The following is a 57671-nucleotide window of genomic DNA, read 5'->3' as shown; positions in this document are numbered from 1 at the left end:
GCCTCTGACACTTCTTGATCAGAAAAGAACGTCACTTGTAGCGGAACTTTTATCGTTCCTTGCAATTGAGATTGAGAAAAGAAAAAGTTAGGATTACTGGATAGTTCTTTTAAGGAGTTTTGGATAGCAGGACGTTCCATTGGCTCATGTTCCACATTGTCCATCGTGGTTTCTGCGTAGACCATGCCTATCGGTATAGTTACTGTTTGTATCACTAAAATTGTCGTCCCTAAAAAAAGCATCGTTCTTCTTAATCTTGAGGGCATTGTATTCACTCCTTCTCATTACTCTTATTCGGTTGCTCTTTTTTTCTTTTATGGATTAGGTAAAGAATTATTCCAAGCAATAAAACAAGTAACATGATTGAACCAATCATCCACCAATTAATACTCGTATCGACCATAACATCCGCTCGATTCAATGCTCGTGCTTCATCTGCTTCGATCGTAAAGGTTCTTTCCCATTGCCATTCGTCTTCCCCAGAACGTGCCGTCATTTTCAATACGTAGTCACCACTGCGAAAACGATCACCTTCTAAAGAAATCGGGAAATTAAAATTGGAATTGGGGGCCATTTGCATCTGTTCTTGACTGGCTTGGTATAAAATCTCTTCTTCGCCCACTTTTTGAACCGTAGCTTCGACTTCTAAGCGATTCACGAATGTCGGGGTGAAGTTTTGTAGATTCGCACTGATCACATTGCGATAGTTGAGTTGGTCAGCAAAAACATCTAACAACTCTAAGTCCGGTTGTACAGCATCTTGTTTGTTGCTCACAACCACACCGATGATATACGCAAAATCATTTTGGATGGCGACACCTTCTTCATTACTCGTTTCTTCTGTTGCTTCTTCTTTGACTTCTGACACTCGTAATCCGCCAGCTAACAATCCTTCAAATTCTTCTTTAGGCATGTTCAAATCAAGCGTAACGGTCTTTGTTTCATTTCCAGCAAGCTCAATGATTTCTGGTTGTTCAATCAACTCAGCCAACGAATGTTTGAGCGTTGGATCTGCTTCTTCCGCATCTTGTCCGTATTCTACGACCCCCATCACGTTGGTATAAGCAGTATGTGGGGTGATTTTGATTTTTTTGGCTTCTGCGTTTGCGTTTTGTAGTTTCAACGTTAGCTTTTCTGTCGTTTCTGGTGCAAGATTCAATTGAAAATAACGATCATTTCCTGATTTTTGATTTTCTGAGAACTCAGGCGTTACATAAAAATTCAACGTTCCTTCTTCCGCTCCAACCAACATGGGAGCCATCAGGCTGACAATCATGACGAGTAATACGATCCCCACTTGTTGGATTTTATTTTTTCGATATGTACTTGTCTTTTTCATAAACTTACCCCTTTCTTTAAAGGAGGTAGCGCTACAAAATTGTAACGCTACCACATTCACTTCTATAAACAAAAATCGGTTGCTTTTTAATGATTATGATTCGTTATGTTACTCATATTTTTTTTCTTGTTAATTTACACCACTAACATCAGGTGTATTGGATAATTCCCAAGTCAATGTTGATTTATATTGTGTCGCATCTTTTGCTGTAGAACCAGGAACAAACAATTGGATCGCATTATTTGTTACTACTTCAACTTCATCGTTCGCCTCTTGTGCATCTAGGTCTGCTTGGTTCCCCCAAACAACTGAAGATACCCCTGCACCTTTATCTTTTTCTGCTGTCATCACGGATACCGCAGAAGCATTTGGTATTAATTTCATTCCAGCTGGATGAGCTACTGGCGCATTACCAGCCGTGCTTCCTTCATACTGGATTCTTGGATCCAACAATGAAATTTCTGCACCGAGCAATGTATCATTCACTGTTGTATTCGTTGCTTTAAAGTCTGTCATGCGTACTTGCAGATCCCAACCAGCATTCGTTCCACGGACATCTTGTACTTGTGCAAAACTGACATAAGGGACTTTGTTTTCTTCACCAGTTGTTCCCTTTTTTTGTTGTTTTTCTGCAATCATGTTGTACGTTTGATCTTGATTCGAGATGACTTGTGAACCGAAATTCATCGTGACAGCTTTCATGATCGATAAAGGGCCAGTTGTTCCTGGCACTTCAGGCTCAATCTCGACATCTGGTTCTTTTACTGGCGGAACAACGACTAGCTCTTCATCTTTATTTGGTGTAAATTCAATCGTTCCATTAGTTGTTACATTACGTACTTCTTTTGATGTGTCTGTGGAACCATCTTCTGCAAATACAGTCATACCTCCGGCAAAAACTGTTGATGATAAGGCTGCAATTGTTGCTAATCTAACTAATTTCATTTATACACGTCCTACTTTCTATGATTGTTTTTTCTTTTTGTGTTTCCAAAACCAAAAACTAAGTGTCATTATCACAAGAAAAACCCCTAAAATTATCCAACTACTCATTTGTTGTGCATTCGTTTTTGGCAATCTTCTGTGACTGGCATCTCTCTCCTCTGACGGTTGTTGAGCGATTTCTTTCGGGAAGTCTGGTTTGATTTCAACTTCTGGAGCTGGTACTGGATCTCCAGGCATTTCATACACGCCTGTAAAACCGACTGCCCCCTCTGTTTCAACTGATCGAACCTCTGTCCCGTATACAACCAAAGGTGCATAACATTGAATAAGTAACATACTCAGGCTTAGTATGTATTTTTTTTTACGATTCATTTCCCTCCTCCTATAACCTTTCTTACATAATAGTAATTATCATTACTTTCTGCATAAATAAGATTAACGTAGCCCAAAAAGAAAAGAAATTCATATTTTTCACTAACTAGTGAAGTGGCTTGTTCCCACTTTCACTATGTGACTTTGATAGATTCGCTCTTTTATTTGCACAACAAAAAATCGATGAAGAACCGCGGAGATCAGTTAATCTCTTTAGTTACTTCATCGATTAATGTCGTTTTTTACTTCTTACAGCATACTATTGAGTAAAGGATTCAACTGAGTAAAAATGTTGACCCAATCATTTCTATTAGGGACTCGATTAATCAACAAATAGTCCTTGTTCAACTGGTAATCCAATAAATAAGGACGATAATTCGTTACGATCAAATCAACATGCTCAACGTTCAAACGTTCTTCTGTCAATTCATGTAACGGAACAAACAGCACATGATGCTGCTTCGACAACAGTTGATTGGCTTGGACTTTGATCAACTGAACGAGTAAATGATTACCTTCCAAAAGAAACAACACTGTTTTCTTGGGTGAATAATAAGAGAACAAGATTTCTGTATACATCGTTAAACTTGCTATGATATCTTCTAAATATTTCTCTGAGAAAGACAGCAATGATTGGTTTTCATGAATAAATTTCCGATTTTTCTCATAGGCTAAACCATAGAGATCTTTGATGATAATAATTTCTTCACTTAATAATTTATTCAGTATTGGTGCCATTTCATTATTGATTTTCCTCCCCAGAAAAAAGGCAGAAAGAAAGGTGGATAATATAGGATTAGTCTTCCGGTCGATGTTGAATAATTGGAAGTAAGATTCAATCACTAGATCTATTTCAGACCACTGATTATACTTTTCCAAAAAGACAGTCTCGTGCTCGATATTATCAATCGTTCGTTTGCTGATTATAATCAGAAAAAGCCAAATGATTTCATCTTGGTGGATCGAAATACCATACTCCTTTTTGATCAGTGGAATCAATTCAGACATCAATAAAAAATCTGTCTCATTGCTAAAATCAATCTCTTTTATCTTACGAGGTAAAGAGATGATATGCCCATTCTTATTTCTGATCATCGTGATATACAAACAGTAATAAAATCCTGTGACCATGATCCCTGTTCCTATCTCATACTTACCAAGACGCTCACCTAGCTTATTTAAAAACATCTGGTGGATACTTTCTGGAGGATAGACCGTATACGGTGTTGGTTCTCCTTCATAAAAAAAATCAAAAAAAAACTTGCGGATATTCTCTTCTTTTCCCACAAGATCCACTGGTTTTAAGCTAAGTGAAAGCTGATATTCTTTTAAAAGCTCTTTGATTTGAGCGACTGATCGTAGCATCGTACTTTCTGAATAATTATAGCGATCAGCTAATTCTCCGACAGATACTAGCTCTCCATAAAAAATGTCACTGATAATTTCAAACCAAATCTCCGATTGTAACAATGCTTCTTTGTCTTCATGATACAGTCGTCGATTTTTTTCTTTAAAAAAATAGCCCGTCGTGTTTGACTCAAAAATCGCACTCTTCTCAAAATAGGTTTTCAGTTCACTGACATCTTTTAGAATCGTGCGTTTAGAAACACCTAGTTGCTGCGACAGGCCAACGATTGTAAATATATTTTGTTGCTCGATTACATTTAAGATACGCATCCACCTCTCCGTAATCGTGTTCGTGATAAACTTTAGCTGTAATTCTCGCATTTTAGCACCCCATTTGTTTTTTATATCTATTCTTAAAAAAAATAGATTGTAAACATGTATAACAAAAATGATGGAGAAATACTAATAATAAATAAGTGAAAAATTGAAAAAATAACTGGATTAAATTTAAAAGCAAAAGCTATTTATAACTTTCGTACTCTTATTCCTATTTTTTAATAAACTACTGCATATCCATAACAAAAAACTTAGACCAACAGACTGGATTTATGACCTTTCGCTCAGTGGTTATCAACTTTTTATTTTTTAAGAACACGCTTTATTCATTAATTTTTAGTGTGCTTTCTTTTCTTATAGATGATTCTCTAACTCTTACAATCCCACACACAAAAAATTCCAATCACTTCAAACACTATGAATATTGGGGGAGTTTCCACCTATTTTATGCCTTCAAGATCCTTTATACAATAAAAAACGATCAACAAATAATTTAAACTCTGTTTAAAATAACAGAAAAATTATTTGTTGATCATTTAATTAATTTTCTTAAAAATCAAACTGATTTTATTGATTTTATTTTGTGAAGGCAAAAAGAGTATATTCCCTATTGGTCAGGTACACTGCTCAATTCCCAGACAAGTTTTGTCGAATAACTTGTCGTTTCTGGATTCACACCTGCCGGCACATGTAAACCTACGCTTTCTCCCATAGTCTCCAAATCACCAAAGCGATAGATCCATGTTCCAGTACCGGTTCCGCCTGCTGCTTTCAGTAGCACACTCCTTGTATTCGGAATGAGTTCCTGACGCTCATTTTGCTGGATTGTTGGAGCGATACCTCCTTGTGCTGTCGCAAGTGCTTGATTGTCCAAATTGATCGTAGCTCCTATCAATTCATTACCGGTTGGATTGACAAATTGCCCACTCTGAGTAACGGCTAGTTGCCAACCATTTCGTAAATGTTCTGGGCGACGGTCGCTTATTTGAACATAGTTTGGGCGCTCTTCTTCCGTTGCTTCCACCCCTTGGTCGTTTAAGAGACGCTGAGGTTTCGCATAGTACAAACGATCTTGCGTTGATATAAATTGTTGACCAAAATCAAAGCTGGAAACAAAATCAATACTCAAAGCACCTTGTTCTTCTGGCAATTCTGGCGGGTTCTCTGGATGAACTTCCTGATCTGGATTGATCGGATCAACTGGATGAACAGGATCATAGGAATCAATTTCTTCTTCGTAAACATAAGTAACTGTTTGTTCTGTTTTCATAAACACACCAGAAGTATTGTGTGGTACTTCATTCAATACCCATCCTGCTATTTCCTTTGGTTGTGTCACATAACTTTCACCAATCGGACCAGTGAGCGTTTCTGTTTCGGCTAATTCGTTGTGGTACACATCTACATGTCTGACTGTTACTGTTCCTTCTATGACAGGAGGTGGAACCCAGCCTGAACCAGATCCGTTAAAAACTAACCCTGTATATTCGGAATTATGAAATGTTTGTAAATATCGTTCCGTGAAATCATCGGGATCTGCTTGACCACGGATGACCTGTTCACCATCAACACCGCCAAGCTCTACATCAACTTGATGCCACGAATTAATCGCATTCGTTCTATAGTTAGTCATGGAAAAACGATTCGCTTTTATCAAGATTCGGCTAGTAGCAGCTAATTGTACCGGTTTGATATTCCTTGAAACAATCTCTCCCTGAATAGCGTTACTGTAACCAATATCCAATACGCCACCTGCGCGAATGGAAATGGCAGGCACATTTGCGAATCTAGTATTCGTTACACTAGTAGAACCGACCAACCTAACATTTTTTCCAGAAATCATAGGCTGTGTTCCACTAAAAGCATCAACAATACACATTTGAATGATCACTAATCCATCTCCGGTGTGGCTAATAATTGGATTGCTACGACTACTCGCTAAACGTTGGACATATAAGCCGGTTACAGTCAACGTCGCATTTCCACTCATCTCCATATTTGTGGAAGAATCCTGAAATCCTAGATGTCCGCCAGTTGCAGGTGCTTTACTAAGATGAATGGATGAATTTCTTGTATTCAAAGAATCTCCTAAAATCGAGCTAGAAAAAATGATATTTCCCGATTGATAGATCTCTGTCGTCCTAAAATTATTCCATGCACTCCTAAACTGACTCCAATTTCTTACATTACTAGTTGAGCGATTTTGTGGATCTCTTGTTTCTTCCAGTATTCGTTGCTCTTCCTCACTTATAAGTGATTCAGGAATCGTATGGTATGCTTCTTGAACGCTGATTGGTTGGATAATGTTTTCTTCTTTATGTGCTATTTTTTCGATCGTTGATTCTTGCGTTTCCGATTCGTTCTCAGGTACAGTATCTTCTTCATTTACTACATCTACAGTTGATTCAGCAATTTCTATGTGTGATTCTTCAACGACAACATAAAAATGATCCGCATCATAATCTAAGGTGATAAAGTACGCACCGGCAGTTACAAAAGCAACTTGCAACGTGAAAGTTGTTTGTTCCTGCGCTGTATGCACATGCCAATAGTCACCGTGAGAATGTACCAATCTTATGCCTTCTGCCAGTTGGTCTTCTAAAATTTCCCCTTCTGGTGGAAGACGTAGTAAGACATGATCGGCAGGTAATTTACTCGTAAAGGTCAGAAGAAATGCTTGATCCACAGTGGAGGAAAACGTCTGTGCTTCAAAAGAAAATTGTTGAATTTCTGGTATTTCTGGTAGACTTTCGTTCAATTGACTGAGATTACCCAAATAGTCTTTTTCCAATAATCTCTCGTGGGATAATTCTTCAGATGCTTGCTGGACAATGCTTTTTTGTACCGCATAGACTGTCCCAGTAGATGACAGAAGTACTTGAATTAACATGATAGATGTACTCAAAAGAGCGAGTTGTTTTCTTAAATTTAATCCCATTCACCCTTGCTCCTTCTCACGAATCATACAGTCTTGTGATTCGTTCTTTTTTGTTTTAAATATAGCCAAACAGTTAGCACTAGTAATAAAAGAATCACTATGATCCCCCCAATCATCCACCAGTTGATACTCGTATCGATCGTGACATCTGCACGATTCAATGCTTGGGCTTCATCCGCTTCGATAATAAATGTTTCTTCCCATGACCATTCTTCTTTTCCTGCAGTTGCCCTTAGCTTTAAAAGATATTCGCCACTTTGAAATCGATCCCCTTCTAGTGAAATTGGAAAATTAAAATTCGAATTTGGCGCCATTTGCATTTGTTCTTGTTGTGCTTCATAAAGAGGCTCCTCTTCGCCTACTTTATGAACCGTTGCTTCCACTGCTAACTGATTGACAAATGTCGGCATGAAATTTTGCAGATTCGCACTAATGACGTTCCGGTAGTTCAATTGATCTGCAAAGACATCGAGCAATGCCAAATCTGGCTGCACCGAGGAACGATCGTTACTAGCTAAAACGGCTACTACATAGACAAATTCATTTTGGATAGCTACACCTTCTTGTTCGATTGGTGTTTGTTCCTCTTCCGGTGTCACTTCCTCGATTCTTAATCCGCCAGCTAAAAAACCTTCAACCGATTCTGCTGGCATATGTAGTTCTAAAGTGATTGTTTTTGTTTCTTTTCCTGCAAGTATGATCGGCTCAGGTGTCTCGATCAGCGTATCCATTCCATACTTTAAAGAAGAATCCGCTTCATCGGCATTTTTCCCATATTCGACGACCCCCAAGACATTTGTAAATGCCGTATGCGGTGTGATCTGAATAATGGCTTCTTCTTCTCGAATATTTTGTAATTTCAAGCGAAGGGTGTGCGTACTTCCAGGTTGCCCTTGTATGTCAAAATAGTTCAGTTTTCCTTCAACTTGGCTTTCTGGAAACTCCGGTGTCACATAGAAATTCAATTCTCCTTCTTCGGCACCTACGGAGGGCGAAAACCAAAGCAAAGATAAAAGCAACAACAGAGTAATCGACCATTTCTTTTTTGTTTTAGCTAGTATACGAATCGTATTTGGCATTCATTTGCTTCCTTTCTTTCATAAAAGTAGCGCTACAAAACGATGTAACGCTACCTCTCACCTTGCACAATAAATATTGTTGTTCCTTAAACTGTTTCAGTCTCTTCATCTGGTTCATTATCTGGTAATGCAGATAACTCCCAAGTTAATGTTGAACGGTACGTCGCCACATCTTTCGCTGTTGAACCCGGAACAGATAAGACAATTGACTCATTTCTAACTGCTGCATCACCTTCAGCCTCATGTTGCGCCATCAAATCTTCTTGATTCCCCCAAACCACAGAAGAAGTTCCAGCTCCTTTTGTTTCAGCCGCTTGCATCACTGGCACAGCACCTACTCCTGGAAGTAAAGTTAAGCCATTCGCATGGGCAACTGGTGCATTTGATTGGTTGTTTCCACGATAGTCGATTCTTGGATCGTTCAATGAAATTTGGGCTCCTGTCAATGTTCCGTTTTGAGTTCCTGATGTGAAGTCACTTAAACTAACACTCAAATCCCAGCCAGCATTCGTTCCACGAGTGTCTTGGACTTGTGCAAAACTGACATAAGGTACTTTGTTCTCGTCGCCTTCTGTTCCTTCAAGCTGTTGCATTTCTGCTAACATGCTATATTCACGATCTTGGTTTGAAATCACTTGTGAACCGAAGTTCATTGTTGGTACATAAGCAATCGTCAATGGTCCTTTGTTGTCTCCATCTGGTCCTGGAGCCGGTGGGATTTCTACCCCTGGATTATCTTCCGGTGGAGAAACTTCCGTATCATCTCCTTCGCCGTCTTCGTCAACTGCAGTAAAGCCAATCTCTGCATCTGTGATTGCATTTCGTACTTCTTTGCTTTCAACTTTTTCTTCTTCTGTCTCTTCCGCAAAAATTGTTACGCCTCCAGCTAAAATCGACGTTGTTAATGCTGCAACAGTTGCTAAATGGATAAATTTCATGTGATAATTTCCTACTTTCATTTTCTATTTTTTATTTTTTTGACGTCCGCCAGTATAAGAGAAAGCCTACTATACCTAGACCAAGCCACCGATAAACATCCTTTATCACTGTGTTGGTTTTTGGCAAATTCGTATGGTTATCTACATTCTGATCATTTTCAATATCGATAGGTCTTGCAATGTAATCAGGTGAAGGATCAGGTGCCCCGATTGGCTGATAAATGCCACTAAAACTGACTGAACCTTCCGTTGTTGATTCTTTGACTTCTGAACCATACATAGTATGTGGTGCATGGATAAGTACCACGAACATACTTATAATAAGCAAGTGTGGCTTGATTTTTTTCATATCCCTCCCCCTTAAATTTACTATCAAAAACGATTGATTCCATGAATCGACAAGTTGTAAGAAGATAAGTTGCTATCTCTTTCTTACATGTTATAGATTACCTTGACTAAAAATTAAATAAAAATCGCAATTTTCATAAAAACGTGAAATTTGGAAAAAACACTTACTAAAATAAAAAAAAGGACATTAGCTTTTCGCTATGTCCTAAACTTGAATAAATACTATTAATTTTTTTGATTTATGCACTCATAGACTCTTGCTAAAAAACAACTAGTATATTTCACTCGTCATTCTATCTATAAAGGGGTTTATTTGATCAAGTACTCGTTCCCAATCTTTGCTGTCAGGGATCGGATTCATCAAAATCGGCTCTTTTTTCAATACATAGTCAAATAGATAGGGTCGATAATTGGTAACTACAAGATCAACATGTTCAGACTCTAGTCGCTCTTTTGTCAATCCTTTGAGTGGCATAAATATCACCTGATGCTGATTTCCTAACATTCGTGTTGCTTTTAGACGAATCGACTGGACAACTAAATAATCCCCTTCAATCAAAAATAAAATAGTTCTTACTGGCTGATAATAGTGAATCAGTAAATCAATATAAAGCGTAAAACTGTTGACGATATCCTCAAAATAGGAATCAGCTAATCCTAATCTTTTCTGATTCTTTCTTAAAAACCTGTCATTTTCTAGATAAGTTTCACTATAATTCTTTTTAACCATTTCACGTTCTTCAAACAACTCTTTATTTAGTTCCGGACAAATCGCTTCATTGATTCGCCGAGCGACAAGATAAGCACTCAAAAAAGCTTCTAAAAGTTCACGATTCCAACTATCATATTTATCGGAAGAAAAATAATTCTTTGCGACATTGCTGATTTCAGGCCATTGATTGAAACGCTTATAAAAAAGCTTTTCATGTTGTATCTCATCGATTGGTCGATTACACAAAATATAAAGATGGATCCACGAAACTTCCTCTTTAGGTAAACAAACACCATATTCTTTCTCTATCAGTGGTACCAAAGAGTAAAGCAATTGAAAATCATTTTCTTTTTGATTGATCTCTTTGATCCAATTCGGTAAAGAAATAAAGTGGTTTTGCTGTACTCTGACCATCGTGATATACAAGACATAATAAAAGGCAGTGACCGTCATCCCACTTCCTAATTCAATCTCTTCGAAGTGACTTTTCAGTTCTTGAAGAATCATCTGATGTAAGCCTTCGGGTGGCCGGATAGTATGGGGATTGTGTTCTCCGCCATAATAAAAATCAAAAAAGAATTTTCTAATACTGCCTTCATCCCCAACGATCGTCACAGGATTTAAGTTTAGCGTCAGTCCATAATCATTCAACGAAGATTGAAGTTGAGCCAAAAAACGACGTAAGGTACTTTCTGCATAGTTATAGTCATAGGCTAAGTCACCCACATTTCTCAATTCCCCATAAAAGATATTTCCAATGATCTCAAATAGCACTTCATTTTCTAACAATTGCTCTTTTCTTTCTTTATAAAGCAAGCGATCCACTTCTTCGAAACGGTGGCCATTTCTTCCAGAATGAAACGATGCACTTTTTCCAAAGTGATCTTTTAACGCTTGGATATCTTTGATCAGCGTTCTTTGTGTAATATTTAACTGTTCTGAAAGATGAATAAGGGTAAACGCATGTTCACGTTCAATCAGATTAAGTATTCGTACCCAACGCACGGTCACTGGATTCGTAATGAAGCCTATCTGGAATTCTCTCATAATATGGACTCCTCTTCATTGATATGGATGGCGAAAAAATGTTCACTGTTATTATTTTTATAGCAGAGTTCAGCGAAAAATACTAGTCAAACAACATACGACAAGCAAATCGAGAATGTCGAACCAAAAACAAAACAATTTGACAAGTGTAAATTTATACCCGTATGATTGACCTATATCAACGGTTGCCAAATCAATCATAAAGGAGAATTCAAGTGATCAATCAACTTTTAAGAGAGCAACAACACTTTTTTGAAACAGAACAAACAAAATCGATCGACTTTCGTTTGGCACAATTAGCGAAATTGAAACAAGGGATGAGAGAAATCGAGATTGAATTGACGCAAGCTTTGTTCAAAGATCTGCGAAAACCAGCACATGAAGCATACGTGACTGAAATTGGGGTCGTCTATCAAAGTATTTCTATGATGATCAAAAAATTGAAGAAATACGCCAAACGTCAACCTGTTCATACACCGATCTATATGTGGGGAAAAAGCTATCTGGATTATGAGCCTTACGGACAAGTTTTGATCATCGCACCTTTCAATTACCCTTTTCATTTAGCTATTGAACCACTGATTGGGGCGATTGCTGCGGGGAATACGGTGATTTTGAAACCAAGCGAATTAGCACCAAATGTGTCCAACGTTCTGGCAAAGCTGATCCGTTCGATTTTTCCTAAAGAATACATCACCACTGTCGAAGGTGGTGTGGATGTAACGACTGAATTACTTGCACAAAAATTCGACTATATTTTCTTCACTGGTAGCGTTCCTGTTGGGAAGATCGTGATGCAAGCTGCTGCCAAACACTTGACTCCTGTCACTTTAGAATTAGGCGGAAAAAGTCCCGCAGTCGTGGATGATACCGCAAATCTAAAAGTAGCAGCAAAGCGCATCGTTTGGGGAAAATTGCAGAACAACGGACAAACTTGTATTGCACCAGATTATGTTTTAGTATCCCGCAAGCGAAAAGAAGCATTGATCAAAGAAATGATTATTGCTATCAACGAATTTTATGGTTCTGATATCAGAAATAACACCGATTATGGTCGGATCATCAATGATCGGCATTTTATGCGACTCAACAAGTTGTTGGAAACGGATCAGTCATTCGTCGTCGCTGGTGGTGAAACGAATCGGGAGGACTTATTCATTGAACCGACTTTGATCGATCTCCCTTCCCATGAAGCAGCAAGTATGCAAGAAGAAATCTTTGGTCCGATTTTACCAATCTTGTCATTCGATACGGTCACTGATGCAATCGCTCAAATCAAATACTATGACAAACCATTGGCATTGTATCTTTTTACAACCTCTACTATGAATAAAGAGAGAATCATGTCTGAGATTTCATCAGGTAATGTCACCGTCAATGATGTCCTCAAGCATGTTGCCAACCATCATTTGCCTTTCGGTGGAGTTGGAGAATCTGGTATTGGTAACTATCATGGCAAGTATAGTTTCTTGACCTTCTCTCATCAAAAAGGAGTGTATGAAAATAGAACGAAATTCAATGTTCCTGGACTATTCCCACCTTATAATGAGCGTACATTGAAATTACTGAAGCGAATACTCAAATAGAAATCCTATAGTTATAGAGCAAACAAAAAGAGCAAGTAATGGCTATCTTCCATTCGCTTGCTCTTTTATGCTGTATTCTTAGGTTTAAAAAAGTGCCTTTTTCATCCGTCCGTTATCTCAACTTCAATAGGATACAACTTCTATAAATAAATCTTCCCCCAGAAGTATTATCTATCCCCTTCGATAAGATGACAGATTCATTGCTACACGTCAAACTAGTTTTATGGTGTTGGTACTACTGCTTGGAATTGTAAAACCATGTCAAATGTCGGTGTGATCACATCTGCAATATTTGAGTTAGGGATCGCTGTTCCTACAAATCCGAACTCTTTAGTAGGTGCTGTTCCACCTTCAGCTACATTCTTCGTTAATGACATGAAGGATGCTGGCGCACTTAGAGCTGATCCACTTGTAACAATTCGTACGTTGTCGGATTGATCTTCTACATCTAACTCTAACACACTTAAGCTAGATAAGTTAGTCGGGTTAGCTAAACTTGTGATATTGATATTTACATCCCAAGCCGAGTTGTTTGTAACACTGTAAACGGGTGATTGGACCTCTGTATGACCAGAAGCACCAGTTGTGAAGAAGACTGCTGATGTTGGTACAGTCACGTTGATCATTTCATCTGGATTTGTCGGTGGGTTTACCCCTGGATCAACGGTATTATCTAAACCAACACGTCCTGTAACTGGAATATTTCCATTTGGTTCTCCGTTAAAAGTTGTCGCAGCGACAGAAGATGCCCCTCCTAATAATGCTCCGATCATTGCTGCAGTTCCTACTAATCTCATTTGCTTTTTCATTCTTTCATCCTCTTTCCTTTGATTTGTTTTCTATCATGCGCCAAAACACATCATGCGCATAATGTAACAGCTTCTTATTCATTGAATTGCTTATTGTAGCTAATCCCGTCTGTTGAATTATTTTTTTATTGCATCACTATCACGCTTCGAAAAAAGTAATAAGATACTTATCAGCATTAAAATAGCACCTACATATTTTATCCAATTAGATAAAATGCTACCTGTTTTTGGTAGATTTACTCCGGCTTTTAAAGGCCGAGACATTCGATTAGGAAATCTTGACGTATCTACAACTAAAATATCCTTTTTATTTCCTTCATTTTCTGGCGTAACAGATTCTGCTGGTGGACTTTGATGACCGATTTTCCCTTCTACTCGTTTAAAAAAGGCTTGGTTTTCAGCACTATAAGTAATTTCTGCTAAGCTACCCCCCACAAATAATACAAACCCTACGACGATTAGAAGCTGTTTCATTATGCGCATGATGATGTTTCCCTCCTTGTTAACCATTCATACAGTTCTCAATTTTGAACAATAATCGAGAGTTCTGCTTCTGTGATTCCTTGTCTCTCATTGGTCTCTGGATCATAAATATTGACGCGAGCAATCGCGACGTATTCCCCTTTTTCAAGTGGCTTATCCAACTTTGCCCCAACTATTTGTTGGTTTGGATGAATCGATCCTGATGAATAAATCACTTCATCACTATCTGCTAGTGTGATATCCACAGCAATTGGATATACATTTGTTCCTGGGTTCACGATTTCGATCGATCCTGTTGCTTCGCCGTTTTCAAAAGTCGCTGTAGGTGCGATTTGCAACGTAAAATAATTGGCATCGGCAATTTCCTGGGCACGCTCTGCTATCTCGATGTCACTTGCGTCTCTTAATCCTGGTAAGAGATCTGCACTTACCATTGGTACTGGTTCCTCTGCTCTAGTTGAAAGGTATAAAAAGACGCCCCCGATGATCAAAAGAAACACCCCCAACACAATCCATTTCTTTTGATTATTTTTCTTTTCCACTGACTCTCCCCCTTCCCTCCGGAAATCATTTGTTTTGTTTTTCATTTCTAAATTACTTTATGGATTAGGAATGAATCGTAAAACCATCGTGAAGGTTGGCTCCACCTGCATGATATCTGCTGGAAGACGATTCGCAGTTCCTGTGAAAGTAAAAGTATTCCATGCTTCTGTACCTACTTCAAACAACCGATTTTCTTGAGCAACTGGTGCCCCTTCACGAATAAATGGGCTGGCTTGTCCCTCTCCAAGCACATTCAACTCATTGACGATCTCCATTTTATTTAAATCGGTTGCTGTGACGACATTGACGTAAATATTGAATGGTGACTCGTTATGGATATCATATTCTGGAGAAATGATTTCCTCGTGATTTGAACTCGCCGTCGTGCTAAATACTGCCGATAACGGGAGTCGCACAGTCATCAATGGTTCTAACTCTTCAAATGCTGCAACGATCCGTGCTTCTTCTATCCCCATCGTAAATATGGTCGTGGCATCATTCACTTGATCGATCGTCCCATCTCCACGTTCGATACGCCAATGAGAAAAACGCCACCCTGCATCCGGTATTGCGCTGATTTCCAATGTTTCACCAATCAAAAGCCTCGTTGGATTCTCAGGAGTAACGTTACCTGCCCCTTCACTCTCAATCGTCAATAAGAATGATCTCGGCTGCCAAACCCACGTATCCGCCATCGTGCGGCCATCATAATTTGCCATCAACGCTGCGCTGGTAAAGATAAATTCACCTTCTGGTTTAGTTGCCGTTCCTTGCCCGATATTCTGCCAGTTTGCATGATGCGTCGCAGTTTCTGATAACCCTGGCAAACTTGCGTTACTGTGAAAAGAGAACGCTTCTCCAAGTGTTAGTTGTTCTAATGCCGTCTGTGAAAACATCCAATGCATAGTCGTCACATTTCCTGTATCAAAACTCGAGAGATCAAGTTCCCTTAAACTTCGATTGTCAAAAAACATATAATCCATACGAGTAACATTTCTTGTATCAAAATGGGTGACATCTACTTCCTTTAATTTCGGCATAAACATGAACAAACCACCCATACTAATGACATTACTCGTGTTAAAATTAGTCACGTCGATTTCTGTCAGTTCGTTCATTCCCAGAAACATGCCGGTCATAGATGTCACGTTGCTCGTATCAAAATTGGTGACATCTAGTTCAACTAGATTTCTCATATAACTAAACATATTATTCATTTCCAACACATTCTGAGTATCAAAGTGGCTGATATCTAGTTCTTGTAAATTTCCCATAAACCCAAACATCCAGGTCATATCCGTTACATTACTCGTGTCAAAACTTGAGAGATCTAATTTCACCAAACTCTCCATTCGATAAAACAGACTGTTCATATTCGTTACATTTCTTGTATCAAAATGACTCACATCTATTTCTCTTAAATTGCGCATCTGGGTAAACATACGTTCCATATTTGTTACTTGACTCGTATCTAAATACTCCATTCCTTCAATTGTTTGGACATTTCGTAAATTTTCAAAAAATCCTTGGTTATGTTCCCCCTGCTCAGCATTCGATAGGACACTATTTCTTGTACCAATCAAACTTCCTCGTAATTCAATTCTTCCTGTAATGGCGATTTTAGTGATTCTGTCTTGGTTTATACTCAAGTGATTAAAATAGTCCGTTACTTCATACCGTCCACCAATATTATTGGCTTCATCGAAAATGCCAGAACCTAGAGTCAGTGTCCCAGAAGCATCGACTGTCCATGGAATCGTTCCTAGTTGACCAGATTCAACGACTGCAGGATCAAACCCTTCAGCCTCATTAACAAACTCTTCTACATCGTTTTGTTCAATAGTCAACTCACGCGCTTCTATAAGTTCAGTACTTATCTCCGCTCCCTCATAGGGCCAATCATTTTCAATTTCTTCAAATTGAGAAAAATCTGCTGTTCCGTTTTCTTGCGGAATACCATTAAAATGGAACACATCGTCTTTTAAAACCAATTCGTCATTGCTATGTGCTTCTGGTGATTCCTCCGATTCTACGTGAATCGCAATTACTTGCCCAAATGGCAAAAGCATCATCATCATCACAACGTTGAAAATCAAAAGTTGTTTTTTCCACAAACCTTTCTTTCTCATGTAGCCACCCACCCTAACTCTATATAAGTGAAAGAATTTGTCATTAATAGCTTATAGCCTACTCAATAAAACAATATATCTTAATCATGTATCTAATCTCTCAGCTATTAATAAAAAAGCTCTCTCTTTTTCAATAATATATCACCTCATTTAATTTTAATCCATTTATTATTTTTTTCTAATGCAGAAAAATTACTGTACTCACGCCTATCTCCCTGATATAAAAGAATGATTAACCAAAAATAAAATAACATTTGAAAGAAAAGATAAAAACATCTCAAACCCTTACTTAGAATAAACTAAAAACAAAAATTACATTACCCTAAAAAAACACATCTTTATAACCATTAAGACAATGTGATGCACAACCTGAGATCCACTTCCATTCCCCTAAAAAAGATATTTATTCCTCAAAATAAACCGAATCCTTTTTCAACTGTTCCTTGGATTATCGGAAAACAAAAAAACTGACCTAATTTCTTAGATCAGCAAGTCTATCGATACAGTTGATTATAAATGGTTGGTTTCTTACAATTTTTTTGAAAAATCAATGTTTTAACTTTCGGAGTAATGAAACATAGCAACTCAACCTTTAAGAAATTGATTATTCATTGCCTGTAAACTTAATTGGTCGATAGCTAAGGCTTGTTTCAAATAGGTTTGAATCGACCCATATTCCTGTTCTACCACTTGATAAAAACGGTCCAAGTAACTGCTGTCCACATTCAACGCAACATCTAAAGCAGCTAGATTTCCCTCATTCAAGTGGACTTTTTTTGCTTGCGCCAAAATCAACGCATTTTCTTTTTTACGTAGTTCATTCGTACGTAAATAATCGACATAGATTGCCTTGCGAGGAACGTCTAATGACTCTAATATTAGCAAGGCTGCGATTCCCGTTCGATCTTTCCCAGCAAAACAATGGAATAAAAGACTTTCCTCTTGATCCAAAGTAAGTACTTCTTGGAAGAAACGAGCATACCCTTTCTGCGAAGTCGGATTCAATGCGATATCTTCATATATTTTTGTCATATAGTTCGTGGCTTTTTCAGGGGAGCCGATCTTCACAAAATCTTCCAGCCCAGCGCCTTCGTCTGCCACATCTTTCATGATGTCGATATGGATATATTTCGTCTGTGGAACCGTTTTATCTGGTCGAGCCTGAATTTCATCTTCACCGCGTAAATCAACGATTTTACTTAAACGATAGGTGGTTTCTAAATGTCTAGCATCTTCTTCTGTCAAACTAGATAGTTCACCTGAACGCAAGAAAACATTTGTTAAAACTTCTTTGCCATTTCTATTTTTGATGCCACCGATATCGCGAAAATTTGTGATTTTTACCATTTCTGCAATGACCTTCCTTTTCCCATATTTAGGATCGTTTCCACTTAGTTCCTCAGAAGCGGTTGCGTACTGCATCTGAAAGAACCACCAAAGATCCTTGTCAATTTATAGTCAATATACTCGACTGTGATCCCTCGTTTCTCTAATTCTTCACCAATAAAAGTAAATTCTGGATCTGTGATATACGTTGTCTCGTTGATCGGCAGTCCGTTCGTCGCCAATCGAGAGGCTTGTGCTAAAGACACCTCTACCCGATCCCAATGGTTTAATTGTTCTGGGATACCATTTAGGAACGCTTCTTCACACACGATCATCAATCCATCTTTGACAAGGCTTAACGCGCAGTCTAAATGCAGGATCGTCGGATGAAGTGGCACTTCGATCACTTTGTAGCCAAATCGTTTAACTAGATTTCTTAACCATTCAATACCAAGAGTATTGGATGCTAACCCTGAGTTACCTGCAAAAATCGTTTTTCCTAATACTAAAACATCTCCACCTTCTAAGAAAGGCCCTTGTTCTGAATCGATACCTTGCGAAATATCTGGCTTAGGAATAGAAAAATACAAGCAGTCATTCTCATTCGATTCATTCATGAGTATCTCACGAATTGGTAGAATCTCATTTCTGCGGTGTGGGAGCTTCAATGAACCTTCAATCAATAGATCCCCAATCGTAAAAAAGGGGTCTCTGGTGAAAAAGTTACTGTAGCCATACTCTAGCCCTAGTTCTTTTTCAAAAGAGGTCAACTTTCTTGGTAAAAGGACTTCTACCCCATATTTTTCTAGTACTTTTTGTAAATTCTTCCGTTCGACTTCCCAAGCTTTTTGTTGTTCTGGGAAAACTTCACTAAAGTCTTTGCCTATCACTTCAGGCCCACTAAATAACTCATGGTTTTCTTCTGTCAAGAAATCGACACCGGTTAATTCTTTCGTAGGAAAGCCAAATTCAGACTGTGCTAAAACAACCCGCTTTAGTGGTGCAAACTCGCTTTTCACAAAAATATGATCCATCGTTTCTGCTCCTCCTCGATTTGTTCGAATTTTTATAGGGAATAACAGGCAAGACCAACCAAAAATACTAAAACAATCAAAGCAACCATTGGTTCGACCCATGTTTTTTTCGAAGAAAGAAAGACATTTTCCTTATTTTTCACAAATCCCCAACCATACTTTCTAGGGAGTTGCACTTCTAATATCGTCCCGCCTGATAAAGGTAAGAGTGCCACTTTATATCTGGATTTTGCAAATAAAAACAACGACATAAAATAAAGACCGAACTGGATGATTTTGATCAATCGAATGATTTGGATATTTTTGATTTTTCTCACTATTTCTCTCCTTCTATCCTAGCGGTTATCGTCTAACAATAACACCCTTTCTCTTTTTCTTAGGATATTTTTTAATTATTTGGTTAAAAGAGCGTCCTATTCCGTTACCTCTGCTCCCCAACCCCCACTATCTGCCAGAAGCAACTTTTTTTACTATAACATGAGTTGACTTCGTCTAGATCAAACCGATCATAATCGTTGGTTTTGGACTCATAACCTACAAAATCTCTCACTAAATAGCCCACATCCAGTCGATTGGAGGTGGGCTATTTTCTACCGAATTATTTCATTTCTACGCTTTCACCATTTGTCGCAATCACTTTTTGATACCAGTAAAATGATTTTTTAGGCGAGCGAGCCAACGTTCCGTTACCCTCGTCATCTCGGTCGACATAGATAAAGCCGTATCGTTTACTCATTTCACCAGTTCCTGCACTGATCAAATCAATACAGCCCCAAGAAGTATAACCAATCAAGTCCACGCCATCATCGATTGCTTTCCCCATTTCTTGGACATGTTGGGCGAGATAATCGATCCGGTAGTCATCATGGATCGAGCCATCTGGTTCAATTTTATCGACAGCCCCAAGTCCATTTTCTACGACCATCAATGGGATTTCGTAGCGCGAATAAATCTGATTCAACGTGTACCTTAGACCAACTGCATCAACTTGCCAGCCCCATTCGCTTGTTTCAAGATACTCATTAGCCACCCCACCAAATAGATTGCCGCCACTTTTATCTGACCGAGTATTTAGATCATCTGCAATACACGTACTCATGTAATAACTAAACGTATAATAATCGACAACGCCTTCCTTCAAGAGTGCCAAATCCTCTTCTGTGATGTCCACTTCGATTTTTTCTTTTTCAAAGTAGCGTTTCATGTAATAAGGATAGGCTCCTTTGACTTGGACATCGCCACAGAAATAATTTAACCGGTCATTCATTTGTTGCGTCTTCAATACATCTAATGGATGACATGTTTTAGGATACATCGTGATATACGCCAACATACAGCCGATCTGAAAATCAGGATTGATTTTATGTCCAGCAATCACCGCTCGAGCAGAAGCAAGGAAGACATTGTGTAAAGCTTGATATTTTTCTGTTTCCGTATAAGTTCGATTGAATAATCCATTGATTTGTTTGCCATGTTCTAAGACACCAAAATTGATTTCATTGAAGGTCAACCAGTATTTCACTTTGTTTTTGTAACGTTCAAAAAGTGTCGTTGCATAGCGTTCGTAACAGTCGATCGTTCGTTTGTCTAAAAATCCGTCATATGTTTTTCCCAAATGAAACGGCAACTCAAAATGTGAGATCGTCACGATCGGTTCGATCCCATATTTATGTAGCTCATCAAACACTGCATCATAAAATTTCAAGCCTTCTTCATTTGGCTGTGCCTCATCCCCATTAGGAAAAATCCGTGTCCACGCAATCGATAAACGATAAGCTTTAAAGTCCATTTCCGCAAATAATGCGATATCTTCTTTGTAGTGATGATAAAAATCAATCGCTGTATGGCTCGGATAGTAATACTTGGTTTCATCGATCACCAAATCAAATGTGCGCCGTTCCCCCATCTCCCGATTTCCTGCACGATTGTGATCGCTGATCGAATCTCCTTTACCATTGACATCCCATGCTCCTTCACATTGATTCGCCGCTGTTGCGCCACCCCATAAAAAATTCTTTGGAAAACTCATCAGTCATTGCCCCTTTTCAGTTTGGTATGATAGTCTTACAGTTATTTTATTATTGAGTATAAAAAAAGACCCAATCAACCACCTAAAAAGGCCGTTGATCAGGTCTAGCTTAACTGAATAATCACTATCCTATCTAAAAAGATACTATTTTTTGTAATCGTTGTCAAACATTGATTTATTCGTCCTCTTCAGCCAATACAGCAATTACTTGGTTCACATTCAGAATATTCTCTGCACCAGAACGAACATATTCCGGCGATGTTCCGACCATTTGACTATTGATAAACTCGATGACCATTGGCATATTCATGCCAGCATATAATTCGATCGCTTCGCCTTCCATGATCAATTGGACAATAGTATTTGCTGGCGTCCCGCCCATCAAGTCACAAAAAACAACATAGTCTTCCAACGAAGAAACCACCGCAAAAAATTTTTCTTTGAAATCCTCTGTTCCTTCTTCCGGCAATAAAGGCACTGTATGAATATGAGCTTGCGGTCCCATGATCATTTCGGTACTTGCCTTTAGTCCTTCACAAAGTTGTCCGTGGCTGACAAGAACTAACTGTTTGCTCATTTTCAACACTCTCCTATTTTGAGATCACACCTAAAGCGGATAAAACGACACAGATGATCAAGACGATAAAAATTGCTCTGGTGGAGGTCATATTCTTTTTGCCTAATAACCAATAGACACCGCCAACTATCGCGGCTGGTAATAATTTAGGTAGGATCATATCAATATTATTTTGCATGTTCATCGTCACATCACCAATGCTCGGCGCCCAGGAAACTTGCACATTCACCATTGTAGCAACTAATGCACCGACCATAAACACCCCTAACAAGGTTGCGGCATCTGTGAGCGCTGTTAATCGTGATTGCATCGTGGTCACTAAAGAAATCCCTTCTTTGTAAGCAAATTGCAATTGTTTCCAACGAAAAACCATGACTACGATTTGGGCAACGATCCAGATAAAAATACCTGCGGGGTTCCCATTGATCGCCATATTGGCGGCTAATGCCCCAAAAATGGTCGGAATCAATGCGGCGAAAATGGAATCGCCAATCGCGGCGAAAGGTCCCATCAATCCAGCTTTCATCCCAGAGACAGTTTCTTTTGAGGCAATACCTTCTTTTTCTTCAATCGCTAAATCGATCCCAGTAATGATCGTGTTGAAAAAGTTAGAGGTATTAAAAAATTGTGTATGAGTCTTCATTATTTCTTTTAATTCCGGCGTATCATCTCCGTAGATTTTTCGCAATTGTGGCAGGATCGTATAGAGATAGCCTGAACCTTGCATCCGCTCATAATTCCAGCCTAATTGGAAGGTCAACAAGCTTCGGCGGTTGATTTGTGTAAAGTCTTCTTTCGTTAACTTGTAATTAGATTTCGTCATCTTCGATTTCTCCTTCCTCAGAGGTTGTATGGGGACTTGCTACTTGCTGGTTTTCTGTTCGTTGATTGTTTTTATAGCTGATCGCTGCTAAAGAGAAACCGATCATTGCTACTGCCAGCATCGGTAATGAATTGAAGGTTGCCGGCAAATCTTTGACGACACTTGCGACACTCGTGCCAAGCAACTGGACATTTGAGAACAACGTTGCTAATAAGGCAGTGATCGTAAAACCTAAAATCAGATAAGGAAAATGTTTCTTGACTGGTAAATAGCGTAGTAAAATAGCAAAACCGACTGCTGGTAATACCGCTCCTGCGACAGATAAGCCATCTCCTAACCATTTTAAATCGCCATTTAGCACAGCGACGACGTTTTCGACTAGTCCGCCACCAAATGCTAAGGCTAAAAAGACAGGGATCAAACGTGACAAGGACCAAGGAAGAGCACCTAATAAATAATTGCGTTCAATTGCTTTATAATTCATTGTTTCAACATGTTGGTCGATACGATGAGCGAAGTACGTATTCGCAAATCGAGCTAAAATATCCAATTGGATCATTAAACTAGCGACAGGAACTGCAATAGCCGCAATTGCCTGTTCTGGATTCATCCCTAATGAGATGGAAAAAGCAGTTGCTAGTATCGTTCCGGAGTTTGCATCGATCCTTGAAGCACCGCCAAATGTCCCAACACCTAGAACGGTCAATTGCATACTACCACCTATAATTAAACCAGCTTGTAAATCCCCCATGACTAATCCGGTGAACAAACCGGCAAAAACGGGGGCACTCATTGAGGAATAAATTTGTAGTTCATCTAAAATCTGATAACCTGCATATAAAGATAATAATAAGATTTGCCACCATTGAATGGACATCTACTTAACCCCCTTATTTATTCAAAAGACTCATAAAATCTTCTGACTTATCACTTGGTACCATTTGTGCGGTCAAATGGACCCCACGCGCATTTAACTGTTTGAAATCCTCAATATCCTTTTCCACCACATTGATCGATTTGGTGATTGATCTGGTTTCATTTGTCTGAGACATATTCCCTACATTGACTTCCTTGATCGGCACGCCTCGTTCAACAAGTTTCAACAATCGATCAGGTTTTTTTGCGACGATCAGTAAACGTTGGGAATCGTACTTGCCAGCGAGAATATTCTCTGCGGCTTTTTCAATTGGTAAGACACTTAACTTTACTCCTGCTGGTGTGGCTAATTTCAAGCCACTTTTTTCTACTGTATTCATTGCGACCTCATCATCTACAACTAATATCCGAGTAATCGACAACTTCGTTACCCAAAGATTCGCGACTTGTCCATGGATCAAACGTCCATCGATTCTTACACCAATAATTGCCATTGTTCATTCTCCTTTACAAATAAATTGTTCATTCTAAAAATAAAGGTAACGATTACATTATTCACCTGTTTTTTGATACCAAGGTGTCGCTGTCTGATTGATTACTTGATTCAAGTTCTCAATATTCTGTCTACCTTGTGTCCGTAACCATTTGACGGCTCCTTCTTTCCCAGCATCTACATAAGCTTTGACGCCATCTTTCCAAGTCGCTCTTCCGCACAAGACACCATTGAAGGTGGAACCTGACTCATAGGCAAAGACTAGCGTTTGTTGGAATAATTCAGAAGATACACCCGCACTCAAGAAAATGAATGGCAAGTGAGTCGCCTCGCTTTGCGCCTTGAAAAAGTCAGCTGCTTCTTTTTGACTATAGACGATTTCCTTGTCACCAAAACCTTCGACAAAGTTCATATTGACTGGTACTTCGACTTTCAAAACATCTACTTGGTAACGAGGCTTTGAAAATTCTCTCATCATTTCAATCACTTTATGCGGTTTAACCTTTGCATACTCCTGTGAAGCGCTATCATTTAATTTGGCATCATAAGAGAGCAGTTCTAAATAAAACGGTCGATCCTCTCCTGCACATTCACTTCCTAGACGTTCAATAAAGACGTGTTTCAAATGATTGATTTTTGGATCTTCATCTACATCATAATAAAGTAAAAATTTCACTGCATCTGCTTGTTCTTCTTTTAATCTCAATGCAGACCAGTCTCCTAATAGATCTGGTAACCGTCCAGGAGTTGATACGTCATAACCCGTTTTTTCATACGCCAAGAGCAAACCAGCGGATGGATCACGTACTTTGGCAGCGGGCAAACCATATTCAGGATCTAATAAAATAGCTGAAGCATAAGGCGTCAACTCACTAGAAACCAACGCTTTGAACTCAATCAATTGTTCATCTGTGGGTGTTTCTCCTAAAGCCGACAGCATTTTCTTCAATGCCCCCCGCTGATCAATTGCTAATGCACTGATGATGCCGTCTTTTGTTGCTAATTGTTCCATCGCTTTTTTCTTATTTGGTGTCATCGTTTTTATTGACCTCCTTGTTATTCATTTTGGTACTCATGGATCGTTACACCTTTGACTACTCGATTCACCGTTCCTGTCGGCGAAGGTGTGTCCGGCGTATTACCAACTTTGATCGACATTTGAAGAGCAATGATTTGTGCGGTCAAAATCATCACTACGGATAGATAGGCATCGGGTAATTCTAGCGCGGCTGGTTCTAGGAAAAAGTTTGCTCCAGAAAAGTCTCTTTGCGTCGATTGAGCAATGGCTAACACCTTTGCAGCAATAGCATTGCCATTGATTTCTTCCAAAATATCTAAATCATAGTTGCGTGTGTACGCTTGGTTCGTCACAAACCCGATCACTAAAGTTTGCTCATTGACAAAGGATTTTGGTCCATGACGAAAGCCCATCGAAGAATCAAAGATTGTCGCAATTTTTCCAGCAGTCAACTCTAAGATTTTCAGCTGTGCTTCCCTTGTGGCACCAGCCAAGCTACCTGAGCCAAGGTATGCGACCCGATTGAATGGTACTGCTAACACTTGGATCAGTTCTTGCTCTCTTTTCAGAACATCTTTGCCGATATGGCTCAAGGAAGTGACATACTTTTGTTTTGTTTCTTGGCTCGTTTGATCAAACAGCCAAAGGGCACTCAATAACATACATGTAAAGCTACCTGTCATGGCAAAGCCAGCATCATTTGCTTTTTTTGGCATCAACAACAAGAAATGTTGCGATTGTTCACGTGCAACTTGTGCTAATTGTCCTTCTTCTGCACACGTAATTGCTAAATGGAACAACGTATCCACGACTTGATCAGCGATTTTGACCGCCGCCAGACTTTCCGGACTATTACCACTTCTAGCAAACGAAATCAATAACGTGGGTTGATCAGGTAACAAATACTCTCTTGGAGAAGCAACAATATCGGTCGTACCAAAACTATGAAAAGCAAATCGTTTGGTGTCTCCATGCTCATTCAAATAAGGAACAAGCGTATCGCCTACATATTGAGAAGAGCCTGCACCGGTAAAGATGACTTGGATTTGTTGCTTGTTTGCCTGTTTTTCAAGTGCATCAAAGAAAAGGGCTAATTCATTTTTCTTCTCTTCTAAGATTTCCACAACCTCTTCCCACAGATCTGGTTGTTGTTTGATTTCTTCTGTAGTGATCCTTGCACCTATCTTTTCTAATTCATCCTTCGACAGTTCAAACATGTTATTTCCCTCCTAGATTACTCCGAACATGACGGATCTTATAATGGAATTGGTCTGCTCTGGCGACACTATCTGTATATTCGATGATCTCGTTTTTGCTATTGAAGGTCGTCCGTTTCAAATGTAAAATTGGTGCCCCATCGCATATATGCAGTAATTCGGCATCATTTGCGTAAACAATGCTGGCATAGAATTCTTCTTCTGCCACTTGGACATGTTGATCAAAATCTTCCAGAAAAACATCATACAAAGGCTTGCTTTCCAAAATTGGCAAATCAAGGCCAAGAAACAGTTTTGCTGGTAAATAAGACCGTTCAACCATCAAAGGGACATCATCCGCTAAACGTAGCCGCTTGATTTTGAAGATTGCTTCTCCTAGATTGAGATTCAATCGTTCAGCCAACTGCTTTGTCGCTGCTTGTTTTTCAAAAGCTAAAATAATCGTTTTCGGTGTACGCCCCAATGCCAACATTTCTTCTGTGAAGCTGTAAGCACCTGCTAAACTCGCTGCTTGATGCGATAAGTCACTGACAAACGTTCCTTTTCCATGTTTTTTGTAAATATAGCCAAGTGTTTCTAATTCCTGCAATGCCAATCGAACCGTCGTCCGACTCACACCATAGTACAGACATAACTCCCTCTCAGACAGCAATTTATCATGCGGGATCATTTCTGCTTCAATTCGTTTCTTTAGTACATCAACTAGTTGATAATATAACGGTTTCCCTTTACGAGAATTTTCCATTTCTTTACCCCTTCCAACTGGTTATAACCACAAGACAATCGTAAAGTAATAATAACTACCTGTCAACATAAAAATTGCTTAAAAACCGCTATATAACAACGTTTTAATCAACTATATATAAAAACATTTTAAATACCTCGAAAATACCACTTAAAATAAAAAAACAGCATAAACCTCATAAAAAGCAGCATAAGGCTTAGCCTTAAAAAGCTTGTTTATCCTAGAAAATTTATAAAATAATGAACAAATCTAACGGTTCTTTTTCTTGCATCCCACTAAATTCCAATGAAAAATAACAAAAAAAAAGAAACACTTCATTTCCCACGTCTAGGCGTTCAAAGTGTTTCTCTTTTGCTATTTCAAGATGACTAACCAACTAGCGACTAATCTTATTTTGCCAAGAAGAAGCTGTCTTCCTCAAGACTCCATTTAATTCCTCAATGTTGTTTCTCCCTTGTTCAGCTAGCCATTTTATTGCCGCCTGTCTCCCTTGATCCACAAAAGGTGCCACACCATCTGCCCATGTAGCTCGCCCACATAAAACGCCATTGAACGAAGAGCCAGCGTTTTTGGCAAAATGCAACGTTTCTTGGAATCCTTCGGCACTGACACCTGCACTCAGAAAAATAAACGGTAAGTCAGTGGCTTGGCTTTGCTCGATAAACAAAGCGGATGCTTCTTGCTTGGAATAAATGATTTCTTTTCCAAAACCTTCAACATAAGTCATATTGACAGGTACTTCTACCTTCAAGACATCTACGTTGAACCTCGGCTCTGAGAAAATCTTCATCATTTCAATGACTTTTTTCGGTTTGATCTTGGCATATTCCTTGGAGGTCGTATCTGGGATCGTTGCATCATAAGATAGCAATTCTAAAAAGAAAGGAAGATCTTCCGCCAGACATTCTGAACCAATTCTTTCTACATATGCCTGTTTCCGTTCATTGACTTCTTCGCTTTCGTCTACATCATAGTAAAGCAAGAATTTGCAGCCATCTGCTCCAGATTCCTTTAGTCTTTTGGCTGACCAAAAAGCTAAGGTATCTGGCAAACGTCCAGGTATCGTTGTATCATATCCTGTTTTCTCATAAGCCAACAATAGTCCAGCTGTCTTGGCGCGTTTTTCGGCAGCGGGCAACCCATATTCTGGATCTAAAAGAATCGAAGAAGCAAAAGGTGTCAATTCTTCGGACACAAGTTCTTTGAAATGGATCAAATCATCCACTTTGACCTCCTCTTGATGTCTCGCCATCATTTTTTTCAATGCGCCTCTTTGATCAATCGCTAAAGCCCCGATGATCCCGTCTGGATTACTCATGTTTACCAATGCTTGGTATTTCCCCTCTGATACTTTCCTCATTTTTTCAACATCCCTTCTAACTTAGAATCAATCAACCCAACAATTTCTTCTTGAGTGGAAGCAGTGATAAATGCTTGTTTAAAGCCTTCATCCATCAACATTCGTGCCATTTGCGAAAGAAGCGCCAAATGACTGGTTCCTGCTTCTGCAGCTGGAATAAACAACGCAATCACATACTTGATCGGTTGACCGTCTAAACTATCCCAGGCGACTGCATTCGTTAATTTCAAAATAATGATCGTTGGTTCTTCTATACTTTCACTTTTCGCATGAGGAATCGCAAAGCCATCCATCATACCAGTCGTGCCTTCTGCTTCGCGTTGTTTCAAGCCGATTTTGACCGCCTGTTCATTGGTCGCTTTTCCTACCTCAACGATTTTTGTTGAAAGAAACGCAAATACCGCGTCACGAGTATTCGCCGCCACATTGGTATAAACAAATAAATTTTCCATCAAATGAATCCTCCGCCTTTCACACACTGAGTGACTTTCTTTTTTGAACCAAGCCTAGTAATACTCCCCCTGCAATAGAACCAGTAAGAATCGCAAGAACCCACAATAAGCCATGCGTCACTACTGGTAAAACGAGAAATCCGCCATGGGGTGCTGGTACTTGCACGCGAAAGAAATAGGTCAATACAGCGGCGATCGACGAACCAAGCATCATGATTGGCAAGACACGAAGCGGATCTTTTGCCGCAAAAGGAATCGCACCTTCCGTAATATGTGTTGAACCTAGAATGAAATTCACTAGACCAGCATTCTTTTCGTTTGGCTCGAAGTATTTCCCAAAAAGCAAGACCGCAAAGCCAGTAATCAACGGTGGAGCAATGCAGGCTGCAGAAACTCCCGCCATAAAGCTAGTATTTCCTTGTGCTAACAGGGCAGTTCCAGTAACGTAGGCTGCTTTATTGATCGGCCCCCCCATATCGAATGCGCACATACAACCGACGATCACCCCTAATACTAAAGGACTTGAGTTTTCAAACCCTGCTAGAAAATCCATCATTCCTTCATTGATACTAGCCATCGGTCCTGAAATGACTGTCATGATCAATCCAGTAATCAACACCCCTAGTACGGGATATAAGAAAATTGCTTTTAAACCATCTAGTGTTTTAGGCAAAGGTTGTAACGCTTTTATTAATCCCAACACCACATATCCTGCCAAGAAACCTGAGATAATCCCACCTAAAAAACCTGTACCACCATCTGAGGCAATCAATCCGCCGACAAACCCAACAACCAATCCAGGACGTTTTGCAATTCCTTCAGCAATAAACGCGGAAAGGACCGGCACCATCATACTCATCGCAAAACCACCGATTCGATTCAAACTCGCAGCAAATTCATTGTATTGCGCATTGGCAGGATCGGCAGAATAAATTCCCCATAAAAAAGAAATGGCGATCAAGACTCCCCCACTGACCACAAAAGGCAACATGTGGGAAACACCATTCATCAAGTTCTTATAGATGCTGTGACCAACACTCTGTTGTGCATGTTGTTTTTCCTTATCTCCTTCTGCCATTTCGATTTTTTCAGAAATCACTCCTTCACCGTTCAAAGCCGCAGCAATCAATTGATCGGCTTCTTTGATCCCTTTCGAAACAGAAACATCAATGATCCTTTTCCCGGCAAATCTTTCAGGCTGAACATCTTTATCCGCCGCAATAATCACTGCTTCCGCTTCAATGATTTCTTGATCTGTCAAACGATTTTCTATCCCTACTTGCCCATGGGTCTCCACCTTGATCGAAATGCCTTTTTTCTTTGCTGCCTGTTCCAGTGCTTCTTGTGCCATATACGTGTGGGCAATACCTGTGGGACAACCAGTTGCAGCAATTAATCGATACTTAGCCATTATTTGAATTCCTCCTTATGAATGGTGATTTCTTTTTTCAACTCTGCGACATCTGTAAAATCAGTCAATCCTTTTTGAAACGCAGTCGAGCTACCCGCAGCTAAACTGTCCTTGAAACAATCCGCACTATTTTCTTCTTTGATCAATCCTGCCAGAAAAGTGGCTAGGAGTGTATCCCCGGCACAAGCGGTATTAACGACTTTTCCTTGCGGGGCGTTTCCTGTCAAACAATAATTTTCGTTCACATAGATCCCACCCGCTCCACCTAATGACAGCAATACATTTTGTGCACCTGCGGCTAATAGTTTCTTGCAATAGTTTACATATTCCGTTTCTGCTATTTCTTCATCAAACCATTCTGCCAATTCCTGCTCATTCGGTTTCAGTAAAAATGGTTGATACTTTAGACATCGTTTAACGATTTTAGCACTCGTATCTAAGATCAAGCGCACTTGATTCTCATGACAGATTTTACTGATCATTACTAAGATTTCTTCTGGTACCCCTCTTGGCAGACTCCCAGAAACACAAAGATAATCTCCAGCTGACAAATGACTGATTGTCTCAAGCAATTCTTCCATCGCTAACTGGTCGATTTCTGGTCCACGATTGACCAACTTGTATTCACTTGATTCCTCATTCACTTGTGTAAATACGTTGATGCGAGTCATTCCGGGTATAGAAACAAAATGAGCGTCGATCCCTTCCTTCGTCAAGCATTCCTCAATATAAGCCCCAGTAAATCCTCCGCTAAAGCCCAACGCAGTATTTGGTATCCCGAGTTTTTTTAAAATCAATGAAACATTGACACCTTTCCCATTTGCTTGGATATCATCATCGATTGAGCGGTTCACAACATTCGGTTTGAGTCGTGCCACTTCAATAAACAGATCAATCGCCAGATTCATCGTACATGTATATACGTTAGCCACCTGTATCCCTCCTCACGTTATCTACAGTATGACCTGTTTTTGGATGTACATGTTTTCTAAATAAGCAAAATTTTAGGTAAATGTTTACAAAATAAAACTCATCTGAGTAAGGGTTTACATCAGTGGTAGAATAAAAAGAAAAGGGGGAGGAGTAAATGGAATCTAAATTAAGCGAGGCAGAACATTTTTTATGGGAGTATATGATGAATCACATCCAAGAAATCCCAAATCTATCAATTATCAAACTAAGCGAACGAGCCAACGTATCCACCACGACCATCGTTCGTACCATGAAGAAAAAAGGGTACGAAGGCTATACTTCTTTTAAGCATCATTTAAAGGAAAAGAAGAATACCACCATCAATTTTGCTACGGTCGATAAAGTAGATGAAGAAATAAAAACTTCCATTCTAAAAAACGAACAGGAAGTCGTGCGTACCATCAATCTATTGGATACAGGAGTAATCGAAGATGCGATTCAAAAAATCTGGAGTTCACAAAGAATCATTATCTTTGCCAGAGGATTTTCAGAAATGATTGGGGAAGAAATACAAACAAAATTCCAACTACTCGATAAGTATTGTGTCCTTCATACCGATCCAAATATCATCAAAACCGTTAGTCGCAAATTGCACAAAAAAGATGTCGTTCTTTTTATTTCCTTAAACGGTGAAACAGAAGAACTCGTAGCAGCAGCGGAGAATTGCTACCGCGAGGAAATCAGTTCGATCCTGATCACCGCCTCACGGGAAAGTCGCTTGAATCACTTAGCAGAATTATCCTTGATCGGCTTCAAATCCGAAATCTCTTTTTTCCCTGAATATGAAGTCCGCTCTCGCCTGCCACTTTCTGTGATTGCGCGGATCTTGCTGGATTCGTATGCGATACGGGTGAAGAAGGGGGATTGAAAAAAATGCGGAAGAAGCACCAATAACCGAAAACATAAAACAGATTTCGGCTATTGGTGCTTCTTTACGAAAGAGTTGATTCAGTTTTATTTACTTTTGGTTTATGACGTTCTTCTACATTCAAGTCTTGTCACCACGCCAAAACAAAACAAATAATCGAAACTACAACCGTCAAAACAAATTCAACCTTCACTTCCGTTCCATATGTTTGATTCGGTAGATAGATTGCCTTTCGTTTCGATTGATAAGGAATTTTAGGACGGTTGGGTTGAGCAGACTCAATAAGTATTGATAATAAAATCAGTGTGAAGTAAATAGTATTTTGTTGTGCTGCAAAATAGATGCTTGAAGCTAATAAAATTAAACTAGTCCCTTTGAGTATTCTAGCGTAGGTCATTATTATCTCTCCATTCTATTCTTCTTTTATTTGTAGATTTTCTGTCCTGTTTTCTAACTATTTTCTATTATTTTTATACCTCCACATGACAATCAATAGAATCGTCATCACTAGATAGGAGGTGAAAACAATTTTTTGGCTCACTCGGTTCACCTTCTCTAAAATTCTCATACGATCGATACTTTTATGTATTCATTTTTTATTACTAAATAAATAGACGTGGTTCAAATTATTCCTGTTACTAAAAATGATACAATTCTAATTCTAAAATGGAGCAAATCATAAGAACTAAAATCGTGGGAATCAGCGCAAACACCACTTCCGTTCTAGATGTTTGATTCGGTAGATAGATTGAATTTTTTCCCGATTTGTAAGGATTTTTAGGTTGCTCGGATTGGGTATATTCAATAAATAGGGATAGCATAATCAGTATGGTATAGATCGTATTTTTCATTGCTGCAAAATAGATGCTTAGCGCCAATAAAACCAGTTGGATTATTTTGAATATTCGAACGTAGGTCAGCTTTCATCTCTCCATTCTATGTATAAATAGTAACCGATCCCTCTCTACAAATATATATACGTAAAGCACTAAAATATTACTTTAACAAATTAAAATAACTTCTACCTTAATCATATCAAAAAATACCAAAAAAATTTATTGCATTCCTAAAAAGCTGTTTTAAAAGCATAATCGTCAATATTTCCCTTCAGCCTAAACAACTCTTACAAATAAATAAAAAAACGGAACAACAGGCTGAATGTTTCCATCCACCTGTTATTCCGTATTTACTATTACATAAATGTAGTTTTTACTCCACAAATGGCTCTTCACCTAGTGCTTGTTGTGCGGCTAAGTTTAGTAAGCTCCATTGACGGTCGTGTCCTGGTTGGAAGAAGAAATCTGCTTCTGCCAAGTCTTCGATCGTTAATTTTTGTTGGATTGCTAATGCTAAGACATTGCCTTGTGCAGTGATGTCCTTCGTTGATAAAACAGCGCCACCTAACAATTGATGCGTAAATGGATCATAGGCTAATTGTACAGCTGCTTTTCCGTTCCCAAATTCTTCTGGTACGAATTTTGGACGGATCGTATCTTCATAGAAGGCTGTTTTGATTGCTACGCCTGCGCGATCAGCTGTGAAGCTGTTCAAGCCGCTTGCAGCAAAATGATAGTCAAACACACGTAACGCAGATGAGCCGACTAAGCCACCAAATGGTTTGCTTGGTGTTTGTTCGAATAAGTGTTGAACGACATAGCGTGCTTCTCGACGTGCAACTGTTGCCAATGCGATCGGCACTTTTTTGCCTGCTGGGATCGAGTAAGCAAGTGTTGCATCTCCTACTGCATAAACATCAGGTAAGTTTGTTTGTAGGTATTCATCTGTGATGATCCAGCCACGTTCATCTAAGTCAACGATGCCTTTCAACCATTCGGTATTCGGTTTGACACCGGCAGCTTGGATGATCAAATCTGTTTCGATCGTGCCACTGTCTGTTTCGATGGCTGCGACTTTACCGTCACCTGTGAAGGCTTTGATATTCACGCCAGTTTTGATGTTCATGCCTTTTTCTTTTAAGTGCGCTTCTAAGATATCTGTCATTTCCTTATCTAAGTAAGTACCTAAAGGACGATCGATCATATCTAATAACGTTACTTCTTTCCCTGCATTCAAGAAAACTTCTGCTGCTTCGATCCCGATGTAACCTGAACCGATCACAGCTACTTTTTTCACTGCTGGGTCTGTCATGCGTTCTTTGATTTTCGTTGCCCAATTGTAGCCACGCATCAAATATACATTTTCTAAGTCTGTTCCTGGAACAGGTAGTGAGTTTGGTTTTACACCTGAACTCAAGATCAATTTATCGTAAGCATACTCTTCCGTATGTCCATCTTCTTTACGTGTAACTGTCACTGTTTTTTTATCTGCATTGATTGTCTTAACTTCGTGGTTATTTAAAATCCCCACATTTGGTTGTGGAAAGTTTTCCGGTCTGAAATTACGGACATCATTCACACTAGTGACTTGATCCTCTAAATATAACTCCATGCCGCATGACATAAATGAAACATAGTCGCCTGCTTCAAACAAAGTGATATCTACATTTTCTCCGTATCTAGATAGTAATTCTAAAATGGATTGATGCCCTCCATGTGATGCACCGACAATAATTACTTTCGTTTTTTCCATTGACAAAACCCTCCTCATAACAATTGTTTAGAATCATTCTAAACAATTTCACGATATCATTCTAAGAATGATAATGCAAATGAAAAGGCTTGCCTAAAAATTTTATTCGTTATTTTAATATTATTGTTTTAATTGTGCTAAAAATGTGCCGATACGTTTACACGCTTCTTGTAGGTCATCCATCCCACTTGCATAAGAGATTCGGATAAAGCCTTCGCCTTCCGGTCCAAAAGCTGAGCCAGGGATACAGGCAACCTTACCTTGTTCTGCGAGTGCTAAACAAAAGTCCCACGAATTCATCTGGATGGTTTCTGGTAAGCGACAGAACAAATAAAACGCACCATCAGGTTGAGAGATTTGAAAGCCTAATTCCGTAAGTTGCGGCAATAGATAATCTCGGCGTTCGACGTAGCGGGCCTTCATTTTTTCCCCTTCGTCCATACTCGTTGTCAAGGCTTCGACCGCAGCTTTTTGAGAAATCGTTGTGGCAGAAGTAACTAAATATTGGTGGACCTTGATCAATTCATCGATCACTGGTTTTTGAGCAAAGAGAAACCCAATGCGCCAACCAGTCATGGCATGGGATTTAGAGAGTCCATTCACGACGATCGTTTGTTCAGGCAAGTACGTAGCCATCGAGACATGATTTCCCACGTAGTTCAACTCCGCGTAAACTTCGTCACTGATGACAAAGACTGGGTGTTGATTCAAGACTTCTGCAAGTTTGCTCATTTGCTCCGCAGATAACAATGTTCCGGTTGGATTACTTGGGTAATTCAAAATCACTGCTTTGATTTCGTCTCCGTATTTGGCAAACGCCTCTTCTAGTTGTTCTGGCTGACAAATAAAGCCAGTGTCTGATGTATCGATCGTGATCAACTCGGCACCTGCTAGATCAACGATTGGTTGATAGCCGGGATATGCAGGTGCTGGGATCAATACTTTATCTCCTTCTTCTAAGACCGCTAATAAAGCTGTCGCGATAGCTTCTGTGGCTCCGATCGTTGTCAGTACTTCCGTTTGCGGATCATAAGAAAGACCGTAACGTTCTTTTTGGAAGAAACAAGCTGCTTCACATAATTCTGGTAAACCTCTCATCCCGGTATAATGAGAATAGTTTTCTTTGATGGCTGTGATCCCTGCTTCTTTGACTGCTTCAGGTGTTGAAAAGTCTGGCTCACCTAATGTCAATTTGATGATGCCTGGAATGCTTGAGATTTGCTGATCGAACATACGGATCTGCGAGACTTCAATTTTAGCCAGCCTTGGATTAAAACGATGGTGTAGATTCATAGACTTCTCCCCTTTTGGTTACTATCCTTATTTTTTCAGAAAAGTTCCTTGGTGTAAAGGATTGTTTGGTACCATTCCAAGCCTTTTTCTAAAACAGCCATGTCAAAATCAAATGTTGCATCATGAAGGGCAGGCGTATCACCTACACCTAAGAAGAAAAAGACACAAGGATAGTGTTCTGTATAGACGCCGAAATCTTCCGCTTGTAAGACAGGCTCAGCCAACTCATGTAATAACTCTGAGTGGGCAAGTGCTGCATACAACTGTTCATCGTTACGAACAGCAGGATATCCATCGTTATAGCGAAAGGAGATCTTTGCTTGGGAAGTTTGTTGGAATTCTTCTGCTAGTCGTGCTAGTTGCATCTTTAAGTCCGTTTGGGTCTTACGACTGTATGAACGAATGCTGCCTGAGATCACGACTTCATTCGCTAAGACATTACGGATCGTCCCACCTGTGATCTGACCAAATTTCAAGAGATGTTCAAGGTTTTCTGGCAGAGATTCATCAAAGTCATAGACTTGTTTCATAAAACGCACAGCTGCTTCTAAACTATCGATGCCTTGACTACTTGAGGCGATATGCGCAGATCTGCCTTGGACGATGATATCTGTTTCACTACTTTGCGCCATCAACGCACCTGGTCGTGAAAATACTTTTCCTTCTGGCAAGCCTGGCCATAAATGAAAACCAAAGATTGCCTGTACCTTGTAATGTTCCAACCACCCAGAACGGATCACACTTTCTGCCCCGCCAGCGATTTCTTCTGAGGGTTGAAAAATCAAGACGATATTGTGCTGCATCTCTTGACGGTGCGTGGCAATATAATCGGTCAATCCTAAGAGCATTGCCATATGACCATCATGTCCGCAGGCGTGCATGAATCCTGGGTGTGTAGACGCAAAAGGTAACCCTGTGGCTTCAGTGATGGGCAACGCGTCGATATCTGTCCGAAAAGCAATCGTTGTGTCTTGTTGCTGATCAAAATAAACCAATAAGCCTGTCTCATCGATTTCATGGATCACGCCACCACAGTTTTTGATTTGTTCGTAAAGGTATTCTTTCGTTTTAAATTCATGAAAGCCAAGTTCAGGAATTTGATGTAACGCCATTCGGTGTGTTGCCAACATGTCGCCTCACCATCCCTTCATAGATTCCTTTTACCACGGTTTCATATTGTGTATTGGGTACACCGATGATTAAATTCAACTCTTGCGCACCTTGCGATAAAATCGAGGTCCTGATTTCTAACTCATTCAAAATCGATAATACTTTTCCAGAAAGTCCAATTGGTTCCTTATGTGGGCCGCCTACAACAGAAATCAAAGCCAAGTCTTCGATGATCTCGATTTCCTCTACGCCTAATTCCTCACGTAATTCTTTCGTGATCAAAAACAATTTATCCATGATCAATTCCGCCGAAACGACGACACCGATATTATCGATGCCAGAGGGGATATGCTCGATCGAGATGCCATGTTTTGCAAAAATACTCATGGCTTTCCAAATAAAACCGATCTCGTCTGACATATGTCGTTTGAACAAGGTGATCGAAAGAAAGTCTTTTTTTCCTGCTATCCCCGTCAACCCATTTTCTTTTTCGACTTCATGATTTGAGATTTTTGTTCCATGATCATTCGGTCGATTCGTATTTTTGATTTGGATCGGGATATCAGCTTCTTGTACAGGAAAGACCGCGGATTCGTGCAAGACATTGGCACCCATATAAGCCATTTCTCGTAATTCACGGAAAGAGATCTCTTCAATGACTTTCGGTGAGTCAATGATTCTTGGGTCTGCCATCATGATGCCTGAAACATCCGTCCAATTTTCATAAAGATCTGCCTGTAAGGCACTTGCTAAAACGGAGCCGGTAATATCACTGCCCCCACGACCAAGTAATTTTTCTTTTCCTGCTGGGTTGGCACCATAAAATCCTGGGACGATCAACTTTTGGTGTTTCTGGTACATCTCGCGTACTGCTTGCTCTGTACGCGGAAAGTCAATGCCCCCTTCATAATCAAAGTAGATCAGCTCACTTGCGTCTGCAAAGGTATACCCTAAATATTCCGCCATCAATTGCGCAGTCAGATACTCCCCACGACTGACTAAATAATCGATCGTCACTTTTTCCTGTTTTAGATGTGTTTCGATCGCGGTTAATTCTTTTTCAATCGGAAAGTCGAGTGACAGAAGATCCCTTACTTGAATAAAACGTTGTGTGATCCGTTCCCATAGTGGCGTCCAATCAACCTTATGTTGAAGATACGCATGGATCAAATAGAGTAAATCGGTCACTTTATCGTCTTCATCGGTTCTTTTTCCTAAAGCGGAAACGACAACGACTTCTCGATTAGGATCAGCTAACACGATCTCACGGACTTTACGGAACTGTTCTTCATGAGACATCGAGCTTCCACCAAATTTTGCGACTTTCATGAAAGGACCTCCTCTTGTAGAAGCGCCAAAGCAATTTGCACCGCGTTAGCCGCAGCGCCTTTGCGAATATTGTCAGCTACGGTATAAAAGAGTAAGCCATTTTCAACAGAGAGGTCGCGACGAATACGCCCCACGTATACTTGATCTGTGCCTCTTGCTAATGTACTTGTGGGATATTGGTGTTCTGCTAAGTTATCGACAACCAAAATCCCTGGAAACTGACTGAAACAAGCACGGATTTGTTCCAATGAAAATTCCTTTTCTAACTCAACAGCAATCGAGACACCATGGCCATTTTCGATGGGAACACGCACACAAGTCGCAGATACAGGCAAATCTGGTTGATGCAAGATTTTTTTCGTTTCATTGATCATTTTTTGTTCTTCTTTGGTATACCCATTTTCCATTGGGCGATCGATTTCTGGAATGACCGTTTGACTGATGTCATGGGGATAAAAAGTTGCTGGTTCACCATTTTTTGTCGCCTGTAGATCAGCGATTCCCTGTTGCCCTGAACCTGAAACAGCTTGATACGTCGTGTAATTGACACGTGTCACACCAAAGGTATTCTGTAGTGCTTTCAGTGGTAACACGGACTGGATCGTCGAACAATTTGGGTTGGCAATCAATGGATCTAACGTATGATCCTCTAGATTTACTTCAGGGACGATCAACGGGATCGTAGGATCTTCTCGCCACGCTGAAGAATTATCGATGACTACTAAGCCGGCTTGACGTGCAATTGGGCCAAATGTTTGAGACACGGATGCTCCAGCTGAAAAAAGCGCCAAATCATACCCAGAAAAAGAAGTCTCAGTCAGTTCTTCGACAACATACTCTTTTCCCTTAAACACAGACAGACTCCCCGCAGAGCGTTTGGATGCTAAAAGCTTGAGTTTTCCTACTGGAAAATCGTACTCCTCTAATACTCTTAACATAGTTTGACCGACTAATCCCGTCGCTCCGACAATACAGGTATCTATTTCGCGCATGTTTTTCATCCTTTCTTTGTCTACAATTCTCTTAGTGCTGCAATCAATGCGGTATTTTCTTTGGTTTGATCATCTTTTATTTTTAATACACGTGCCGGTGTACCACCAACGACCGTCTCAGGGGCAACGTCTTCTAAAACGACTGCACCTGCTGCGACGACTGCATTCTTTCCAACACGAACGCCTTCGACGATCACTGCATTCGCACCAACTAATACACCATCTTCGATCACTACTGGTTGAGCGGAAGCTGGCTCGATGACTCCAGCTAACACAGCTCCAGCACCGATATGACAATTCTTACCGACAGTCGCACGTCCGCCTAGGATTGCTCCCATATCGATCATGCTATGATCCCCGATCTCAGCACCGATGTTGATCACAGCGCCCATCATGATCACTGCTTGATCGCCGATGGTCACTTGATCACGAATGACAGCGCCTGGTTCGATGCGAGCGTTGATGTCTTTGACATCCAGTAAAGGAACTGCACTGTTTCTAGCAGTTTGTTCTAGTTCGATCGCTAAGATTTTTTCCGCTTCTTTTTCTAGTACCGGCGCGATGTCTTTGTAATCTCCAAAAACGATTGGACTATGCACTTCACCAAATACTTTCGCATTCGGAAACTCGACAGGTTCTGATACATTTAAATAAACTTTGACTGGGGTCTTTTTTTCTGCTGTTTGAATAAAACGAATGATTTCTTGTGCATTCAACTTAGGCTCCTCCTCTAGGTTCAAATAAATCTTCTAATTGATATGAACCGGCTGACTGCTCGGCCAACCAGATACTTGCTTGAACTGCCCCTTCTGCAAAAATTCGATTTGAAAAGGCTTCGTGCTTCACTGAAAGAACTTCATCTTTGGTTGCAAAAAGGACTTCATGTTCTCCTGGAAAAGAGCCTGCACGTAGGCTATGGACACCGATTTGTTGGTCTTCTCGTGATTTGTCCGCCCATTGATAGACAGGCGTCAGCTCTCGAACAGATTGTAGTGTTTCTACTAAGCGCTTGGCTGTGCCAGAAGGTGCGTCTTTTTTTTGGCTGTGGTGTTTTTCGATTAATTCGATCTGCCAGCTGGCTAAGTCTTTAGCTGCTTGTTTGATCAAGCGATTCATCACCATGATCCCTAATGAAAAATTAGCACTGTAGAGTACAGGGATCGTTTGAGCTGCTTGGGCGATTTCAGCAAATTGCTCTTCGGTATAGCCTGTTGTGCCAATCACCAGTGGGACTTGGTGAGCTTTGCTGTATCGCAAGATTTTATCCAAACCAGCTGGATGAGAAAAATCGATCATGACTGCTGGTGTCTGATCAAACGATAATTCCTCCGTTGCTTGTAAGGATTCGGTCAAACTCAATGGCTGATGTTGATATTCTTCGGTAACTTCTGCAATTCGCTTACCCATTTTTCCACTTCCGATGATCCCTATATTCATGTGCTTGCCCCTCCGTTTTCTGTTAACAGTGCGATAAGTTGTTGCTTTTTCTCCTCGCCTAATTCAATCAGTGGTAGTCTTAATGGTCCAGCAGGTAAGCCTAAATGATTCATTGCTGCTTTCACTGGAATTGGATTGGTTTCACTGAATAAGGCATTGATCAACGCTAAATGAGTCAATTGTTTTTCTTTTGCTGAAGGACTGTTTCCGTTTAAGTAATCATGAACTACTTCATGGACTACTTTTGGCTGGATATTTGCCCAAACACTGATCACACCGATACCACCAATACTTAGAATAGGTAAAATCAAATCATCATTGCCACTGTATAGTGCAAATGATTCATCAATCAGTTGCGCCACTTCCATTGTATAGGACATATCACCAGAGGCTTCCTTGATGCCGATGATTCGTGGATGCTTCGCTAGTTCTGTTAATACAGGTAACGAAATCGTCATCCCTGTTCGTGACGGTACGTTATATAAGATGATTGGTAGCGAGGAAGCGTCTGCGATCGCTTTAAAATGAGCCAGTAACCCTACATCACTCGTTTTATTATAGTAAGGGGTGATCACTAATAATTGGTCTGCCCCAAGTTCAGCAAAGCGTTGGACTTTCTTGACCGTTTTCGCCGTTGCATTTGATCCTGCACCAGCAATCACTGGGATACGTCCATTGACTTTTTCAACGGTGAATCGTACGATCTCTTCCTCTTCCTCCTCAGATAGTGTGGGTGATTCCCCAGTTGTTCCAAGGACCAGTAAGCCGTCTGTTTGTTCTTTCAGATGAAACGCAATCAGCTGCTCCAAGCCTAGATAATCCACTGCACCTGTTTCCGTCATTGGTGTCACTAACGCGACAATCGAACCTTTGATCATGCCTCTACCTCCAAATTTTTATGCCATTCATATGTGGCTGGTCCCGCCATCGTGATCGTTTTATCGCCAGAAATCAGTAAATCGCCTTGCTCTAAATGAATCGTCGCTTGTAAGCCGGAAAGGTAGCCTTGATCTCTTGCGACGACATACGCTGCACAACAACCTGTACCACAAGCTAGTGTCCAACCGACCCCACGTTCATACGTGCGGACGATCAATTCTTCTTCATTGACAGATTGGACAAAATTGACGTTTGTTTTTTCTTTGAATAAGGGATGATGGCAGAGTTTTTCTCCAGTCTCTTTGGTTAATTCAGCCAACGCATCTTCAACAAAAACAACTGTATGGATCGTCCCCATGAATAAACTAGTCAGCTCTACCTTTCGCTCATCAATCGTCAGCGTTTGTTTGATGATAGGTGTTGATTGCGCTACGCCTACTTTCTCTGGTCGGTAGTCCGGCGAACCCATGTCGACTGTGCAATAAAAAGGCTTTCGTGAATGGATTGTCACATGGATCATCCCAGCAAGCGTTTTGACCGCAAATTGTGGCGCTTCAAGTAATTGTTGATCGCTGACATAATTGGCAAAACAACGGATACCATTGCCACACATCGGCGCACGGCTACCGTCTTTATTGTAGTAGATCATTTCTAAAGGTTCGGTTTTAACAGCAATCAATCCATCCGTATCGTAAGCCGTGGGTGCACATAAGCTTTGAGCCAAATGACTATAGTCGATCGTTTTATCGTAATCTAAGAGAATAAAATCATTGCCACAACCATTATATTTATAAATCTGCATAGACTTCTCCTCTCAATAGATCCGCATAAGTTTGCCGACGCACGACTTCTCTCGACACGCCATCTTTGACAAAAACAACTGCTGGTCGCAGTGCACGATTGTAATTGCTACTCATCGAATATCCGTAGGCGCCTGTGGCATACACTGCCAGAAGATCACCTGGCTCTGCAGGAGGCAACTGTGTTTCTTGGATCACCACGTCTCCTGATTCACACATTTTTCCGGCAACTGTCACTTTTTCTGTTTTTTCAATGTCTAGTTTATTTGCCAAATCACAGGTATATTCAGCTTGATAAAGTGCCGGTCGAATATTATCTGTCATCCCACCATCCACAAAATAATATTTCTTGTGAGGTGTTTCTTTGATATAGCCGACTGTATAAAGTGTTGTTCCGGCTTCACCAACGATACTTCTCCCAGGTTCAATCAATAAGCGATCGATCGTTAAGTTTCTGTCAGCTAGCGTCTGCTCTGTGTGTGTAACCAGATGTTTGACTGATTCTGCAATTGGTAAAGGTGTGTCCGCTTCGGTATAACGGATACCAAAGCCCCCTCCCAGATTTAAAGAAAGCGGTTGTTGAAAATCTTCAAGGTAGGTAACCAGCTGGTCGATCTCAGCCAGCCAAGCAGTCATATCAAAGATTTGTGAGCCGATGTGGGCATGAAAGCCTTCCAATCTAAGAAATTCACTTTGTTGGATACGTGCAATCGCTTGTTGGCAAACATCGCTATCGTAAAGCATGCCGAATTTTGAATCGATATGTGCGGTGACGATGTATTCATGGGTATGTGCTTCGATCCCTACGTTCAATCGCAACATGATCTGTAGCTTTTTCTGATATTCTCGGCTTAACTCTTCCAAGACTTCGACTTCCATCCCATTATCTGCAACAAAATGGCGTATATCATTTTCAATGGCATATCTTAATTCATCAATCGTTTTGTTGTTGCCATGGAAATAAATATCTTCTAAAGGAAATCCAGCTTGTAACGCGGTATAAATCTCCCCACCACTTACGACATCTAGACCTAACCCTTGTTCAGCAATTAGATGGAGTAATTCTACCGTTTGAAAGGCTTTAGACGCATACAAGATCTTTGTTTGAAAAGAATCAGAATCAAAGTTCAGCTTAAACGACTTTATCGTTTCTTCCATCTTTTTTTCATCATACACATATAGGGGTGTTTGATATTCATTTGCTAATTGACTCACTGGAATTTCGCCGATCGTTAATTCTGTCATTCTCTTTTCCCTCTTTTCAAAAAATTATTTTCTCATCAAATTGAAATATCCTTAGATTATAATTTGAATTTTATTTGAATAATATTAAACAAAATTGTTTGAATTGTCTAGTTTAAATCGCTATTTTCAGCAAAAATGTTTAATTTTTCAATTTTATTGTATACAGAAAACAAAAAATAAAAAACCACTATTTATTTTCACATAATTCTCTTAGAAATAGACAAAAAAACTGACCAATAAATTGGTCAGTTTTTTGAATCATATTTTCCTTAAATCAATTACTTACATAGATTGCTAAAAACATCAACGCTGCACCTAACATGACAAATAGATGCCAAATCACATGGGTGAATCGTCTGCTTTTCATGCTATAAAATAGTGATCCCACAGAATAGGCGATTCCTCCGCCAACTAGCAGTAGCAAGCCAGTCAAATCGATATTCTGATAGAGCTTAGGTAGCACAACGATGATTGCCCACCCCATCACATTGTAAATGATCGTTGAAACTTTTGATACCTTGTTTGTCTTTGTTAAAGTCAAACATTTATAGATGATGCCAATCACTGCTGTCGCCCAAATAACACTTAGCAAAACTAGTCCTGTCGTTCCTTGCACGACTAGCAGACAAAATGGCGTGTAGGTTCCAGCAATCAAAAGGTAGATCGAACAATGATCAAATACCTGAAATACTTTTTTTGCTTTCGTAAAAATCAAACTATGAAATAACGTAGAAGAAAAGAATAGCAGAAAAAGAGAACTACCATAAATCGCAAAAGCGACATAATCTAAGGTTGTATGGGCGCGATCCATCAGCAAATTGAAGCAAAGCAGACTTAACAAAGCTGCAATCCCATGGGTCACCGCATTTAATACTTCATTGACGATTTGGTACTTTCGGCTAAATTCTATCTCCATCTTGATCCACTCCATTTCGTTTGTTCAATTTCATTATACATGAAAGATGTTCTGTTTACAAAAACTTTATCATCTAGTTTCCGAAACTATATTATTTTTTAATAACTTTTGTAAAATATTTTATCATCATGATAAGAAATAGCAACAAAAACACACTGATCAAGCCATTTACGAGTAAAAATGCAGTACGCTTCGCCCGTTTCACTTTTTCTAACGATTCTTTTATTTCTTCTGGTTCAACAGCGACCCTGTGTCCGCGTACTAATAAACGGTGACTGTTGACCATATACGGAGTACAAGTAACCAGTGTGACTAAATCTTGATTTTCTTGGATTTGTAGCGCTTCTGTTTCTGTCGGTGCTACGGTTTTAATCTGATCGACTTGATACGCAAGATACTGTCCATTGATTTCAATATAAAAGTGATCTTCTATTTTTAATTGAGGTAAATCTGTAAACAATTTTGCTTGCGGCAAGCCTCGGTGGCTGGAAAGTACCGCATGTGTCGATTTGCCTCCGATCGGGTATGAGGTGCCCTCGAGCAGACAAGCGCCTTTTTCCAATAGTTTCGTCGTTGTTTGATCAAAAATCGGTAAGCTGACATTGATTTTGGGGATCGTCAAAACACCAACGGTATGTGATTCGATATACGATTTCTGAGATTTTTGATCATTTTTTTTTTTCTTGGAAAATGGGTCTGCTTCTGGCATCGCTACGTTTGATGCCAGTTGTTCATTTTTTTTGATCATCCGCTTTTGTAATTCAGCAAGTTCTGTCGCATGTTCAGACTTTGCCTTTTTTTGATAATTTTTGATGATCTGCTGGTCGAGATAATTATTCAACGTATCACTGACAAAAGGATACGCCAAGCTGAGGACACCGATAAAAAATACCGAGAACATGATTAGATCTAACAGACGCCATTTTTTTTGTTTCATTTTATTCTCCTCAGCGAGTCACTTGTTCTTCATTTGATACTATTTAACTTTTGGTCGTTTTAGCCAGTATGCACCCACGATTGTCAGTAAAACCACACCTAAGAAAATGTACAATGAAATGCCTTTGCCACCAGTTGCTGGTAATGTCCCTTTGTGTTTGTTTGGTACTTTCTCTGGTGCAACCAATTCACCTGCAACAGCATAAGATTGCTGATCGACCTTAAACGCAATTCGTTCAGTTAGTTTCACATAATTGTTTGGTGCTTTTGTTTCTTCTAAATAATACGTACCATAAGACAAGCCTGTGATATCCACTAATCCATCACTTGTTGTCGTGAAAATCGTTGCTTCTTCCTGTGAAGTCGTCCACGCTACTGCTTTTGTTACTGGATCAATGATCAAATATTTCGCTGTTGCTTCATCTTGATCACGTACCACAAACGAAGCGTCTGCTAATGGTTTGATATCAGCTACTGCTCCATCTACTTTAATGAATCGTTTCCCACCTGTCAGTACTTCCACAGTTGGTGGTGTTTGATCTGTCATATGTCCAGTATCAACATTTGCTTCGTTGTTATAGCCTTGGGTTGGTTCTGCTAACTGATTCAAATGCATGTAATAAACAAAACGCAACGTACCACCTGGAGTCAATGAAGGAATATAAGTTGGTTCAATCGTTACTGTGAAGCCGTTTGTTTGTTCAGTTACGTGGTAATTTGTTGAATCAATGATCGTTTCACCATCGTAAAGTGCATAACCTGTTTCTCCCGTTGATTGGTTCATGAATGTTAAAGCTGGATCATGTGTATCAATCAATTTGAAGGTGGTATATTTATTGTTTGATCCTTCTTTATCCGCGATCCCAAGAGGAATATTGACGCTGATCTCATAATTGATCGGTTCTCCGATTGCTACGTCTTGCCCATCTAATTGCGGCGTTTCTTTTTCTACTTTCGTCGTATCATTTTTCACTATAAGTTCAACTGGCGTTTGGCTACCAACAACAATTGTGAATGGTGTCTTCGTTTGCTCAGTGATCATCGCTGCATTTTCAGGTGCTTTTACTTCTTCTAACACATATTCGCCAACTTCTAATCCAGTAATGAGCATTTGACCTTTCTCTGCTTCATTTTCAGCAACGTCCTCTTCACCGATTTCATAGCTTTTGCCAGTCACAAAGTGTTTTGCTTTAGATTTATCAGTTGTCCATGTATACATTCCTTGTGCTACACCTTGCAAATATTTGGCAACACCTGCATCTTCTTTCACAATGACAAATTCCGCACCGTTTAGTGCTTCACCTTCTGCTGAACCTACTTTTTTGACCTTCAGCGTTCCTTCATTTTCCACGACATTTTTAGGATATAAATGAACTACGTCTAGTTCTTCTGTCCCATATTGATATGAACCGTCGGATTGTTTGATCAGTTCATATACTGGAAATGCCACAACCATATTTGCAGCAGCTGTTACTCCTGATTTTGCTTCTTCTTCAATCACATAAACTGCATCTTTTCCAGCTTGTTTTTTTGGCAATGCTAAAGAAAGATCCCCCTGAGCGTCTGTGGTACCAGAAAGAAGAGCTGTGCCAGAAGTCTGTGATTGGACGATCGCTTTTGCTTCTTCAATCGTCGCGCCATTTTTTCTTGCTTCAGCAAATGATTCGGTGACATCATACACATGGAACGTCACATCTGCCAACCCTTGATAGTTGTTGAATTCAGTCATTTCTTTCCCTGTATTTTGGATCTCTTGTTGTGGGAAATCTAACATTTTCTTTTTGTGGATCACCAATTGTGCATCCATTCCTTCAGCAAACACTTGTGGATTAGGAAGTAATGCCACCAGTGTAAGTAGTGATGAAATAAGACATAGTAATACTTTTTTGAAATTTTTTCTATTCTTCATTCTTCTTTACTCCTGTTCTTTTGATAAATAATGAAACTACCTATGATCGATATGCCACCAATCATACCAACACTTATTTTTTCGTCAGTTGTTTTTGGAAAAAGAAAACTCGTTTCTTGTTTCTGATTAGTGATTTTCAAAGGTTCACTAGGTTGTCCATTGATGGCATATGACATACTTTTTACGACAAACGAGACAGCATAAGGATTTCTTTTATACCCTTTTGGTGCTTTGATTTCTTCAAGTAAATATTCTCCGTCTGCTAAGCCATTGATGGAAAATAAGCCATTTCGATCAGAAGTCAGCGTTATTGCATCTCTTGCTCGTTTTTTCCAGCAATATTTTCCATCTTTCAAATGCAGGTATTCTTCCTGTTGGTTTTTGATCATAAACATTGCATCTTCTAGCACCTGTTGTTCCTTATCTTTTGTAACTTTTTGAAACCACTTCCCTCCTGTTCGAATACGTGTACTTCGTGACAATGATGCTGTTCCGATATCTAATGTCGCTTGATTGATGATCGATTGATCAGCGATTGCATCTTGTCGTAAACGCATCTGATAGTTGATCCTCACTGTTTTACCTGCCAGATCTTGCAAGTCTTGACCGTTAAACGCAATACTGAATCCTTGACTATGGCTATGAAACGTCAGATTTTCCAAGCGTTTTTCTTCACTATGGACTTTGAGCGATTCAGTTAGCAACTCCAACTCTTTCGTCGCACTGTCAGTGACTACACATGTTTCTTCAGTTGCTATTCCATTTGGAAACTGGATATCCAATTGATAGTAGATCTTTTCACCAATCGAATAAGTGTTTTTTTCCTCTACAAGCTTTTTTTCAAAGACGATCGCAGATGGCTCTTGGTTCATTTTAGGATAGAGATGGATTGCCTTTTGTGGGTGATCATATGAATCATAAAGAGGCAAAACCACGACTACATTTTGTGATCCTACAAACGCATCTGCTATGTGAGTGGTTTCGTTCACTAAATAAACGTTACCTATTTGATTCGTTGACTCACGTAGATCAAAGATTGCTACATCTTCTCCATCATTGTTCGACTTCACCAGTTTTTCCATTAGAAAAGAACCTGCTGAAGTACCTTGTCGCGCAATGATTTGTTGTGTTTCTTCGACAGTAAATCCTTTTTTACGTAATTGATAAAATGATTTTGTCACATCGTAAACCGCAAAACTCGCTTTATGAGATTCCGTTTGTTTATCTGATGAGGGTTGCGTAGTATGGACAATCAACTGGACCATCTCTTGTGTTTGGGCGATACACGTTTTGGCACCACCAACTAACAGAAAAGGCAACAACAGCAAGAACCAATAATACTTGGTCAACTTGAAATGCCTCCTCGTCTCATCCCCCTTAAATAAACGACAAATGAAACAATCGCAAGGATACCTAATAATAGGAAGCCAAGTCGGCCAGATCCTCCGGTTTCAGGCAGTGGGATCAATGCCTGATTGGTGATGACCAAATGGATTTGGTTGTTCGTATGATCAGTTTGTAACTGGATTTCTGATGGTTCACCATCTACAGTTACTTTTCCATCCGTTTGGATAACGATCTGTACGGGTTGCTCTAACCCCAGATAACCTTCTGGTGTTTTGATTTCCTCCAACGTGTACTCACCCGGTTTTAGGTTCTCAAAAACAAATGTATCAGTTGCTTTATCGTCGTTTGGTAATTCAACCTGTCCATCTGAACCGGATAGTCGGAAGACTGCCCCTTTTAACACCTGTCCTGTATCCGTTTGCTTTAGGACTGTTAAATCAAAAGGTTTGATTTGATTCATATGCGTCAATGTCCAAACGGTATCTTCCTCTACATTTTCTCCGTCATAGAGAATCGTACCGTAAGGGTCAACTTTAAATTCATAGTTTCCTGGAATCGTATCGTAACCAAGCGGTCCTGCTGTTTCTACTAAGCGATATTCACCCGCTTTTTGTATCACGAATTCTGCCAATCCTGATGACGCGGTAACTTCCTCTTTCAGTGTATGATAGGTTCCTGTTTCTCCTTTTATTTGTAAAGCAAAAGTTGCTCCTGCCAGATTGATTTTTTGTTTGTCCTTTTCGGTATATTTTCTTATGGCTATCGGAAGGTCTGCAAATGGATTCTCAATCGTCAATTGGATCACTTGATCAGTGACTGTAGCTTGTTGTTTGTCCACTGTTACTTCCCCATTGTCAGAAATAGCAATTTCCCACGCCTGCTTTTCCGATTTTTCATGTCCAGCAGGTGCACTGATTTCTGTCAATGTATAAGATTTTCCTTTTTCAAGGCGTGTGCCTTCTGGCAATGAATAGGTACCATCCTCATGGTCGATCAGCTGAATCTTCTGACCTTCAATCGTTAGTTGAAACACTGCTCCTTTTAGGAGATGGTCAGCTGACGAAGTTTTCTTGGTTATTTTTAAATCTAAAGGAACAAATTGTTTTTTATTTTTCCAAGTCGTTGCGTTGACTTTTTCTGATTGATATCCTGGTACATCTAACTCATTCACCGCTTCATAGTGAAATTCTTGCCCTTGATTGTTGTGTTTTGGCAAGCTGAGGGTTTCACGAGACGCTTCACTGGACGCTAGAAGTTTGGTGATATTGGTTCGCTCCCAAACATTGGTGTTCTCCTCTTCCGGTTTACTTAATTGTACATAGCCACTTTCCCAACTAGATGTTTCGGTGATTCCTGTTCGCTTGATTTCGTAAATCACTTTCTCTGGTCGAGTCGTCGTATCTTGATCAAATTCTTCCCATTCTTTGAAAAAATCAAGAGATACACCTGGTGCTTTGGCTGACGGCACACCGAATTTAGCAAGAACATCTGGGTTGCTCGTTGGTTGGAAGATTGTTTGCCCATTCATTTGATACCAAGTATCAGTCTCGAACATTTTGCTTTCTGTTTGGAGTCTCACTTGATAATGTAGTTGGATTTCTTGCCCTTTTTCTAAATAGATTTTATCGACGTTGATCGTTTGCCCATCAATAGAGAGAAGTGGCTCAATCGATAGAGGGGTTGTCCCTACACTTGTAACAGAAGCGCTGTCTGGTTGATAAACAAATGGATCAATGATTGGATCAGTGATTTTTCCATCAACGACTGTTCCAGAAAGCTGCACAGCTTTTTTGGCTAGATAATCAGCAATATCTGTAGACTCATTGGCAGATTCATAATATGCCGTGCCGTCTTCGCCAGTGGAAACCATCTTACGCATTCGACGTTCTACTTCCTCTTTCGTGATGCCTTCAGTTTCATCTCCTTGCAACTGTATACCCAAGCCATGGATCTCGATTCCTCGTTGTTTCAATGCCATTGCTTCACCAATCGTTGCTGTAAACGTTGAATTGATCCAACGCCATTGTGAATATTGGTCTCTAACAGGTACAAGATAAGGCGGGGAAATTTTTGAAGTATATTCGGGATGATCGACTTGATTGCTAAAAGTCGCGCCATAATAACTAACGTCCTCTTCAGTCACCACACTTGATACGTGATAGGAGCATGTCGGAACACCATCAGTCAAAAGAACGATCACCTTTTTGTGACCATTTTGTTCAGACAACATCTCGCCTGCCTGACGTAAACCATTTTGAGTAAACGTACCACCACTTGTTGAATCAGGTGTGGCTGCTTGGATTTCTTCCTTTACAGAATCAAATCCTGCAATCGGTATCGTTCGATTGTCGTAGCCTTCACTAGAAAAACCAACATAACCTAAATTGATTTTTTCCGTTACACCACTTTCTGATAAGGTATCGACAAATCGATCAATCCCATTCTTCACTTCAATAATACGATTGTCCTCATTCATACTGCCAGACCAGTCAACAACCAGAACGACATCTAAAGGAGGGATATTTTTTTGGGTATTTCCTCGAACATTCAGATACAAGTCAAACAATCCAGGAGTCGCTGTCTCTTTGGCAAATTTACGGATTGCGTAATCGGCTTCTTCTTTTTCCCCACCATATTCAATATAAGAATTGTTTTGATTGGTTGGGTCACCATCCCAATTCGTCAATCCATCCCATTGTGATTGACCATGACGATTCCCTTGATGATTTCGTACATTCTCGTCATTTTCCGGTTGCCACATCGCTTGCGGATAGGTTCCTTGCTCATCTGTGGTATATTCCGGTTCAATCGTCGCTAACCCTTTCGGTTTCAACTGTTCATTGAATAATTTTGGTTGTTCAAACGGACGATATTCGTTTTTAGCTATCGATGAATCATCCGACACCTCACTGTTTTCAGAAGAAGTCGTGGTTTCAGACGTTGGTTCACTCGTTTGTGCAGTTTCCTGATTCTCGTTATCTATAGAAAATGAAAAGGAAGCTGGGTCAGATAAAAGTAACTGACCCGTTTTTTCTTCTATCTGAATATTGAGTTGAAATTCTTTGCTCGTACTCGGCAATTCAATGGTCAATTCTTTTTCTTCAATGGCTTGAGAAAAATCACCTGCTAGCCATTTTCGTTGTTGCTCATCTGTGTATTCTTGATATTCCTGAGAAACATAAGAGGAAAGCAGATTCGTTTCAGGTGCATCTTTTGGATGTAACTGGAATAAAAATCTGTTTTCTTGTGTTTGCTCATTTAATCGATACACGACCGTTAGCTGACGATCTATTTTCCTAATACTTACTTTGCCATATTCATTATTTAAGACTTCAATGGTTGCCTCTTCATTAGCTGCCACAGTCTTTCCTTTTTGGAAATAGAAATAGGTGACGAAAAATAGAGAAAATAGACAGAAAACGATGAAATAATTTCGCTTCTTCATTTATGGATACCTCCTTAGAAAAACTTTAAAATTCAATTAGATAATATAAAAAAAAGAAAAAATTCACTAATCTTTCTAGTTCTCTTCTCTTTTGTCTCTAACTATTAAATTACAGTTATTTTAAGGAGCTTTAAATTTGATATAGTAAAACGAATACATTGAATGATTAGTTATTTAAAACCGATTTATTATTCTTTTCTCTCACAAAATATACTCATTGAGCAATAATTTTGAGACAAATTTTAAAAAAATATTTCTAAATCCGGTAGAGTTTTTTTAGAAAATTGAGACAAGTATTTACAAGGAAAAATAAATACGGTATTAATAATAAAAATATAAAAAGAAGGTGAAGAATTGATTGAAAAAATTTTATTAGATGACCATGCAAGAATGAAATTAAATGTGTATGGAAAGATAATGACCTTATGGCCGGGGGAATATAGTTTAGATCATGTACGAGAAAACTTAGATTTCTATTTCAGTCCGACCCGTTTCAAAAAAATCCTATGTGCTATACAAGATGATTTAGAACAATTTACTGATATTAAACTGTTACATACTAAAAACAAGTTATCCATTCCTGAACAACTTGTTCAATATACCCAATACCAACATTTCCTATCAACAGAAAGTGTTCCTTATAAATTATTGATCAGTCTTCTGACTGAACAAGATGAAGATCTTGCAGCTTTTTGCAATCGCCATTTTATCAGCCGCTCAACATGTTTTCGACAAACAAAAAAATTGGCTGAATATCTGAAGGAATACAATATCAACTTGAATTTGTCGAATCTTATCTTATCTGGTTCTGAAACGCTGATTCGTATCATCTTTTTCAATTTCTTTTGGTTTGTTTCATTAGGGGAAAGTCTCGATAGCATTCCTTACAGCCAAGAAGTTCGCGCATTGATTTATAAGCACGAAGGTCCACAGCTCAAAAATAAGTTCGACTTAGGAAAAAAACAAGCTAGTCTCCATTGTCTGATTTGTTTGCTGAGGATCGAAAATAATCATTTTACGGATATCTATCGATTATCGAGAGATTCCTTTATTCCCAGTGAAACAAACATTGACTTTTTTTACGACTTCTTCAAAATTGCGGATCTTCGTTTAGATATCTTAGAAGTAAACTCTTTGTTTTATTTGTTCTATTATTGGCCGTTCCTTACTTCTGATCAAGATATCCGTGTGCCGATCGTTCACCATTCCTATCAACAACCGAGCAATGAGATCAAAACTATTTTAGAGGAATTTCAGGAGCATTGTCAGACATTTATCGGTACATTCCATTTTAAAAAAGAGCCCGCTTTACTTTTGAATCTCTATCTATCCATCGGTAACTTTAGCATGTTCAAACAAAAAATCCCTTTGACCACACTATTTATCTCTTCTTATATTCAAGATAAATATCCACTTTTACGTATCTTGACAATCAAAATCGAAGGATTTTGGAAAAAGGTCGCACAACGAAAAAACTACACATGGCTGAAATCATGCGTAAGTGAATTAGCCTTTCTACAAGCCTGTTTACTTTATCCGTATTATTCAGAAATCGATGAAAACTATAAATTGAAAGTTGGGTTTGTCAACGTCTCTGAGCATCTGATCTCCGCAGAAATCTTGAATTTAGGCAAGAAGATCCCCTTTGTAGATATCGAGCGACTCACGCTTCCCATCACTGAAGAATATGACTTTTTCATCTTTGGTTCCCCCCTGCTGATTCCTAATGGTCTTGATTCTTCTAAGTATACAGTCCTTGATTTTTGTCATTATAGAGACTTTGAGACAAATCTGTATCAACGACTGTTAGAAGTCCATCATTTAAAACTACAAACATTGTTTGCTTAATAATATAAAAAAAAGCTTTTAAGCATCTTGCTTAAAAGCTTTTTTACTACACTCGGTTATTTTGCACGTTTTACGTATGAACCTTCTGCTGTATTGATTTCTAGTAATTCATCTGCTTCAATGAAATCAGGTACGTTGACTACTAAGCCTGTTTCCATTGTTGCAGGTTTACCAGAACCAGTCACTGTCGCACCTTTGATCGATGGTTGTGTTTCAACGACACGTAAGACAACTGTTGTTGGTAATTGGACACCAATCACTTCGCTACCGAAGAATTGGATTTTAACTTCCATGTTTTCTAAGATAAATTTCATTTCTTCAGCTACAGTTTCTACAGGGATCTCATATTGTTCGTATGTTTCTAGATCCATAAAGAATGCTGTATCATCCATTGTGTATAAGTATTGAACTGGTTTTGTATCGATGTGTGCTTTTTCAAATTTTTCGTCTGGTCTTAGTGTCGTATCATAAGTAGCACCAGTACGAACATCTTTTAGCTTCATACGCATCACAGTATTTCCTTTACCAGGTTTGTGATGGCTTGCATCAATTACTTTGATCAATTTTCCGTCTTGGACAAATGTCATTCCGGCTTTTAAATCGCTTGCTGAGATCATTATTTTTTGCTCCTTTTTTTCTTAATCATAATCACCCTTATTGTATCAGACAAACGTCTATAAAACTAGGAAATTATTGCTTTTCAAATGATAGTCTTTGACTTTCTTATTTTTTCATGCTATTTTTAATTAAATCATTATTGGAGGGATAAACATGGCAATCAATTACTTAAAACAATTGAAGTGTTGTTGTTGTATGGTGTATAAAAACAGCATACTGTTTGCCATGTCTATTAATTGCCCTTCATAGTTGAATGAAAGATCTCTTTCTGTAGTGAAAGTGTTTTCTTTCTTAGTCTTTTCAATTTATGATCTTACGAGGAGCTGATTAAATAGTCAGCTCCTTTTTATTTTACTTTTTTGGAGGTTTGGATTCGTGATCATTTCATCAATTACTGAAGCAATCGGGCATACACCCGTCTATAAATTTACTGCGCAAGATTTTCCTATGCCAAAAGATTCCGTGATCTATGCAAAACTGGAATACTTGAATCCAGGAGGTAGTATCAAAGACCGTTTAGGTTTGTATTTATTGACTTCCGGTCTTGAGAGCGGAAAAATCGATCAAGAAACAACGATCATTGAGCCAACTGCTGGTAACACAGGGATTGGTTTAGGTCTGGCAGCTTTGAAATTCAATTTAAAAACAATTTTTGTCGTACCAGAAAAATTTAGTATAGAAAAACAAAAAATCATGCAGGCACTAGGCGCAAAAATCGTACACACTCCTACAGAAGAAGGAATCGTTGGTGCGATCGAAAAAAGTAAACAATTAGCTTCTGAAATCCCAAATAGTTATGTTCCCTTGCAGTTTGAAAACCCAGACAATCCAGCCACTTATTACCAAACATTGGGGCCTGAATTATTTCAAGAATTGGAAGGGTCAATCAATAGTTTTGTTGCCGGTATTGGAAGTGGTGGTACGTTTGCTGGAACCGCAAAATTTCTAAAAGATCGTTTACCTGAACTTCGCTTGATTGGTGTTGAGCCAGAAGGATCGATTTTGAATGGTGGTCCTTCACATGGGCACGAAATTGAAGGCATCGGCGTTGAATTTGTCCCCCCTTTTCTTAGTGAGTTGACAATTGATCAATTTGAAACGATTTCTGATGCTGAAGGATTTGCTTACACACGTCAACTAGCAAAAGAACACGGATTATTAGTAGGCAGCTCGAGCGGAGCCGCTTTTGCCGCAGCCATAAAAGAAGCACAACGTCTACCGAACGGACAATCTATCCTGACCATATTTCCAGACACGTCCGATCGTTACTTATCAAAAAATATTTATCTGTAAGAAACAAACGACACAATAAACTCAATGAAGAAATTGGAGGAAATAATTATGCATATTCAAACAAAATTGATCCATGGTGGTATTAGTGAAGATCCGACAACCGGTGCAGTTAGCGTACCGATCTATCAAACATCGACTTACCGCCAAAATGCAGTTGGACAACCGAAAGAATACGAATATTCACGTTCAGGTAATCCAACACGTTTTGCTTTAGAAGAATTGATCGCAGACTTAGAAGGTGGCGTTCGTGGCTTTGCCTTTGCCTCAGGTCTAGCAGGAATCCATGCAGTCTTTTCCTTATTTCAATCTGGAGATCACATTCTCTTAGGCGATGATGTCTATGGTGGAACTTTCCGTTTATTTGATAATGTTCTTACAAAAAATGGGTTAGAGTATACAATCGTTGATACAAGTAATCTTGCACAGATTGAAGAAGCAATTCAAGACAATACAAAAGCTTTGTACCTAGAAACACCAAGTAATCCTCTACTTAAAATCACCGATTTGAAAGCAGGGGCTGCTATTGCAAAAAATCATGACCTGTTAACAATCGTGGATAACACATTTGCTACACCATACTTTCAAAAACCTTTAGAATTAGGCGCTGATATTGTTTTACACAGTGGCACAAAATATCTAGGCGGGCATAGTGATGTCGTTGCTGGATTAGTTACGACAAACAACCAAGAGTTGGCGGAACAAATTGGTTACTATCAAAATGCCATCGGTAGCGTATTAGGTCCACAAGATAGTTGGTTGATGCAACGCGGGATCAAAACTCTTAGTGTGCGTATGGAAGAACATCAAAAAAATGCCTATGCTGTAGCAGAATTATTAGCGAACCATCCTGAAGTTGAAGCAGTCTATTACCCTGGTCTAACAACTCATAATAATCATGAAATTGCGAAACAACAGATGTCCGGCTATAGCGGAATGGTTTCCTTTACCTTGAAAAACGACGCAGATGCCATTCCTTTTGTAGAAGCTTTGCAACTATTTATCCTCGCTGAAAGCTTAGGTGGTGTCGAAAGTTTAGTGGAAATTCCTTCTGTGATGACTCATGCCTCTGTACCTAAAGAAAAACGCGAAAAAGCTGGAATCAAAGACGGATTGATTCGTTTATCCGTAGGAATCGAGTACGCCCAAGATCTTTTAGATGATTTGAACCAAGCCTTTACTCAATTGAAAAATCACTGATCCATTTTATCTTTAAAGAATTGAAAAAAAATCAATCAGTTTTCTACACCTGACCTGCAATAAGTGTTAGAATTTAGATAAATCGACCCAATCTTTTTAGAGGATTTTCATTTCCCTAAAAAGAATCATCAGATAGTTAGGAGTAATTCAATATGAAAATGAATGTCGAAAGTTTTAATTTAGATCACCGTAAAGTAAAAGCCCCTTATGTTCGTGTAGCTGATCGCAAAAAAGGCGAGCATGGCGATTTGATCATCAAATATGATGTCCGTTTCAAACAGCCAAACAAAGAACACATGGATATGGCAGGTTTGCATTCTTTAGAACATTTAACTG

General features: G+C 39.4%; 52 protein-coding genes (2 of these 52 running past the window's edge). 6 read left to right on the top strand and 46 right to left on the bottom strand.

Annotation, left to right across the window (positions count from 1 at the left end; all coding sequences use genetic code 11):
* The 10 genes from IGJ14_RS02435 to IGJ14_RS02390 form a co-directional block, all read right to left on the bottom strand.
* Nucleotides 1-266: the beginning of a WxL domain-containing protein gene (locus IGJ14_RS02435; RefSeq protein WP_229054011.1), read on the bottom strand. The gene continues 3181 nt to the left of window position 1, outside the view; only the first 266 of its 3447 coding nucleotides appear in the window; its start codon is at nucleotides 264-266; its stop codon lies off the left edge, out of view.
* A 5-nt stretch (nucleotides 267-271) separates the two neighbouring features.
* On the bottom strand, nucleotides 272-1339 hold the full coding sequence (locus tag IGJ14_RS02430; RefSeq protein ID WP_065096241.1) for a DUF916 and DUF3324 domain-containing protein: 1068 nt from the start codon (nucleotides 1337-1339) through the stop codon (nucleotides 272-274).
* A 129-nt stretch (nucleotides 1340-1468) separates the two neighbouring features.
* Complete coding sequence (locus IGJ14_RS02425; protein ID WP_195273862.1) at nucleotides 1469-2284, bottom strand: WxL domain-containing protein; 816 nt, start codon at nucleotides 2282-2284, stop codon at nucleotides 1469-1471.
* An 18-nt stretch (nucleotides 2285-2302) separates the two neighbouring features.
* The gene (locus IGJ14_RS02420; protein WP_019723494.1) at nucleotides 2303-2656 is read right to left on the bottom strand and encodes an LPXTG cell wall anchor domain-containing protein; all 354 of its coding nucleotides are present in this window, start codon (nucleotides 2654-2656) and stop codon (nucleotides 2303-2305) included.
* Nucleotides 2657-2905: 249 nt separating this feature from the next.
* Entirely contained in the window at nucleotides 2906-4384 is a 1479-nt protein-coding gene (locus tag IGJ14_RS02415; RefSeq protein ID WP_029594079.1) for a helix-turn-helix domain-containing protein, read from the bottom strand.
* Nucleotides 4385-4946: 562 nt separating this feature from the next.
* Entirely contained in the window at nucleotides 4947-7277 is a 2331-nt protein-coding gene (locus tag IGJ14_RS02410) for a WxL domain-containing protein (RefSeq protein WP_104775567.1), read from the bottom strand.
* 23 nt (nucleotides 7278-7300) lie between these two features.
* Nucleotides 7301-8356 carry a DUF916 and DUF3324 domain-containing protein gene (locus tag IGJ14_RS02405; protein WP_019723491.1) on the bottom strand — a complete coding sequence of 352 codons (1056 nt, stop codon included), beginning with the start codon at nucleotides 8354-8356 and terminating at the stop codon, nucleotides 7301-7303.
* Between the two features lie 86 nt (nucleotides 8357-8442).
* Entirely contained in the window at nucleotides 8443-9294 is an 852-nt protein-coding gene (locus tag IGJ14_RS02400) for a WxL domain-containing protein (protein WP_108173565.1), read from the bottom strand.
* 31 nt (nucleotides 9295-9325) lie between these two features.
* Nucleotides 9326-9643 (bottom strand): hypothetical protein, encoded by a 318-nt coding sequence (locus IGJ14_RS02395; RefSeq protein ID WP_019723489.1) that lies wholly within the window; start codon nucleotides 9641-9643, stop codon nucleotides 9326-9328.
* Nucleotides 9644-9913: 270 nt separating this feature from the next.
* Nucleotides 9914-11401, bottom strand: coding sequence for a helix-turn-helix domain-containing protein (locus tag IGJ14_RS02390; RefSeq protein ID WP_195273866.1), 1488 nt, complete (start codon nucleotides 11399-11401; stop codon nucleotides 9914-9916).
* A gap of 215 nt (nucleotides 11402-11616) precedes the next feature.
* Here IGJ14_RS02390 and IGJ14_RS02385 point away from each other — a divergent pair, with 215 nt between their 5' ends.
* The gene (locus IGJ14_RS02385; protein WP_317742811.1) at nucleotides 11617-12987 is read left to right on the top strand and encodes an aldehyde dehydrogenase; all 1371 of its coding nucleotides are present in this window, start codon (nucleotides 11617-11619) and stop codon (nucleotides 12985-12987) included.
* A 221-nt stretch (nucleotides 12988-13208) separates the two neighbouring features.
* On the opposite strand, the gene IGJ14_RS02380 is transcribed toward IGJ14_RS02385, so the two are convergent.
* The 19 genes from IGJ14_RS02380 to pfkB form a co-directional block, all read right to left on the bottom strand.
* Nucleotides 13209-13796, bottom strand: a complete 588-nt coding sequence (locus tag IGJ14_RS02380) for a hypothetical protein (protein ID WP_195273868.1) — start codon at nucleotides 13794-13796, stop codon at nucleotides 13209-13211.
* A 117-nt stretch (nucleotides 13797-13913) separates the two neighbouring features.
* Nucleotides 13914-14279, bottom strand: coding sequence for an LPXTG cell wall anchor domain-containing protein (locus tag IGJ14_RS02375; protein WP_195273870.1), 366 nt, complete (start codon nucleotides 14277-14279; stop codon nucleotides 13914-13916).
* Between the two features lie 38 nt (nucleotides 14280-14317).
* Nucleotides 14318-14821 (bottom strand): hypothetical protein, encoded by a 504-nt coding sequence (locus IGJ14_RS02370; RefSeq protein WP_258082380.1) that lies wholly within the window; start codon nucleotides 14819-14821, stop codon nucleotides 14318-14320.
* A 57-nt stretch (nucleotides 14822-14878) separates the two neighbouring features.
* Nucleotides 14879-16951 (bottom strand): BspA family leucine-rich repeat surface protein, encoded by a 2073-nt coding sequence (locus IGJ14_RS02365; protein WP_207463700.1) that lies wholly within the window; start codon nucleotides 16949-16951, stop codon nucleotides 14879-14881.
* 585 nt (nucleotides 16952-17536) lie between these two features.
* A complete protein-coding gene (locus IGJ14_RS02360; protein ID WP_430608233.1) occupies nucleotides 17537-18373 on the bottom strand; it encodes a tyrosine-protein phosphatase in 837 nt (278 codons plus the stop codon).
* Nucleotides 18343-19311: a dimethylarginine dimethylaminohydrolase family protein gene (locus IGJ14_RS02355; protein WP_430608231.1), complete on the bottom strand. Its 969-nt coding sequence runs from the start codon at nucleotides 19309-19311 to the stop codon at nucleotides 18343-18345. Before IGJ14_RS02355 ends, IGJ14_RS02360 begins: the two co-directional genes overlap by 31 nt.
* Before the next feature lie 32 nt (nucleotides 19312-19343).
* Nucleotides 19344-19628, bottom strand: a complete 285-nt coding sequence (locus IGJ14_RS02350) for a hypothetical protein (protein WP_430608230.1) — start codon at nucleotides 19626-19628, stop codon at nucleotides 19344-19346.
* Nucleotides 19629-19909: 281 nt separating this feature from the next.
* Nucleotides 19910-21340 (bottom strand): glycoside hydrolase family 1 protein, encoded by a 1431-nt coding sequence (locus tag IGJ14_RS02345; protein ID WP_430608228.1) that lies wholly within the window; start codon nucleotides 21338-21340, stop codon nucleotides 19910-19912.
* A gap of 175 nt (nucleotides 21341-21515) precedes the next feature.
* Nucleotides 21516-21917: a PTS sugar transporter subunit IIA gene (locus IGJ14_RS02340; RefSeq protein WP_430608227.1), complete on the bottom strand. Its 402-nt coding sequence runs from the start codon at nucleotides 21915-21917 to the stop codon at nucleotides 21516-21518.
* A gap of 13 nt (nucleotides 21918-21930) precedes the next feature.
* Nucleotides 21931-22740, bottom strand: coding sequence for a PTS system mannose/fructose/sorbose family transporter subunit IID (locus IGJ14_RS02335; RefSeq protein WP_074801680.1), 810 nt, complete (start codon nucleotides 22738-22740; stop codon nucleotides 21931-21933).
* Complete coding sequence (locus IGJ14_RS02330; protein ID WP_062805684.1) at nucleotides 22727-23617, bottom strand: PTS mannose/fructose/sorbose/N-acetylgalactosamine transporter subunit IIC; 891 nt, start codon at nucleotides 23615-23617, stop codon at nucleotides 22727-22729. The genes IGJ14_RS02335 and IGJ14_RS02330 overlap by 14 nt, the downstream gene beginning before the upstream one ends.
* Before the next feature lie 13 nt (nucleotides 23618-23630).
* Nucleotides 23631-24110: a PTS system mannose/fructose/N-acetylgalactosamine-transporter subunit IIB gene (locus IGJ14_RS02325; protein ID WP_010736309.1), complete on the bottom strand. Its 480-nt coding sequence runs from the start codon at nucleotides 24108-24110 to the stop codon at nucleotides 23631-23633.
* 57 nt (nucleotides 24111-24167) lie between these two features.
* On the bottom strand, nucleotides 24168-25145 hold the full coding sequence (gene lacD / locus IGJ14_RS02320) for a tagatose-bisphosphate aldolase (protein ID WP_430604378.1): 978 nt from the start codon (nucleotides 25143-25145) through the stop codon (nucleotides 24168-24170).
* A 20-nt stretch (nucleotides 25146-25165) separates the two neighbouring features.
* Nucleotides 25166-26344, bottom strand: coding sequence for an SIS domain-containing protein (locus tag IGJ14_RS02315; RefSeq protein ID WP_430608226.1), 1179 nt, complete (start codon nucleotides 26342-26344; stop codon nucleotides 25166-25168).
* A gap of 1 nt (nucleotide 26345) precedes the next feature.
* Nucleotides 26346-27089: a GntR family transcriptional regulator gene (locus tag IGJ14_RS02310; RefSeq protein WP_023519107.1), complete on the bottom strand. Its 744-nt coding sequence runs from the start codon at nucleotides 27087-27089 to the stop codon at nucleotides 26346-26348.
* Nucleotides 27090-27465: 376 nt separating this feature from the next.
* Nucleotides 27466-28449 carry a tagatose-bisphosphate aldolase gene (gene lacD, locus IGJ14_RS02305; RefSeq protein WP_108173572.1) on the bottom strand — a complete coding sequence of 328 codons (984 nt, stop codon included), beginning with the start codon at nucleotides 28447-28449 and terminating at the stop codon, nucleotides 27466-27468.
* A complete protein-coding gene (locus IGJ14_RS02300; RefSeq protein ID WP_115357273.1) occupies nucleotides 28446-28901 on the bottom strand; it encodes a fructose PTS transporter subunit IIA in 456 nt (151 codons plus the stop codon). The genes lacD (IGJ14_RS02305) and IGJ14_RS02300 overlap by 4 nt, the downstream gene beginning before the upstream one ends.
* Nucleotides 28902-28920: 19 nt before the next feature.
* A complete protein-coding gene (locus tag IGJ14_RS02295) occupies nucleotides 28921-30312 on the bottom strand; it encodes a PTS fructose transporter subunit IIC (RefSeq protein ID WP_430608224.1) in 1392 nt (463 codons plus the stop codon).
* A complete protein-coding gene (pfkB, locus tag IGJ14_RS02290) occupies nucleotides 30312-31244 on the bottom strand; it encodes a 1-phosphofructokinase (RefSeq protein ID WP_317742815.1) in 933 nt (310 codons plus the stop codon). The genes IGJ14_RS02295 and pfkB overlap by 1 nt, the downstream gene beginning before the upstream one ends.
* Nucleotides 31245-31399: 155 nt before the next feature.
* Here pfkB and IGJ14_RS02285 point away from each other — a divergent pair, with 155 nt between their 5' ends.
* Nucleotides 31400-32152, top strand: coding sequence for a MurR/RpiR family transcriptional regulator (locus tag IGJ14_RS02285; protein ID WP_108173576.1), 753 nt, complete (start codon nucleotides 31400-31402; stop codon nucleotides 32150-32152).
* 130 nt (nucleotides 32153-32282) lie between these two features.
* On the opposite strand, the gene IGJ14_RS02280 is transcribed toward IGJ14_RS02285, so the two are convergent.
* The 16 genes from IGJ14_RS02280 to IGJ14_RS02205 form a co-directional block, all read right to left on the bottom strand.
* Nucleotides 32283-32549 (bottom strand): hypothetical protein, encoded by a 267-nt coding sequence (locus IGJ14_RS02280; RefSeq protein ID WP_108173577.1) that lies wholly within the window; start codon nucleotides 32547-32549, stop codon nucleotides 32283-32285.
* Between the two features lie 812 nt (nucleotides 32550-33361).
* Nucleotides 33362-34741, bottom strand: a complete 1380-nt coding sequence (locus IGJ14_RS02275; protein ID WP_104775556.1) for an FAD-dependent oxidoreductase — start codon at nucleotides 34739-34741, stop codon at nucleotides 33362-33364.
* Between the two features lie 120 nt (nucleotides 34742-34861).
* On the bottom strand, nucleotides 34862-36034 hold the full coding sequence (locus tag IGJ14_RS02270) for a pyridoxal phosphate-dependent aminotransferase (protein WP_195339082.1): 1173 nt from the start codon (nucleotides 36032-36034) through the stop codon (nucleotides 34862-34864).
* A 35-nt stretch (nucleotides 36035-36069) separates the two neighbouring features.
* Nucleotides 36070-37164 (bottom strand): amidohydrolase, encoded by a 1095-nt coding sequence (locus IGJ14_RS02265; protein WP_195339083.1) that lies wholly within the window; start codon nucleotides 37162-37164, stop codon nucleotides 36070-36072.
* On the bottom strand, nucleotides 37124-38473 hold the full coding sequence (locus tag IGJ14_RS02260; RefSeq protein ID WP_195339084.1) for an aspartate kinase: 1350 nt from the start codon (nucleotides 38471-38473) through the stop codon (nucleotides 37124-37126). The genes IGJ14_RS02265 and IGJ14_RS02260 overlap by 41 nt, the downstream gene beginning before the upstream one ends.
* Entirely contained in the window at nucleotides 38470-39465 is a 996-nt protein-coding gene (locus IGJ14_RS02255) for an aspartate-semialdehyde dehydrogenase (protein WP_023519099.1), read from the bottom strand. The genes IGJ14_RS02260 and IGJ14_RS02255 overlap by 4 nt, the downstream gene beginning before the upstream one ends.
* A 20-nt stretch (nucleotides 39466-39485) precedes the next feature.
* Nucleotides 39486-40181: a 2,3,4,5-tetrahydropyridine-2,6-dicarboxylate N-acetyltransferase gene (gene dapD, locus IGJ14_RS02250; protein ID WP_019723553.1), complete on the bottom strand. Its 696-nt coding sequence runs from the start codon at nucleotides 40179-40181 to the stop codon at nucleotides 39486-39488.
* 1 nt (nucleotide 40182) lies between these two features.
* Entirely contained in the window at nucleotides 40183-40902 is a 720-nt protein-coding gene (gene dapB, locus IGJ14_RS02245; protein ID WP_019723554.1) for a 4-hydroxy-tetrahydrodipicolinate reductase, read from the bottom strand.
* On the bottom strand, nucleotides 40899-41780 hold the full coding sequence (gene dapA, locus IGJ14_RS02240) for a 4-hydroxy-tetrahydrodipicolinate synthase (protein ID WP_019723555.1): 882 nt from the start codon (nucleotides 41778-41780) through the stop codon (nucleotides 40899-40901). The genes dapB and dapA overlap by 4 nt, the downstream gene beginning before the upstream one ends.
* On the bottom strand, nucleotides 41777-42583 hold the full coding sequence (gene dapF / locus IGJ14_RS02235) for a diaminopimelate epimerase (RefSeq protein ID WP_430608220.1): 807 nt from the start codon (nucleotides 42581-42583) through the stop codon (nucleotides 41777-41779). Before dapF ends, dapA begins: the two co-directional genes overlap by 4 nt.
* Nucleotides 42570-43826, bottom strand: a complete 1257-nt coding sequence (gene lysA, locus IGJ14_RS02230; protein ID WP_019723557.1) for a diaminopimelate decarboxylase — start codon at nucleotides 43824-43826, stop codon at nucleotides 42570-42572. Before lysA ends, dapF begins: the two co-directional genes overlap by 14 nt.
* 274 nt (nucleotides 43827-44100) lie before the next feature.
* Nucleotides 44101-44742 (bottom strand): PAQR family membrane homeostasis protein TrhA, encoded by a 642-nt coding sequence (trhA, locus tag IGJ14_RS02225; protein WP_010736330.1) that lies wholly within the window; start codon nucleotides 44740-44742, stop codon nucleotides 44101-44103.
* A gap of 91 nt (nucleotides 44743-44833) precedes the next feature.
* Nucleotides 44834-45679: a class C sortase gene (locus IGJ14_RS02220; protein ID WP_065096265.1), complete on the bottom strand. Its 846-nt coding sequence runs from the start codon at nucleotides 45677-45679 to the stop codon at nucleotides 44834-44836.
* Nucleotides 45680-45718: 39 nt separating this feature from the next.
* Complete coding sequence (locus IGJ14_RS02215; protein ID WP_108145929.1) at nucleotides 45719-47587, bottom strand: SpaH/EbpB family LPXTG-anchored major pilin; 1869 nt, start codon at nucleotides 47585-47587, stop codon at nucleotides 45719-45721.
* Nucleotides 47584-48936: an isopeptide-forming domain-containing fimbrial protein gene (locus tag IGJ14_RS02210; protein ID WP_023519095.1), complete on the bottom strand. Its 1353-nt coding sequence runs from the start codon at nucleotides 48934-48936 to the stop codon at nucleotides 47584-47586. Before IGJ14_RS02210 ends, IGJ14_RS02215 begins: the two co-directional genes overlap by 4 nt.
* Nucleotides 48933-52379, bottom strand: a complete 3447-nt coding sequence (locus IGJ14_RS02205) for a SpaA isopeptide-forming pilin-related protein (RefSeq protein ID WP_430608219.1) — start codon at nucleotides 52377-52379, stop codon at nucleotides 48933-48935. The genes IGJ14_RS02210 and IGJ14_RS02205 overlap by 4 nt, the downstream gene beginning before the upstream one ends.
* 354 nt (nucleotides 52380-52733) lie before the next feature.
* Between IGJ14_RS02205 and IGJ14_RS02200 the strand changes: the two genes are divergently transcribed.
* A complete protein-coding gene (locus IGJ14_RS02200) occupies nucleotides 52734-54227 on the top strand; it encodes a helix-turn-helix domain-containing protein (RefSeq protein ID WP_195475878.1) in 1494 nt (497 codons plus the stop codon).
* A 56-nt stretch (nucleotides 54228-54283) separates the two neighbouring features.
* Here the strand turns inward: IGJ14_RS02200 and efp are convergent, their stop codons facing one another.
* Nucleotides 54284-54844: an elongation factor P gene (gene efp / locus IGJ14_RS02195; protein WP_010736336.1), complete on the bottom strand. Its 561-nt coding sequence runs from the start codon at nucleotides 54842-54844 to the stop codon at nucleotides 54284-54286.
* 376 nt (nucleotides 54845-55220) lie between these two features.
* Here efp and IGJ14_RS02190 point away from each other — a divergent pair, with 376 nt between their 5' ends.
* From IGJ14_RS02190 to IGJ14_RS02180, 3 genes are all read left to right on the top strand, one after another.
* A complete protein-coding gene (locus tag IGJ14_RS02190) occupies nucleotides 55221-56138 on the top strand; it encodes a PLP-dependent cysteine synthase family protein (protein ID WP_195475880.1) in 918 nt (305 codons plus the stop codon).
* A gap of 48 nt (nucleotides 56139-56186) precedes the next feature.
* The gene (locus IGJ14_RS02185; RefSeq protein ID WP_023519092.1) at nucleotides 56187-57335 is read left to right on the top strand and encodes a cystathionine gamma-synthase; all 1149 of its coding nucleotides are present in this window, start codon (nucleotides 56187-56189) and stop codon (nucleotides 57333-57335) included.
* A gap of 152 nt (nucleotides 57336-57487) precedes the next feature.
* Nucleotides 57488-57671, top strand: partial view of an S-ribosylhomocysteine lyase gene (locus IGJ14_RS02180; RefSeq protein ID WP_010736339.1) — the beginning only. It continues 275 nt past the right edge of the window; only the first 184 of its 459 coding nucleotides appear in the window; its start codon is at nucleotides 57488-57490; the stop codon falls past the right edge of the window.

It is taken from the genome of Enterococcus sp. DIV1304_2 (assembly GCF_050555445.1).
Lineage (GTDB): Bacteria > Bacillota > Bacilli > Lactobacillales > Enterococcaceae > Enterococcus_B > Enterococcus_B pernyi.
The sequence above is the reverse complement of the archived record's forward strand: the minus strand, read 5'-3'. Positions and strand labels throughout refer to the sequence as shown.

What these genes read in the sequence shown, in the direction of transcription:
- IGJ14_RS02310 (WP_023519107.1), bottom strand. Translation starts at nt 27,089, where the DNA reads ATGGAAAATTCTCGTAAAGGGAAACCGTTATATTATCAACTAGTTGAT.
- IGJ14_RS02300 (WP_115357273.1), bottom strand. Translation starts at nt 28,901, where the DNA reads ATGGAAAATTTATTTGTTTATACCAATGTGGCGGCGAATACTCGTGAC.
- IGJ14_RS02275 (WP_104775556.1), bottom strand. Translation starts at nt 34,741, where the DNA reads ATGGAAAAAACGAAAGTAATTATTGTCGGTGCATCACATGGAGGGCAT.
- IGJ14_RS02400 (WP_108173565.1), bottom strand. Translation starts at nt 9,294, where the DNA reads ATGAAATTTATCCATTTAGCAACTGTTGCAGCATTAACAACGTCGATT.
- lacD (WP_430604378.1), bottom strand. Translation starts at nt 25,145, where the DNA reads ATGACACCAAATAAGAAAAAAGCGATGGAACAATTAGCAACAAAAGAC.
- dapF (WP_430608220.1), bottom strand. Translation starts at nt 42,583, where the DNA reads ATGCAGATTTATAAATATAATGGTTGTGGCAATGATTTTATTCTCTTA.
- IGJ14_RS02360 (WP_430608233.1), bottom strand. Translation starts at nt 18,373, where the DNA reads ATGCAGTACGCAACCGCTTCTGAGGAACTAAGTGGAAACGATCCTAAA.
- IGJ14_RS02340 (WP_430608227.1), bottom strand. Translation starts at nt 21,917, where the DNA reads ATGAGCAAACAGTTAGTTCTTGTCAGCCACGGACAACTTTGTGAAGGA.
- IGJ14_RS02220 (WP_065096265.1), bottom strand. Translation starts at nt 45,679, where the DNA reads ATGAAACAAAAAAAATGGCGTCTGTTAGATCTAATCATGTTCTCGGTA.
- IGJ14_RS02285 (WP_108173576.1), top strand. Translation starts at nt 31,400, where the DNA reads ATGGAATCTAAATTAAGCGAGGCAGAACATTTTTTATGGGAGTATATG.
- IGJ14_RS02375 (WP_195273870.1), bottom strand. Translation starts at nt 14,279, where the DNA reads ATGCGCATAATGAAACAGCTTCTAATCGTCGTAGGGTTTGTATTATTT.
- IGJ14_RS02330 (WP_062805684.1), bottom strand. Translation starts at nt 23,617, where the DNA reads ATGTCCATTCAATGGTGGCAAATCTTATTATTATCTTTATATGCAGGT.
- lacD (WP_108173572.1), bottom strand. Translation starts at nt 28,449, where the DNA reads ATGAGGAAAGTATCAGAGGGGAAATACCAAGCATTGGTAAACATGAGT.
- dapB (WP_019723554.1), bottom strand. Translation starts at nt 40,902, where the DNA reads ATGAATATAGGGATCATCGGAAGTGGAAAAATGGGTAAGCGAATTGCA.
- efp (WP_010736336.1), bottom strand. Translation starts at nt 54,844, where the DNA reads ATGATCTCAGCAAGCGATTTAAAAGCCGGAATGACATTTGTCCAAGAC.
- IGJ14_RS02205 (WP_430608219.1), bottom strand. Translation starts at nt 52,379, where the DNA reads ATGAAGAAGCGAAATTATTTCATCGTTTTCTGTCTATTTTCTCTATTT.
- IGJ14_RS02355 (WP_430608231.1), bottom strand. Translation starts at nt 19,311, where the DNA reads ATGGATCATATTTTTGTGAAAAGCGAGTTTGCACCACTAAAGCGGGTT.
- IGJ14_RS02345 (WP_430608228.1), bottom strand. Translation starts at nt 21,340, where the DNA reads ATGAGTTTTCCAAAGAATTTTTTATGGGGTGGCGCAACAGCGGCGAAT.
- IGJ14_RS02415 (WP_029594079.1), bottom strand. Translation starts at nt 4,384, where the DNA reads ATGCGAGAATTACAGCTAAAGTTTATCACGAACACGATTACGGAGAGG.
- IGJ14_RS02325 (WP_010736309.1), bottom strand. Translation starts at nt 24,110, where the DNA reads ATGGCAATTATTGGTGTAAGAATCGATGGACGTTTGATCCATGGACAA.
- IGJ14_RS02425 (WP_195273862.1), bottom strand. Translation starts at nt 2,284, where the DNA reads ATGAAATTAGTTAGATTAGCAACAATTGCAGCCTTATCATCAACAGTT.
- IGJ14_RS02315 (WP_430608226.1), bottom strand. Translation starts at nt 26,344, where the DNA reads ATGTTTGAACTGTCGAAGGATGAATTAGAAAAGATAGGTGCAAGGATC.
- trhA (WP_010736330.1), bottom strand. Translation starts at nt 44,742, where the DNA reads ATGGAGATAGAATTTAGCCGAAAGTACCAAATCGTCAATGAAGTATTA.
- IGJ14_RS02255 (WP_023519099.1), bottom strand. Translation starts at nt 39,465, where the DNA reads ATGCGCGAAATAGATACCTGTATTGTCGGAGCGACGGGATTAGTCGGT.
- lysA (WP_019723557.1), bottom strand. Translation starts at nt 43,826, where the DNA reads ATGACAGAATTAACGATCGGCGAAATTCCAGTGAGTCAATTAGCAAAT.
- IGJ14_RS02335 (WP_074801680.1), bottom strand. Translation starts at nt 22,740, where the DNA reads ATGACGAAATCTAATTACAAGTTAACGAAAGAAGACTTTACACAAATC.
- IGJ14_RS02390 (WP_195273866.1), bottom strand. Translation starts at nt 11,401, where the DNA reads ATGAGAGAATTCCAGATAGGCTTCATTACGAATCCAGTGACCGTGCGT.
- IGJ14_RS02410 (WP_104775567.1), bottom strand. Translation starts at nt 7,277, where the DNA reads ATGGGATTAAATTTAAGAAAACAACTCGCTCTTTTGAGTACATCTATC.
- IGJ14_RS02395 (WP_019723489.1), bottom strand. Translation starts at nt 9,643, where the DNA reads ATGAAAAAAATCAAGCCACACTTGCTTATTATAAGTATGTTCGTGGTA.
- IGJ14_RS02405 (WP_019723491.1), bottom strand. Translation starts at nt 8,356, where the DNA reads ATGCCAAATACGATTCGTATACTAGCTAAAACAAAAAAGAAATGGTCG.
- IGJ14_RS02185 (WP_023519092.1), top strand. Translation starts at nt 56,187, where the DNA reads ATGCATATTCAAACAAAATTGATCCATGGTGGTATTAGTGAAGATCCG.
- IGJ14_RS02365 (WP_207463700.1), bottom strand. Translation starts at nt 16,951, where the DNA reads ATGAGAAAGAAAGGTTTGTGGAAAAAACAACTTTTGATTTTCAACGTT.
- IGJ14_RS02265 (WP_195339083.1), bottom strand. Translation starts at nt 37,164, where the DNA reads ATGTTGGCAACACACCGAATGGCGTTACATCAAATTCCTGAACTTGGC.
- dapA (WP_019723555.1), bottom strand. Translation starts at nt 41,780, where the DNA reads ATGATCAAAGGTTCGATTGTCGCGTTAGTGACACCAATGACGGAAACA.
- IGJ14_RS02260 (WP_195339084.1), bottom strand. Translation starts at nt 38,473, where the DNA reads ATGAAAGTCGCAAAATTTGGTGGAAGCTCGATGTCTCATGAAGAACAG.
- IGJ14_RS02215 (WP_108145929.1), bottom strand. Translation starts at nt 47,587, where the DNA reads ATGAAGAATAGAAAAAATTTCAAAAAAGTATTACTATGTCTTATTTCA.
- IGJ14_RS02295 (WP_430608224.1), bottom strand. Translation starts at nt 30,312, where the DNA reads ATGGCTAAGTATCGATTAATTGCTGCAACTGGTTGTCCCACAGGTATT.
- IGJ14_RS02420 (WP_019723494.1), bottom strand. Translation starts at nt 2,656, where the DNA reads ATGAATCGTAAAAAAAAATACATACTAAGCCTGAGTATGTTACTTATT.
- IGJ14_RS02270 (WP_195339082.1), bottom strand. Translation starts at nt 36,034, where the DNA reads ATGAATCTACACCATCGTTTTAATCCAAGGCTGGCTAAAATTGAAGTC.
- IGJ14_RS02380 (WP_195273868.1), bottom strand. Translation starts at nt 13,796, where the DNA reads ATGAAAAAGCAAATGAGATTAGTAGGAACTGCAGCAATGATCGGAGCA.
- IGJ14_RS02280 (WP_108173577.1), bottom strand. Translation starts at nt 32,549, where the DNA reads ATGACCTACGCTAGAATACTCAAAGGGACTAGTTTAATTTTATTAGCT.
- IGJ14_RS02430 (WP_065096241.1), bottom strand. Translation starts at nt 1,339, where the DNA reads ATGAAAAAGACAAGTACATATCGAAAAAATAAAATCCAACAAGTGGGG.